Raw genomic sequence first — 56,960 nt, 5'->3', positions numbered from 1 at the left:
AGTCGATTCTCGAACTCGAACGTTGCGGATTGGTTGAAGGTGGGATTGTCGATCAGAAGGGTCCGGTCGAAGTCCTTGTCCACGTTTGCAGCGTGTTGTTTCATACGGCGCTGGTAGTTGGTTGTTTGGCCGATGTATGCCGTCTTGTTTCTGCTGTTGGTGAGAATGTAAAGGACGGGCCAACTCTCGTCATGATGGGCTCCAGGCTTTGGCGTGCCAAAGTCCTGAAGAGATTCGCTTGTCTCAAAGGGCTGGGGCAGGGGAAGCGTGTATTGCCGAAGGGCGAACTCATTACTCATGATGGTCCGCCTTTCTGTATTCATTAGATGATGCGTCGACGGTGTAGCGCTCACCATTGCGCTTGAGCTTGGACGAAAGCGCCGCTGGCAGGTCGATTTCATTTAAATCTGCGAAACGCAGAAGGAAAAGGAGCGTGTCGGCGACTTCGTCTTCGATGGCTTGGCGTTGCTCGGTGTCTTCGAACATTTCTGCAATGCGCTCGTCGCTCATAAAACGAAAGAGCTGAAGGAGCTCGGAGGACTCAGTTGCCATGCCGATGGCGAGCTCTTTTGGCGTGTGATACTTGCGCCAGTCGCGTGCATCACAAAAGTCCCTGACTTGTTCCGTCATGGCATCGAGCCTATCCATCGTCCGCAACCTCCCTGATGTTCATTGTTTTATTATGGCGGTATCTGGGATTTATTGCACCTCATTTGGGGCATGCGGTTTGTTCGGTCGCGATTGCCGGTAGGAGGTTTCACCATGAAAATCGAAGTTGATGTAGACCAACTGCGCGAGAGTCTGCTCGACCGCGCGGGGAGTGCGGCGGGCGTGGGTTTTCCGGCCGCCATGCTCGACGTGATGGATATCGAGGACGAGTCGCCCCAAGAGCTCCTAGCCCGAGCCGAACGCGAAGGCCTCGACCTCTGCGACTTTGCCGTCGATGGTGACGCGGACGATGACTACGGCGCAGACGAGGAATGGTAGCCGCGATTGAACTTCAACCCCATCCCTTCAATAAGATGCGGTGAAATGGGGACTGTTTGGGCTGCTAGAAGGCCTATTCAGTCCCTATTTCACCGCAACTTATGGGTGGGGATGGCTACGACGCCAGCGTGGCGATGACGGCTTCGTCGCCGGCGTATATGAGGGTGTTGCCGTCGGGGATGATGGTTTGGCCGTCGCGCTTGAGCATCACGACGATAAAGGGGTGCTTGCCTTGTGGCACATCGCGCAGGCGCAGTCCTGCCAGGCGACCGTGGGGTGTCACGGTGACCTCGCGCAGCGTAACCTCGGCACGCTCTTCAAACGTCGGCGCGGCCATAACCAGAAGGTCGCCTTCTTCGATCACGGTATCGCCGTTGGGCAGCACCGGGTGCGCGCCGTCGCGCAGCACCAGGACTACGAGCATGTCCGTCGCACTGCCAATGTCCGCGAGCGAGCGCCCCGCAAACGGATGCCCTACACCCACCTTGAGCTTAACGAAAGACATGCCGTCCTCGTCGCGGTAGTCGTTAAACGTGCGGCGCACGTCGCCTTCCGCGTCGATCATATCGAGTTTCTTCGCCACCGCCGGCAGCAGCGAGCCCTGCACCACAATGCTCGACACGGCGATCACAAATACCAGGTCAAACAGGTCGTGACCACCGGGAACACCGAACACCACGGCAAAGAGGCTAAACACGACCGAAGCGGCACCGCGCAGACCCGCCCAGCTTACGAGCGCAACCTGGCGAGAGTTAGTCTTAAAGGGCGCCAACAGCAGGCCCACGGCGATGGGGCGGCTCACAAAGAGCATAAACGCCATGAGTGCCAGGCCCGGTAGCAGCATTTGCGGCAGGCGTGCGGGCGTCACGAGCAGACCGAGCAAGAAGAAGATAGTCATCTCGGCCATCTCGGTGAGGGTATCGAAGAAGTGTGCCATTTCGACCTTGCCGGTGATGTCGCTCGCGCCCAGAACGATACCTGCCAGGTATACGGCCAAAAAGCCGTTGCCGCCCAGGTAGCTCGGCAGCGCGTAGGCCACGATCGCCACGGCGAACAAGAAGATGGTCTGCGCGCCCTCGGCCGTTGCATGTGCGCGTTCAATCAGGCGGCTGGATGTCCAGCCGATGGCAAGGCCCAGCCCCACGCCCAGGATGATCTGCTTGGCCAGCAACACGGGAATGTCGATGTTGCCGCCCGCCGCGAGGGTCGCGAGCACCGCGGTGAGCATGTAGGCGACGGGGTCGTTGGAGCCTGATTCGACCTCGAGCAGCGAGTCGGTGCCGCCCTTTAGTGACAGGCTGTGCTCGCGCAGCACGCTAAAGACGCTCGCCGCATCGGTCGACGCCACGACCGAGCCTAGCAGCAGGCCGCCTATCCAGTCGAAGCCCAGCGCGAAGTGCGCAAAGGCGCCCGTGATGCCGGCGGTGATGACGACGCCGAGCGTGCTCAGCAGTACCGCGGGCGCGGCGACGGGCTTGGCACGGTCGATGTTGGTGTTAAAGCCGCCGTAGAACATGATGAACAGCAGCGCCGTGCTGCAGACGGTTTCGGTAAGCGCGTAGTCGCTAAAGTCGATGTGCGCGGGGCCGTTGACGCCCAGCAGCATGCCCAGCGCGATAAAGATGAGCAGGGTGGGGAAGGGGAGCTTTTTGCCGACGGGTTTGATGGTCAGGCACAAAATGATGACGAGGCCGATAAAGAGAAGTATCTGGTTCATGGATAGTGTCCGCTTCTGGGTGGTTTGCGTGGCACGGTCAATTATCTGTGGTTATTTGTACCCAAAGGTGGTGGGTTTATGGGGCCGAGCCGCGGGCGTTCGCATTATCGACACGAGGCCGGGGCGGGGGGTGTTCCTATAGTTTTGTCAACTGGGCAATGCTGTTTTCGAGATTGAATCGCGACATGCTAACGCCAGGCCTTTCGGCCGATGGGCTCCAATCTGTTCGGAGCGCTTCGACTAGGCGGCGTAGGGCACCCTGTCCCGCATGATCGCGTAGATGACCTTCAGCCTCTTTCGTGCCAGCGCCTTGAGCGCCTTGCCGTGCGGCATGCCCCGCTCTCGGCACCTAGCGTAGTAATCGCCCCATCTTCCCTCTGTCCGGGTAAGGCAGTTGCACGAGAATATGAGCAGGTTCTTCAGCCTCTTGTTGCCTTGGCGCGATGCCGTCACCGAGGAGATCGAGGTCCCCGACTGGCGGTTGCGCGGCGCCAGGCCGCAGTACGACGCGAGCCTGTCGTGGCTTGGGAAGTCTTCGATATCTATGGAGATCGCGAGCTCGGAAGCGGTTTTGGGGCCGATCCCCGGCACCGTCAGGAGGCATCGGTAGGTATCGTCGCCCTCGAGGAGGGCGGATATCTCCGCCGTGATCACATCGATCTCCGCCGAGTTCTCGGAGATCCTGCGCGCGAGCAGCCTCACCGCCCGGTCCTCGGCGGCGATGGCCGCCGCGTCCGGCCTTGTCGAGGAGGCCGTCGAGCGGACGAGGGCCTCGATCTTGCCGCGCGCCGCCCCGCGCGTGAGCGCCGCCGCCCTGCGGGGCCCGGCGTCGGCCACCGACCAGGCCCCGCCGAGGGATGCCATGAGCCTCAGCTGGGGACCGTCGGACAGGTCGACCAACGCCTCGAAGGCGGGGCACGATTCCAGCAGGATGCTGCGCAGCCGGTTCTTGCTCCTGGTGTTTTCGCAGGTCAGGAAGTTTCTCTGGGCGGCCAGCGCCCTCGCCGCCGCGACCGTCGGGCCCGGATCCCCGACCGGCAGGAGTGCGTCGGGGATGCCCAGCGCCGTCTTCGCGATGACCATTGCGTCCCGCTCGTCGGTCTTGGCGTCGCCGGCGAAGAGCCTGGCGGCCCCGTGTGCCGCGAGTCCCGGTAGGTACGCCGCCGACATCCCGGCCGCCTTGGCGCGGGCGAGCGCGAGGGCGCCTATGTTGCGCGACTGGTCGACGACCACGAGCGCGTCGGGGAAGCGGCCGAACAGCGAGTCCAGATCGCCCTCCCTGTTCGCGACGGGGGCGCTCAGCAGTATCTCGCCGTCCCGGGTCGCGACGCATGCCCAATGGGACAATTTCCCGACATCGAGCCCGATGACGGCTTCCGGCATTCTAGGTGGTGCCACGGTGTTATCCTCCAATCGGTAGGCCGATCGGAACCCCTCCCTGCGACACCCACATTACCTGGCCGTGGCGCTTGCGCCCGGCAGTTTCCTATCAGTCGTCCGGAGCGGCGAGCGCCCCCGGTGGCAACACCCCCCGGGCCCTCTACGGGGCAGGGGCAGACGGCCATCCGGAGGCGCCCGATCGGCGGCCCCTCGGGGCTTGCCCGTATCGTAGGCAATGCGCCGAATGCTCGCCATCGAAATTTATCGGTGGCCCACTTCAGACTGTAATGGGTGGTGCTGGGTGGAGCGTTGATGATGGTGGCGCGGTATTTCCGGAGCGTGCGGGCGGCCGCTTGTGGCCGTTGGCTGTGGTGGCACTTTCCACCGTTATTGCAACGGAGTACAATGGGTAACGTTTAAGTTCAACTTGAAGTTTTAGTCGTGGCATCGGGCTTCGGCCGTAATGCAGGGAAAGGCGTTCCATGGCGATCTATGTGACATCTGATGCTCACGGGCACGTGCACGCACTGGACGAGGCCCTTTCCAAGATCTCGCTGACGTCCGACGACACGCTATATGTGCTGGGCGACATGATCGACCGCGGTCCCGATCCGGTCGGTGTCATCAACTTGGTGCGGTCGCTGCCCAACGCTCGCGTGCTTAAGGGCAACCACGAGCAGATTATGCTCGACGCGATCATTGGCCAGGACCCGCTCGATGCCGAGACCTGGGATATCAACGGCGGTTGGACCACGCGCCAGCAGCTCAACGAAATGGAGTTTGAGGCATACGAGGAGCTAGTGCGTTGGGCTGCTGCCCTGCCGCTCTATGCGGTGACAGAGACTGTCGAGCGGCCGTACCTGCTGGTGCACGCCGGTATTCAGACCGAGGCGGCGCGCGCGTTTTTGCTTGAGCATGGCGTCGATTGCGGCGACGGCAGGGGAGCGGTCGATGCCGATTGCGAGCTGCTGCAGCAAATGCTCGCCGTGCAGTCGTCCGATGACTTGCTCTGGATTCGCCATGGCTATTGGGATGCCCCGACGGGGCTGCTTTCTGCCGAGGGCAAGGGTCCGGTCGTGGTGAGCGGCCACACGCCCACGGTGTCGCTGGGGCGCTATTGCGAGGTTGGCGGCCTGGCAGGGCTCGATGAGGAGTCGGGCCGCGGGCAAATGGTGCGCTTGGGTGGCGAGGATACCGCCGGTGTGCCCGATCGCATCGATATCGACTGCGCGGCGGCCACCGGTTCCGAGTTCGGCCGCGTCGGGATCCTGCGTCTGGACGACGGGGCGGAGTTTTATGCGAACATCAACCCGGGCGAATAATCGCTACAAAGGGTAGCTAATTTGGGACGGGGCCTTTTTGACTACTTTTGCCCTTCTGCCCGCTAATTGATTTTTCTGGGACGGGGATTAAATAATCATTTGGCCGCCCGCTGGCTAAGTGAGTAGACTTTTTTGGAAATGCCGAGCACTCAACATATTTGCCTCAATAAAACCGCAGGTCACAGACTTGTGCTTTGTCGGTGTGATCGGGGATTCGGTAAAAGTCTACTCACTTAGTTTTGCGTGATGCATATTGTCCGCAACGAGACCCCGGCCGGGGTGATTCCATCGCAAATTCCGGTGACCGGGGCAGCTAATTAGGCGCCGTATGGGTTGCGGGCTCGTTCTATGCGCTGGCGGATGTGGGCGTATTCGACAATCAACAGCACCAGCAGTAGGGCCATGATAGCCAGGTAGCTTACGACGGCACCCATCAGGCCAAGCAGGTTGATCAGGATCACCGGGAGCACTACGCTCACGGCAAAGCAGATGAGGTAAATCTTGGTGACGTCGCCGGCGTGGCGCACCACCGTGATAATGGCGTAGATAAAATCGATGGCCGCGGTTACGCCGCCGGCGACGACCATCAGCAGCGCCAATGTGCGGTAGCGCTCAAAGCTGAGGCCGTACATAAAGCTCATGAGGGGAATGCCGGGACCGGCCATAAATGCGGCGCACACGCCGGTGATGGCCACGATTAGTGCCATAACGGCAATAATAATCAAGTCAAAACGGCGGCGTTTGCGCGGGTTCGCCCAAATACTCGACAGACGCAGGAGCTGCGGTTTATAGACAAATCCGATGCTCAGCAAAATAGCCTGCGCTGGAAAGAACAGGGCATTAAAGTACAGCTGGTATTTGTAGGCCAGCGTGCCTTCCATCACAAACTTGGGCATGCTCTCGATAAGGTTGAATAAAAAGAGCGCGCCAAAGAGCGGGGCGCACTGGACAAACAGGTGGCCGACCTCGCGCAGACTCACGTGGCGCGATTTTTCGGTCTCGAGCAGAGCGAGCGGCGCGGTGACCAGCATGAGCGAGGCGATGGCGGTGACACCCATGGCCATCGCCGCGATGGGCATGCTGCGCGTAAGGAACAGCGCCACGCTAAAGACCGCGATGACGCCGACGGAGCGTAGCGTTTGGCTCATGCCGGCCAGGTAGAGTTTATCGGCCTGCTGCAGGCGGCCCTCGTATACGTCGGCGACGCCGTCGATCACCTTATACAGGTAGACGCCCAGGCCGATCGTCGCCATGTGCGCGTCGTAGCCGCGGGCGCTGCTGTATGCAAGGCCGCAGGCCAGCGCGATCGCTCCGCAAAGCCAGCGATTGAGCTGGTAGGAGGCAAAGGACGTCTTCTCGTCGATATCCGAGACCTGGAAATTGCGCACGCCGTAGTTGCACGCGATCATGATGAGCGTGCCGGTGACAAAGGCGATGGAGAACTTGCCGGCCTCCTCGGCGCCCACAAGCTGCGTGGACACGATGGTGAGCAGCGGAAACGCCATGCCCCATACGGCGGTGCCGAGGGTGTTCCAAAGATAGTCGCGACTGGTGGCGTGCTCTTCGTATTCGGCTTCCTGCGTGGAGAAACCGCCGCCGTAGACGGCTCCGAGCAGGCGGTTCCACCAGGCATTGACCATGCGGTGGATGGGGCCGGGCTGGCGATCGCGCTCGCGGCGACGGCGTGTGGCCTGGTTGCTGTCGGGACCGCCGGCGTTACGCTGGCTTAGCTCTTGGATTCGTGCGAGCTCCTCGGCGGTGTGCGATGCGGGGAACAGGCCGTTCTCGATGCGTCCGCCCTGCCCGTGCGCCCCGCCCGATACGGTGGGGTCGGTGACGCCGTTGCGGCGGGCGATGGCGCGGCGGATGCTATCGAGGGGCGTGATGCTCAAGGCGGAGTCCTTTCTATTGCTGCGCTCTAGTATAGACGCGGCGGTGTTTGCTCGTGTTTTTGAACGGATTGTTCAATATTTCGGCAGACGGCAGAAAATTGTCGGTAAGCGTGCGTTATCCTGTTCAAGTTTTATGACACCCCCGATGCCGCCCTCGCGGTACCAAGGAGCTTTTACCCATGGACGTCGCCGCATTTTTGCTGGCTCTTGTGCCTATCATCTGGCTTGTCGTGATGCTGCTGTGCTTTAAATGGCCGGCCTGGAAAGCCGCGATTGGTTCGTTTGTTCTTTCGTGCGTGCTCGCCTTTGCGTGGTGGCATTTGCCGGTGGCGCAGATAGCCACGGCCTCGCTCGAGGGCTTTTTGATGGCGCTGTGGCCCATCGTGTTGGTGATTATCGCCGCCGTCTTTACGTATAACCTCTGCGTTCGCACGGGCGCCATGGACGTGATCGGCAGCATGATCACCTCCATCAGCAGCGATCGCCGTCTGCTGGCGCTGCTCGTGGCGTGGTGCTTCGGCGGCTTTATGGAGGGCATGGCTGGCTTTGGTACCGCTGTCGCCATTCCCGCCGGCATGCTCGCGGGCCTTGGTTTTGAGGCCGTGCCTGCCGTGCTGATCTGCCTGCTGGCCAACGGCGTGCCCACGCCCTACGGCTCCATCGGCATCCCCACGGTGTCCGTTGCCGACCTGGTGGGTCTGGATTCCCTGCACCTGGCGACCGTTCAGCTGGTGCAGCTCGCACCGTTCTTTGTGGTGATGCCGCTGCTCATCGTGTTGGTTGCGGGCCGCGTGACCGACGATCAAGGCGATGTTGCGAGCGTAGGCGAGCGCCTGCACGGCGTGGCCGGTATCGCGCTGCTCTCTGGCGCGTCCTTTGTCGGCGCTGCCCTGGTCGTCGCTATGTTTGTGGGCCCCGAGCTTGCCGTGGTCGTGGGCTCCATCGTGTCGCTCGCGCTGACCGCCGCGCTTGCCATGCGCGCCGAGAAGTCCGGTCACCTGGACGCGCGCTTTCACATGAATATCGAGGCCGGTGAGCAGCTCACCGCTAAGTCGGCGCTTTCTGCCTGGTCGTGTTTCATCCTGATTTTTGTACTGCTGTTGGGTACGTCCAACCTGGTGCCCGCCGTGCATGCCGCGCTTGCGCCCTTTGCGAGCCACGTGCAGGTGTATTGCGGTGAGAATCCCGGTACGCTTACGTTTTCGTGGATCAACACGCCGGGCGTCTGGATTTTCCTGGCGGCGTTTGCCGGCGGTGCCATTCAGGGTGCTTCGCCACGCATGATGGGCGAGGTGCTGGCCGCGACTGTGAAGCAGATGATGCCGACGGTGATCACGATGCTTTCGGTGCTGGGCTGTGCCAAGGTGATGGGCTATGCGGGCATGATCTCTTCGATCAGCGCGTTCTGCATCGCCGTCGCCGGTGGGCTGTACCCGATTCTGGCTCCGTGGATCGGCGCAGTCGGTGCGTTTGTGACCGGCTCGGGCACGTCCTCGGGCATGCTGTTTGGCCCCATTCAGAGCCAGGCTGCCACTGCGCTGGGTGTGAGCGACTACTGGATGGTCGCGTTGAACGCCCTGGGCGTCGCCGCCGGTAAGATGATCTCGCCGCAGACCCTCGCCATTGGTCTTGCCGCCGTGCTCGTGCGCGGTAAGGATGCCGAACTCCTGGGCGCCGTCCTGCCCTACGCCGCCGGCATGCTGGTCCTGATGAGCGCCATAGCCATGCTCGGCCAAGGCCTGCCGCTGTAGTCGGCACTTAGGGACGTTCCTTATGTGCCGGCACTTTGGGAACGTCCCTAAGTGCCGGCATCCGGGGACACTCCTTGAATGTTGTCTGTTCAAGAGTGTCCCCAATGACTAGTCGTTTAAAAGCGTCCCTAACGACTAGGCCGCTTGCCTGCGATTTTTGACCGTTGGGCGGGCGCTTCGCCGTTGCCGCAAAAACGTTTTTGCATATCGGGTACAACGGGCTTTACGTGAGTAAAGTGCGCGCCGCGTCCACGTGTCGCGCTTTTAAAGGAGGCCCCATGCCTGGTGTTACCCCTGCAGAAGTTCTGTCCAACTTTGGTATTGCGCTGGTCGAAGATCCCGCCGAGAATCAGCCCCGTCTGCTGGTCGATCTATCCGCCGCGGAGCTCGTCGAGCACGCCATCCGCCGCGAAGAAGGCCGCATGGCATCCAACGGCGCGCTGGTGATCGAGACGGGGGAGCGCACTGGTCGTTCCCCCAATGACCGCTTTATCGTTGACACCCCCGATGTTCACGACAAGATTGCCTGGGGTGCCGTCAACCGCCCGCTTTCTGCCGAGAGCTACGAGGCCATCAAGGCCGGTATCGTCAACTACCTCAACGAGCGCGATGTGTTCGTCACTCGCGGTATGGCCGGTGCCGATCGCAACCATACGCGTCGCCTGCTTGTCGCCTGCGAGCGTGCCAGCCAAGCGCTCTTTATTAAGCAGATGCTCGCCCGCCCGCTTGCCCGTGAAATCGCACGCACCGGCGAGCCGGACTTCTGCGTGCTCGCCGCTCCCGGCTACCAGTGCGATCCCGCCATTAAGGGCCTCAACTCCAGCGCCGCCGTGGTCATCAACTTCCAGGAGCGCGTGATTTTGGTTGCCGGCACCGGTTACTCCGGCGAAATCAAAAAGTCCATCTTCAGCGTCATGAATTACCTGCTGCCCGTCGAGGACGACGTGCTACCCATGCACTGCTCGGCCAGCATGGATCCCGTCACGCACGAGACCGCCGTGTTCTTTGGCCTTTCGGGCACGGGCAAGACCACGCTTTCGGCCAACCCCACGCGGCTGCTGATCGGCGACGACGAGCACGGTTGGTCCGACATGGGCATCTTCAACATCGAAGGTGGCTGCTACGCCAAATGCGAGGGCCTGGACGCCTTTCACGAGCCCGAGATCTTCAGCGCCGTCCGTTTTGGCGCCATTTGCGAAAACGTGGTGCTCGACGAGAACCGCAAGCCCAGCTACGACGACATCTCGATCACGCACAACACGCGCGTGGCCTATCCCGTGGAGCACATTCCTAACGCGTGGACTAAGGGCATGGGCACCACTCCGAGTGTCGTGCTGTTCCTGACTTGCGACGCTTTTGGCGTGCTGCCGCCCATCTCGCGCCTGACGGCCGACGCCGCCATGTACCACTTTGTGACGGGCTTTACGGCTAAGATTCCCGGCACCGAGGTCGGCGTCACCGAGCCCACGCCCACGTTCTCTTCGCTGTTCGGCGAGCCGTTTATGCCGCTCGACCCCATGGTTTACGCCAGGATGCTTGGCGAGCGCATTGCCGACGGCCGCACGCGCGTGTACCTGGTCAACACCGGCTGGATCGGCGGCGGCTACGGCGTGGGCCATCGCATCGAGCTTGCCTACACGCGCTCGCTGGTCGCGCGCGCCCTCGACGGCACCATCGAGGACAGCGAGTTCGTGCACGACGACATCTTTAACGTCGACATTCCCACGACGTGCCACGGCGTGCCCGATGGCATCCTGGTGCCGCGCCAATACTGGCAGAGCACCGCGCGCTATGACGAGGCCGCGCACAACCTGGCGGTGATGTTCGAGGAGAACTTCGAGAAGAAGTACTCGCACCTGCCCGAGTCCGTCAAAGCCGCCGGCCCGCACGTTCAAGTACACGCCGACGCCCGTCATCGCGGCCGCGGGCTGCTGGGACTTCGCCACTAGCTTCGCCGTGAGTCCATATCCACCACAAAGGGGACAGGCACCTTTGTGGTGGTTTTGCTCGCGTGGATGACTCGGGTTACAATACGCCTGACATATCGCCCCCTTCTCCGGATGGGGACAGCGCAAGCGTTCTTGTGACGGCACCGTAGGACTTTGAAGGTGGCCGTTGTAAGGGCGCTTTTTGTTTAGGCGCCCTCACTCGGGCGCGCACAATGAAGGGAGAGCGTATGAAGAGCTTTATTGCCGAGGATTCATTCTGGGAGCTGTTTCCGCAGGCAGCGGTCGGTGTTGTGGTCGTGGAGGGCATGAAGCCCACGGCTCAGATTCCTCAAGAGGACGTGGATGCGATTGCGGCGTTGCTCGACCGCGCCAATATCGATGCGGAGCGTCATCTGACCAGTGACACTATCAGCGAGAACGCACCGGTCAAGGCATGGCGCGAGGCCTATCGTCTGTTCAAGACCAAGAAAGGCGCGCGCTGCTCGATCGAGAACTTGCTCAAACGCGTGCTCAAAGGCAAGCCGGTGGGCCACATTACGCCCGCGGTGGATATTTACAACACGGTGTCGCTGACCTACGCGCTGCCCGTGGGAGGCGAGGATCTGCATGCGATCGAGGGAGACCTTCGCTTGAAGGTGACCGACGGTGGCGATGCGTTCTTGCCGCTTGGCGAGGAGGCGGACGATCCGACGCTGCCCGGCGAGCTCGCCTATATCGACGATGCGGGCGCTGTGTGCCGCTGCTGGAACTGGCGCGACGGCGTTCGCACGGCGCTGTCCGATAATTCGGCCGATGCGTTCCTGGCGATTGAGTGCGTGGAGTCCGAGCGGATGGGGGATTGCCAGGCTGCGATCGATCGCTTAGCCGAGCTGCTTGAGCGCTATCTGGGAGCGACGGTTGTCATTAAGACGCTTGTGACCTGCGACAATCCTTGCGTGGAGCTGTAGCGGCGCCTAGAACCTATTGATGCCCCAAACCACCACAAAGGTGCCTGTCCCCTTTGTGGTGGTTTTTATGTTGATGGGTTAACAATTGAGATATTTGGGTATGGGGGTTCGCGCATGCGGTTAAGATGTTTACCCGTAAGCATTATGCAAGCGAAAGGCGGTCGTCTCCCATGCAGCAGAACGACGAGACACGTTTCGAGGACTTTGTCGGACTGATCAGTGGGCTCTACAAGGAGATCCAGCGCATTAAGACATCCGAGGGCGCAAGGCTGGGCCTCAAGGGCTCCGACGTGATGTGCCTGTACTATCTTGAGCGCAGCAAGGACGGCCTGACTGGCGCTGACCTGGCTCGCATGGCAGGCGTGACCCGCGCCGCCGTCTCGCGTACGCTCGCGCATCTGGAGGAGGGCGGCTACGTCGAGGTCGATGATTCGGGCGATGCCGCCGTTAAGTATCGTGCTCCGGTGCGCCTGACCGCTCTGGGCGGCGAGAGCATGAGCGAGGCGGACCGCATCATTCGCGAGGTGCTCGATACCACCGGTAAGGCTATGGGTGTGGAGCAGCGCGAGCAGATGTATGCGTCGCTGCGTACGATTCTCAACACCCTGCGCGAGATCTAAGGCCGCCCAGGCATTTGCTTTCCATTAACAACTGCATAGTCCCGTTTGAGCGCGTATACCGTGCCGGGGCATTGCTGTCAAAATTCCCCGCGCGTGACCTGCGCAAGAAAGGATTCGCTATGTCCATTCGTATTATTACCGATTCCGCAAGCGATATGTCGCCGGCTGAGCACCCCGCTTTGCGTGTTCTGCCGCTGTCCGTTACCTTTGGTACCGATGTGTACATGGATGGCGTCGACATCGATCACCAGCGCTTTTACGAGATGCTCGTGGAGCGCGATGAGCTGCCCAAGACCGGTCAGGTCAACCCGTACGCGTTTTCACAGGCGATTGCCGAGACGCGTGAGGCCGGCGACGAGGCAGTGATTATTACCGTGGGCGCCAAGCTTTCGGGCACCAATCAGAGTGCCCGTACCGCACTTGCCGAGACGCCGGGCGGCGACGTGTTCGTGGTAGACAGCAATAACGTCACCCTGGGCGAACGTGTCCTGGTCGAGTATGCGCTGCGCTTGGTGGACGAGGGCCGTAGTGCGGCCCAAATCGCGGCGGCCGTAGAGGCCGTCCGTGACCGCGTGGTCGTCATCGGCCTGCTCGAGACGCTGGAGTACTTGGTGCGCGGCGGTCGCCTGTCTGCCGCTGCGGGCGCTGTGGGCACGCTGCTCAACGTGAAGCCCGTAGTGGCCGCCGAGGACGGCCTGATTGTGCAGCTGGGCAAGGCTCGTGGCTCCAAGAACGGCCGTAACCTGCTCAACCAGAAGGTCGAAAAGGCGGGCGGCGTCGACTTTTCCATGCCGCTGGCACTGGGCTATACGGGCCTTTCGGACGCTGTGCTCAAGAAGTACATCGAGGACAGCGCCGCGCTGTGGGCTGGACACACCGAGAACGAGCTGCCCATCCACACCATTGGCGCCACCATCGGCACCCACGTGGGCCCCGGCGCCGTAGCCGTAGCCTTCTTCCGCCCCGCCAACTAGCTTTCCGGTCAAAACCACCACAAAGGGGACAGGTACCTTTGTGGTGGTTTATGCTTTTCAGGGTGGAAGGGAGCGATCGATGGCGTCTGAGGGCTTTTTTGAGCGGGTGTACGAGGTGGTCGAGCAGATTCCCGAGGGGATGGTCGCTACGTACGGTCAGGTGGCGCTGCTCGCCGGTCGTCCGCGGAGCGCGCGCTATGTGGGCTATGCGCTGCACAGCAACCCGCGCCCTGGCCAAATTCCCTGTCATCGCGTGGTGTTTGCCGACGGCCGTATCTGTGAGGGCTTTGCCTTTGGCGGCCCCGATGCTCAGCGTGAGCTCTTGATGGGGGAGGGTGTGACGTTTACCGATCCCGTGCACGTCGACTTGGCCGCCTGTCGCTGGCTTGCCGGGCTCTAGCGGTTCTTCCGTGGCGAAAACCACCACAAAGGCGCCTGTCCCCTTTGTGGTGGTTTTACACTGTAGGTTTACCAGAGCTAACTTATGGAGAAGGTGTGGCGGCGTACTTTGCCGTCAGAAAGTAAACCACGGTGAACTATATTGGTTTCAGCAAGGGAGCAGGCAATAGGCGATGAAAAAGCCTGCCCTGTTGAGTTTGATTCGCATCCCTCCCCTCTGTGCGATTCAACGGTGTACTTCGGGAACAGGCCCGCTGGCAGCTAACTGCCGGCGGGCCTGTTCCTGTTTGTCGAGGGGGTGCGATGGACGGAGCCGAAGCGGTCCGGCTCCAAAAAAGGCGGACGCCGCAGCGCCCGCCCTAAAGCAATCGAAAGCTCAAGCCAGTAGATCGGTCTAGTACACCATGCCCATGGCGTCCTGAACCTCTGCCAGGGTCTGATCGGCGATCTCGTTGGCGCGACGGTTGCCCTCGTGCAGGACGTCCTTCACATAGTCCAGATCGTTCTCGTAGCGCTGGCGACGCTCGCGGATCGGTGCGAAGTACTCGTTGACGGCCTCGGTCACGTACTTCTTGAGCTGGCCGGAGCCGCCCATGCCGATCTCCTCGGCAATTTCGACCTCGGAGCGACCGGTGCAGATGGCGGCTGTCGAAAGCAGGCCAGACACGCCGGGGCGGTTCTCGGGATCGAACGTGATCATGCGCTCGGAGTCGGTCTGGCTCTTCTTGATGCGTTTGGCCGTTTCCTCGGCGGTCATCGAGATGTTGATGGCGTTGCCGTAGCTCTTGCTCATCTTGCGACCGTCCAGGCCCGGCAGCAGCGGGGTCTCGGACAGCAGCGCGTCGACCTCGGGGAACACCTTGCCGTAGCGGTTGTTAAAGCGGCGAGCGATGGTGCGGGTAAGCTCGATGTGCGGTAGCTGGTCGCGACCGACGGGCACCACGTTGCCCTTGCAGAACAGGATGTCGCAGGCCTGGTGCACCGGGTAGGTGAGCAGAAGGCCGGTGAGCTCGTGGCCCGAGGCCTCCATCTCGGCCTTTACCGTGGGGTTGCGCGCCAGCTCGGCCTCGGACACCAGCGACAGGAACGGCAGCATGAGCTGGTTGGCTGCGGGCACGGCGGAGTGCGCGTAGATCATGGTCTTGTCGGGGTCGATGCCGCAGGCAAGGTAGTCCATGACCATGTTGTACACGTTGTCCTGGATGTGCTCGGTCGTGTCGCGGTCGGTGATGACCTGGTAGTCGGCGATGAGCACGTTGGTCTTGGCGCCCATGTTCTGCAGCTCAACGCGGCCCTTGAGGGTGCCAAAGTAGTGGCCCAGGTGCAGGCGGCCGGTGGGGCGGTCGCCGGTGAGCATGGTGAACTTCTCGGGCGTCTTGGCCAGGCCCTCGCGAATGGCGTTGCTCTTTTGCAGCGCGACTTCGTAGCTGTTCTCGTTTGGCATGATTGCTCCTAACGTATGCGTATTGGTCAAGATGATAACGCGTTTATTGAAAGGGGTAGGGCGTAAGTAGGCGAGGGGCGGGAGAGGGGCGGCTTGTGCGATGGGTGCGGCGAGGCTGCGCTTGGCCAGCGTTGCCTGGGCGCATCCTCGGCAGCTTATCCTAGAGCTTGTGGTGGCGCTCTTCTTTACGTTCTTCGGCTGCCTGCTCCTCCTGTTTAAAGGCGGGGTCGTCGGGGGTTACCAGCTCGTCCTCGTGTGTGCGCTTGTTGTAATGGTGGCGCAGGACGGGCTCAAACAGGTGCAGGTGCTTGGCGAAGGCCGCCGAGCCAATAGCGAGCACGACAAAGATGAGTACGCGCGTGGGCACCTCGACCTGATTGATCGCGGCGGCGCCGGCCGAAAGCATGATGCACCAGGCGTAGATGAGCAGCACGGCCTGCTTTTGGTTGTAGCCCTCTTGGATCAGGCGGTGGTGGATGTGGCCCTTGTCGGCCTGTCCGATGCTAATGTGGGCGCGCTTGCGACGCACGATGGCGCTGAACGTGTCGATGATGGGCACGCCGGCAACGATGAGCGGAATGATAAGCGAGGTGAGTGCGGCGGTGCGGCTCACGTTGAGCAGCGAGATGGAGCCCAGCGCAAAGCCCAGAAGCAGCGACCCCGAGTCGCCCAAGAAGATGCTTGCGGGGTTGAAGTTGTAGCGCAAAAAGGCCAGACAGGCGCCAAAGAGCGCAATGGAGAGCGCGGCGGCGTCGATGCGGCCCGAGAGAACGGCCATCGAAAACATGGTGAACGATGCGATGCCGCAAATGCCCGTGGCCAGGCCGTCGAGGCCGTCGATGAGGTTGATGATGTTGGTGAACGCCACTAGGTAGATCACGGTGATGGGGTAGGCGAGCCAGCCAAGCATGATCTCGCCGGGGGCAAACGGGTTGATGATGACGCCGATTTTTAAGCCGCCGATGCAGGCGATGAGCGCGGCGAGCACCTGGCCGGCCAGCTTTTGCTTGGGCTTGAGCTGGAAGACATCATCGATCGCGCCGGTCGCAAAGATCACGGTAAAGGAGAGTGCCAGCACGGGGTAGCTGATGTGAAGGCGCGGGTGCGGTACCAAAACGGGCGGCCAGCCCAGGTACCAGGTGCCCAGGATCTGCACGATGCAGGCAACGACGAGGCCCAAAAAGACTGCCGTGCCGCCCATGCGCGGGATGGGTTTGGTGTTAATGCGGCGCTTTGAGGGATAGTCGACGGCATCGAGCTTAATCGCCAGACGCTTGACCAGGGGTACCGTGAGAAAGGTCGTGATAAAGGCAGCGGCCGCCACGCATAAGTACGGTATGAAGCTCGTGGAGGAAACCATGAATCAAAAAACCGCCAAGCGTCGAAGGAAAAGGTCAAAGGGCGCTACGCGCAAAAGGGCATAGCTGACCCATGATACTCGACCGAGGGGGTGCGGGGGTTTGTGCCGTGCGATTATCACGCGCTTACCAGATATTAGGATGTTGGCGGGGGTTCTGCCGAGTGCTGTTGGGTGTCATACGGGATCTGTGATGGCAATTTTTGGCAAAATCGGCAAAAGAAAACCACCCCCCACGTTACGAAAATGAACCCACCTAAAACAGGTGGGTGCCCTCATCGACTGTTCCAGCGTCCTTAACAACGAAGGATACCTGTACTAAGTACGACTGTGTGGGCTCCCTAAATAAACGCGACGGTTCACCCAGTTGCTCCGCGGGGGGCGGAATACCTACATCATAAAGCGGCACTTTGTTGATTCCAGTCTTGACATTACAAAAAACGTGTCGGACGATTACGGCGCCTTGGGCTTGGAGCCGTCTGCGCGGTCCGGGCCTTTACGTTTGAGCTGCTGAATCGTTGTTTTGGAGCATGTTTTTATGCCGACGTCGTTGACCGAACTTTTTTCGCCCGCCTGCCATTTGTGTCCACGCCGTTGCGGCGCGGCACGCGACGAGGGCGCGCATGGCGTGTGCGGTGCCGACGACACGCTTAAAGTCGCCCGCGCGGCGCTCCATATGTGGGAGGAGCCGCCCATTTCGGGTGAGGCCGGCTCGGGCACGATTTTCTTTAGCGGCTGTTCGCTCAAATGCGTCTACTGCCAAAACCACGAGATCTCGACGGGCAATTTCGGTCTTGAGATTTCGCCCGAGCGCTTGGTCGAGATTATGCTGGAGCTGCAGGACCAGGGCGCCAACAACATTAACCTGGTGACTGCGACGCATTATGCTCACCTGCTGCCGGCCGCGATTGCCGAAGCGCGGGAGCGCGGGCTGGACATCCCGATCGTCTACAACACGAGCGGCTATGAGCGGGCGAGTGCCGTTGCTGCCCTGGGTGACCTGGTTGATGTGTGGCTCACCGACTTTAAATATGCTGATGCCGAGCTTGCTCAGTCACTTTCTCATATTAAGGATTACCCGCGCGTGGCCGTGTCGGGCCTGGCACAGATGGCGCGCGAGGTCGAGCGCCGCGGGGGAGAGCTGGTGGACGACGAGGGGCTCATGAAGCGCGGCATCATCGTGCGTCACCTAGTGCTGCCGGGACATGCGGACGATTCGTGCCGCGTGCTGGACCTGGTGTGGCAGACGGTGGGCGACGTGCCGATTTCGGTCATGAACCAGTACACCCCCAATGCGCTCATGCGCGAGCAAGGCGGCGAGTTGGCACGCGCCGTGACGCGCGAGGAGTACGAGCAGGTGCTCGATCATGCCGACGGCCTGGGCTTTACGACGATGTTCTGGCAAGAAGGTGGAGCGGTAGACGAGAGCTTTACCCCGGCGTTCGACACCACCGGCGTCCTCACCAGCGCAAAGTAGTGCGTTTACCGATGATTTTTCTGGGACGGGGATTAAAAAATCATCGGGTGGCTCGGACGTTCGAAAAGTAGCCAAAACAGCCCCGTCCCAAAAAGACTGGGTATTGGGCGTTGACAGTTGGCGAGCCGTAGGTAAAATATCAACTTGTCCTGGGGACGTAGCTCAGTTGGGAGAGCGCTGCCGTCGCATGGCAGAGGCCGAGGGTTCGACTCCCTTCGTCTCCACCCTTGGATTTGATAAGCCGCTGACATTGTGTCGGCGGCTTTTTTCAAAAAGAAAGGGGCTATACCATGGCCGAGCTTGAGTCCCAACCACTGTCTGCCGAGGAGCGCGCCGAGTTGGAAGAGCTCCGCGCCGAGAAAGCTCGTCGCGAGGCCCAGGAAGAGGCACGTCGCGAGCGTGAGGAGCTGGCCGCCCTGCGCGCCGAGCGCGAGAAGGCCGACGAGGCCGCTGCGAAGGCTGCATCCGAGCCCGCGCCCGCGCCCAAGCCTTCCACCGCGAAGCCCGCGCCCACTGCACCCAAACCTCAGCCTAAAAAGGCCGCTCGTCCCAAGCCCGTCGAGCCCAAACCGAGCCGTGACGAGATGACCTTTGCCCAGCGCATGGTCACCTCCAAGGAGCCTACGGGCGAGAACGAGATCCCCGGCATGGCTCCGGCTCAAAAAATCATCATCGTGCTCGCCCTCATCGCGTTTATCGTCTTTATGGTTTACACGATCACGGGCAGCATGGGTCTGCACTAACCTGTTCGCGCCGGGCTCCGTGCCCGTACGCTCGCCTCGTCCAACCATCAACCTCTGCACAACACATCCGAAAGGTCGCCCCATGGCTTTGACCGACATCTCGCATCCTACCGACATCGCAATGCTCACCGATCTGTACGAGCTCACTATGGCCCAGGGCCTGTGGGAGAGCGGCAAGGCCAACGAGCAGGGTTGTTTTACGGCGTTTTACCGCGACCATCCCTTTGGCAGCGCGTATGCCGTCATGTGCGGCACCGCCGAGCTGCCCGAGCTTGTCGAGAACCTGTGCTTTACGCCCGAGGACATCGACTATCTAGCTTCGCTCCAGGCTCCTGCCGGCGGCGCGATGTTTAAGCCTGCATTCCTCGACTACCTGCGCAACTTCCGTGCGCACGTGAATATCGACGCCGTGCCCGAGGGCGAGCTCGTATTTCCGCGCGAGCCTATGGTGCGCGTCACCGGCCCGGCGCTGGAGTGCCAGCTGCTCGAGACCGCGCTGCTCAACATCGTCGGCTTCCAGACGCTTGTTGCCACCAAGACGGCACGCGTGGTGTTGGCGGCGGACGGCCGTCCCGTGGCCGAGTTCGGCCTGCGTCGTGCCCAGGGTCCCGATGGTGGCTTGGCTGTTGCGCGCGCAAGCTATGTGGCCGGCTGCTCGTCCACGTCTAACGTGCTTGCAGGGCGCCGTTACGGCATCCCCGTCTTTGGCACACACGCGCACAGCTGGGTGATGAGCTTTGACTCCGAGCTCGAGGCCTTCCGCGCCTTTGCCAAGTCGAGCCCCAAGAATTGCACGCTGCTCATTGACACCTACGACGTGCGCGAGGGCTGCGAGCATGCCATTACGGTTGCCAAGGAGATGGAGGCGGCGGGCGAGCGCCTGTCGGCCATTCGCATCGACTCGGGCGACCTGGCTAAGTTGTCCAAGTATGTCCGCGGACGTTTTGACGCCGAGGGCCTGCCTTATGTGGGGATTTCGGTTTCCAACGACCTGGACGAGTACACGATTCAGTCGCTGCTCGACCAGGGCGCGCCCATCGATAGCTTTGGCGTGGGTACCAAGCTTGCGACCTGCTACGATCAGCCGGCGCTGGGCGGCGTGTACAAGCTTTCCGCCCGCCGTGCGAGCGATGCGGACCCGTGGACGCCGGTGGTGAAGCTCTCCGAGCAGCCCTACAAGCGCACGATTCCGGGCGTGCAGCGTGTGCGCCGCTATTACGACGGCTTTGGCGGCCCGGTCTGCGACATGATCTATGACGAGGATCATCTGGCGGGGGAGGGCGCCGCGCGCGGCAATACCCTCGTGGCCGTGAACGATGCCGCCCTGGTGACCGATGTGTCCGAGCTTGAGTATCGCGAGCTGCTGGTGCCGATTGTGCGCGATGGCAGTGCGGTAGCCCCGCGCGAGAGTATCGAGGACGCACGCGAGCGCTGTGCTTGGGCACTCGATCATCTGGATGCGGCTTTCAAGCGCTTCCTGTATCCGCAGACCTACGTGGTGGGTATGGAACAGGGTCTGGCCCAGGTGCGCGACGAGCTCGTGCGCAAGAACATGGCCGCGGCTTCGGCCTTCCCCTGGGCAAAATGATCTGAAGGGGACGGAGGAAAACGGATCATTTTCGTCCGTCCTGCACCGGGTGCCCCGGCTGCTCCAGCTCGCCCTCCTGCTCAACACTCGATTGGTTTGACGTATGACGACTTCTTATAAAACGATGGTGGTAAAGATCGGCTCGTCCACGGTGGTGGGTGCCGACGGTAAGGTCAACCGCGCGTTTATCGGTGGCCTGGCCGATCAGGCCGCGGCCCTGCGCAAGCTCGGCTGGCGCTTGGTCGTGGTGAGCTCCGGAGCCATTGCCTGTGGCTATCCCGTGCTGGGCTTCGACCGCAAGCCGGTCGGTGACCTGCCGAGTCTGCAGGCCTGCGCCTCGGCCGGTCAGTGCATCATCTCGTCGGCCTACGACGAGGAGTTCCATGCGCGTGACCTACTCACCTCGCTCGTGCTGCTCACGCGCCACGACACGGCGCGCCGTACGTCCTACCTGCACGCGCGCGACGCCCTGCTGCGCCTGGTGGAGCTGGGCGTGGTGCCGGTCGTCAACGAGAACGACACCGTCACCGTCGACGAGATCAAGTTCGGCGACAACGACACGCTGGCGGCGCTCGTGAGCTGCCTGGTTTCTGCCGACCTGTGCGTGACGCTTTCGGACATTGACGGCCTCTACACCGCCAATCCGCATGAGGATCCGACGGCCGAGTTTATCCCGGTCGTGCGCAAAATCGATGCCAAGATCATTGCCTCGGCGGGCGATTCTTCGACGTCGGTGGGCACCGGCGGCATGATCACCAAGATCCGCGCGAGCCGCATTTTGATGACGGCCGGCATTCAGAGCGTGATTTGCTCGGGCGAGGAGCCCGATGCGCTCGTGCGCTTGGCCCGTGGCGAGAGCGTGGGAACCCTGTTCGATCCGCCGGCGGAGCGCCTGGACATTGCGCCCCGCAAGCTGTGGATCGCGCTAGGCGACAAGGCGCATGGTTCGGTGACGGTCGATGACGGCGCTGCGAAGGCGCTGGTTAGCCGTGGATCTTCCCTGCTTGCGGTGGGTATTCGCGAGGTCGATGGCGAGTTTGCCGAGGGCGATGTGCTCGATGTGTGCGACCCGAGCGGTATGGTTGTCGCCCGCGGTATCGCCGAGGCCGATTCGGACGTGCTGGAGCTTGCGGCGGGCCGCCGCCAGGACCAGATCGCCAGCAACCGCCTGCTGGCCGACCTGGCCGAGAAGCCCGCGATCCACAGGGACAACTTGATTGTATTTGCTTAACCAATTGACGCTGCAAACGCCCCTAAGCGGCAATCTGACGTTCAATCGTCGGGCATGACCAAAAGGTCAATGCCCTCCTCTTTCACGTCACCTTGCTCGCTTAGGGGCGTTTTCGCTTTCCGTCCTCTGCCTGCGACATTGTCTTTGCCGGCACTTGGGAACCTGGCACTTGGGGACGTTCCTTTTGTGCCGGCAGGTGGGGACACTCCTTTGCTAGAAGATCTGGCGCAGGTCTCCGCGGTTGAGGGCTTCGTCGAAGAGGTGCTTGAATACCACGCTACCGTGCAGGCCGTCGTGCTCGAACTCGTTGGTCACCCAGGCATGCGAGTTGCCCACGCGGCTGAGCGTATCAAGCTGCAGGCCCGAATCCACGTACATGTCGTCGAAATACACCGCGGCCTGCAGGGGCACCTCGTTGCACGCCAGTCGCTGCGGGTCGTAGATCTTGTCCCAGCTGGTGTCTTCCATCAGCAGGTCCATGGCGGGCTTGAAGGGCTTGAGCTCGGGCATCTGCTCGAACATCCACGGGAACATGGCCTCGCCGGTAAACATGAGCGGGCGCGCGAGTGTGTCGAACTCGGCACGATGGGCCTTCTCCTCTGCTGCGGCCCAGCGAATGGGCATGGTGTCGCCGTCGGCGTAGATAAACTCCTGCAGTGTCCAGTACAGCGGGTTCGTGCGTGTGTTGGTGCGCTCGAAGGCGCGCATCAAAAAGCTGTCGGATACCGAGGAGCCGCAGCTCAGCGTACCGTCGCCAGTAACAAAAGCGTGATCGATAGTCCAATGCATGCGCTCAAAGCTCGGCTTCATGCCAAAGTCGCTGCCCATGAGCTGTAGGCGCTCGACCGTCATCGGCGAGCCGTCGGGCAGCACGGGCTTCTGAGCCTCGAGCGCATCGGCCAGGGCTGCCACGCGCTCGACGTCAGCGGGATAGCGGTCATAATACTGCTGCGTCTTGGCGGCCATGCGCGGGAAGGTGTGCGCGTAGACCTCGCTTGCGCTCGCCGGTACGTGGGGGATGCCGCCGCAGGTAAAGCTCGCCGCCACGCCCTCGGGGAAGAGCGACAGGTAGCTCAGCGTCAAAAAACCGCCGTAGCTTTGGCCGAGCGTGACCCACGGCTTGCCGCCAAAGCCCACTAGGCGCAGGTACTCAAAATCGCGCACGATGGAGCTGGCGAGGTGGCGCTTGAGGAAGTCCGCCTGCGAGCGTGCTGTATCGGCGCCGGCGGCCGTTGCGCGATCACCCAGTGCCTTGATCGTGCGTCCGTCCACGCAGCTACTGCGTCCGGTGCCGCGCTGGTCGGGAAGGACCACGCGGAAGTGCTTGACGGCCTCCTCGATCCAGCCGTCGCTTGTGGGCGACAGCGGACGTGGGCTCTCGCCGCCGGGGCCGCCCTGCAAAAACAGGAGCAGCGGCAGATCGTCGTTGATGCGGTCGGGCGCGCTAACCACGCGGTAGAAGAGCTTGATGCTCTCGGGCGCGCCGGCGATGGGTGCCGGCATGGCGCCGCGGCGCATGGTACTGCCGACGGCCAGGAGCATCGGCTCCAGGCCGCGCCAGTCAAGGGGGACGTCGATGCTGTGGTCCTCGACGTAAAGGCCGGGGACGTGGTACGAAGTGATGAGGGCCATGTGAGTCTTCCGTTCGTTGCGGTGTTTCGGGTTGACCAATTCTACCGCCGCGGGCGAGGCCATGCGCAAATCGGCTACCATGGTTGCAAACTTCTAGGAGAAAGGGCCGCCCATGTCGGTCGATATAGCCACGTATGTCCACGATCTTGCCGTTGCCGCCAAGGCAGCGTCGGCCTCGCTTGCCACGGCGAGCGATGAGCAGCGTCAGGAGGCCGTGCGCGCCATGGCCGCAGCACTGCGCAACGGTGTCGACTCCATCGTTGCCGCTAACGAGCTCGATATGTCCGCCGCGCGCGATGCGGGCATCTCGGCGGGGCTCCTCGATCGCCTGCTGCTGACGCCCGAGCGCGTCGAGGGCATGGCCGCCGGTTTGGAGAAGCTCGCCGAGCTGCCCGATCCCGTCGGCCGCGTGCTCGACCACCGCGTGCTTGCGAGCGGTGTGGACCTGACCCGCGTGAGAGTGCCGTTGGGCCTGGTCGCCATGGTCTACGAGGCGCGCCCCAACGTGACGGCCGACGCCGCAGGCATCTGCATCCGTACCGGCAACGCCTGCATTCTACGCGGCGGCTCGCTGGCCTATCACTCGTGTGCCATGATCGCCGAGCTGCTGGCCGATGCGCTCGAGGCCAAGGGCTTCCCGCGCGAGGCCGTGTCGATGATCGAGTCCACCGACCGCGAGGCCACCGGCGAGCTCATGAAGCTCCGCGGTATTGTCGACGTACTCATTCCGCGCGGAGGTGCAGGCCTGATCCAGCGCTGCGTGCGCGAGTCGCTTGTGCCGGTGATCGAGACGGGCACGGGCAACTGCCACATCTACGTGCATGAATCCGCCGACTTTGATAAGGCGCTCAACATTATCGTTAATGCCAAGACCCAGCGCGTAGGCGTGTGCAATGCCGCCGAGTCGCTGCTGGTCGACCGTGCTGTGGCCGATGCGTTTTTGCCTGCGGTCGTTGCCGCGCTACACGACCACGGCGTGCTCATTCACGGCGACGAGGCCACGTGCGCCGCGTGCGCCGACGCCGGCTTTGTAGAGGGCGATGACTACGTCGCCGCGACTGAGGAGGACTGGGGTCGCGAGTACCTGGCGCTCGAGATGAGTGTGAAGGTCGTGGCTAGCGAGGACGAGGCCATCGCGCACATCAACCGCTACGGCACCATGCACTCCGAGGCCGTCGTTGCCGAGGACACGGATGCTTGCGAGCGCTTCCTTGATGCGGTCGATGCCTCGGCCGTGTACTCCAACGCCAGCACGCGCTTCACTGACGGCGGCGAGTTTGGCCTGGGCGCCGAGATCGGCATCTCGACCCAAAAACTCCACGCCCGTGGCCCCTTTGCCGCCGAGGCCCTCACCACCTACAAATACAAGCTCCGCGGCACCGGCCAGGTCCGCCCCTAGCGCCCGCGCAAGAAAAACCACCACAAAGGTGCCTTTCCCCTTTGTGGTGGTTTTAGGTGGCGTGGGCGGTTAGGCCTGGAAGGTATCGCGGTCGGGGGCGAAGGACTGCATGGCCGCGATGGTGCGGTCAAAGAGCTCGGGGAGCTCCCAGCCCAACATCTCGGCGCCCTGCGTAATCACGTCGCGCGAACAGCCAGCGGCAAAGCGCTTGTCCTTGAACTTCTTCTTGAGCGACTTGGTCGTAAAGTCCATGACGCTCTTGCTCGGACGCATGATGACTGCAGCGCCGATCAGGCCGGTGAGCTCATCGCAGGCAAACAGGATCTTTTCCATCTGCAGCTCGGGTTTGGGCAGCGAGGTGTTGAAGTCGGACGTGTGCGTCTGGATGGCGCGAATGAGCTCGGGAGACGCACCTTCGTCCTCAAGAATCTCGGCAGCATAGATGGTGTGGTTCATGGGGTCGTCCTCATGCTCCTCCCAATCCAGGTCGTGCAGCAGACCGACGATGCCCCAAAACTCCTCGTTCTCGGGGTCGAACTCGCGCGCAAAGTAGCGCATAGTGCCCTCGACCGTCTCGCCATGGGTGATGTGGAACGGGTCCTTGTTGTGCTCGTTGAGCAGTTCGAACGCGCGGTCGCGGGTGATTCCGGCGGTAAGCGGCTCTGCCATAAGAGACTCCTTGTGCTCGTGGGTATCGATAAGAATGAATACTACTAGAACAAGAAAACCACCACAAAGGTGCCTGTCCCCTTTGTGGTGGTTTTTGGCGCGGATGGGTTAGTTGAGGGCGGCTTGGGCTAGGCGGGCTTCGGCGTCCTCCTCGGTGACGCCCAGGGCCACGGCGAACTCCTCGATGGAGCGGCGCTTGGCTTCCTTGAGTACGCGCATGTAGTAAGAGCTTGGCTTTTTATCTGCTTCCTCGGCCTGGCGAATACGGTGCATCATGGTTTTTGCCACGCGGACCGTCTCGGGCGCACCCAGCTTGAGCTGCTGCTTAAAGTGCGTCTCCTCCAGCGAGCTGTTGCGCTCGGTAAAGGTGTCGCACTCCAACTCGTCGTAGTGGCTCAGCAGGTGTTCGGCATCTTGCTGGGAGATGGCGGCATGCAAACGGTCGGCCTGCGCCACGGGGTACATGAGAATCGTCTGCGCATGTCCCTGCTTGGTCTCGAGCAACAGCATGGGCTGCGGCGTGTCGTCCCTAAAACCGACGACGGTGCAGACTCCCTGACCCGGATGAATGACGTGTTGACCGATTGAGAACATGCTACCTCCAACTTATACGAATTCACATATGTTTAGAATACCACGCTGACGTGCGTAAACCCTTACTTTATGCAGGAAAAGCACACAACTCCGATAGGTAAGAGTATTCGATAAAATGCACTGCCCATTCATATGTTTATGCAGTTCCAACGCGTGCATAATCTGCAGGCAAACCGCTAACTTTGTACTGCCGCGCAGGAGCGGTAGTCATTTTTGTGCATATGCAATATCTATTAGCTTTACCCTGCGACAGTGTGCGTCGCTTGTGATAGAGTGCTACAAACTCTGGCTTTTGCCCTACGAGTGACCAAGAGCTCGGGGGCTTTAACACAAGGAGGACCTATGCCCGAGAAGATTGAAGAGCTGGTACGCGCTGCGCTTGCTGCGGCCCAGGAGGCCGGCGACCTTTCCGCATTTGAACTTGACGATTGCGCCATCGAGCGACCGGCTGAGACTTCTCATGGCGAGTGGACCTCCACCATGGCCCTGAAGTCCGCCAAGCTGGCCCACTGCGCCCCGCGCAAGATCGCCGAGGCCGTCGTTGCCCATATGCCCGAGGACCCCGCGATTGAGAAGGTCGAGATCGCCGGTCCTGGCTTCATCAACTTCTACCTCTCCGTCGCCGTCAAGAACGCCATCTTTGGCGAGGCCCGCGAGAAGGGCATGGACTTCGCTAAGTCCAACGTTGGCGGCGGCCTGAAGACCCAGGTCGAGTTCGTTTCCGCCAACCCCGTCGGCCCCATGCACATCGGCCACGGCCGCTGGGCCGCGCTGGGCGACTCCCTCTGCCGCGTTATGGACCACGCCGGTTACGACATCCAGCGTGAGTTCTACATCAACGACCACGGCTCTCAGATGAACACCTTCGGCAACTCCATCAGCACGCGCTATATGCAGCTTGCCGACATCATCGCCAAGCAGGGCGTGGACATCGATGAGGCTCACAAGATTTTGATCGCCGACCGCGATGCCTTTGTCGCCGACGAGAACGACGAGCACCCCGAGACCCATCCGTATCAGGACAACTTTGCCGAGACTCTGGGCAAGGACTCCTACGGCGGCGACTACATCATCGACGAGGCTGCCGAGTTCTGGCGCACCGACGGCGACAAGTGGGTCGAGGCCGATCCGCAGGAGCGCATGGAGAGCTTCCGCGAGCGCGGCTACGTAAAGATGGTCGACAACATGCGTGACCTTTGCCACGCCGTCAACTGCGACTTCGATCGTTGGTTCTCCGAGCGCTCCCTGTACGTGAAGGACACCGAGGGCGAGACCGCCGGCACCTCTGCCGTCGACCGCGCTTTTGAGAAGCTCGACAAGATGGGCTACCTCTACACCAAGGACGGCGCCCTGTGGTTCCGCTCCACCGATCTGGGCGACGACAAGGACCGCGTCCTGATCAAGTCCGACGGTGAGTACACCTACTTCGCCTCCGACGTTGCCTATCACTGGGATAAGTTCCAGCGCGTCGACCACGTCATCGACATCTGGGGCGCCGACCACCACGGCTACATCGAGCGCGTCCGCTGCGTTTGCGACGCTCTCGGTTACCCCGGCAAGTTCGAGGTTCTGCTGGGCCAGCTCGTCAACCTTCTGCGCAACGGCAAGCCCGTCCGTATGTCCAAGCGCAAGGGCACCATGGTGACCCTGCAGGAGCTCGTCGACGAGGTCGGCTCCGATGCCGCTCGCTACACGCTCATCTCCAAGAGCTCCAACCAGATGGTCGACTTCGATATTGAGGCCGTTAAGAAGCGCGACAACTCCAACCCGGTGTACTACGTGCAGTACGCTCACGCCCGCGTGTGCTCCATTCTGCGCCGTGCCGCCGACGTTACGCCCGAGCAGGCTGACGAGATGGGCATGAAGGCTGTCGCCGCCAAGGCCATCGGTGAGAACGTCGATTACTCGCTGCTGACCGACCCGACCGAGCTCGCCCTTTCGCGTAAGCTCAACGAGCTCACCGACCTCATCGCCAGCTGCGCTCGCGACCGCGCCCCGTTCCGTCTGACGCACTTTGCTGAGGAACTCGCCGGCGACTTCCACAGCTTCTACGCTGCCTGCCAGGTTCTGCCGAGCGAGGGCCGTCCCGTCGACCCCGAGCTTTCGCGTGCCCGTCTGGCCGCTTGCGACGCCGTCCGCGTGACGCTCGCCCTGGTGCTCACCCTTGTTGGCGTTTCCGCGCCCGAGCAGATGTAAGCTACGGGTCATTTGACCGCGCAAGTTTGGTTTAACTAAGCCTTGAAAGCCCGATCTCCCATATTGAACTGCCTCCCATTTCTTGGACATGAGAAATGGGAGGCTTTCTTTATGCGCGTTGATTTGAGAGTGAAGCATGATATCGAGGCCAGGAAGGCGGCCATAGGGCTCTTCGAGCTCGGGCACGGGTATAAATCTGCCGCGATTGCCCTTTCGCTTCCCGTGGAAGCCGTGAGAAGATGGCAGGAGATATACCGCGCATTCGGGAGCGAGGTGCTGCTGCGCATGGACGGAAAGCAGGGCAGGTACACATACGAGCAGAAGGTCGCCGCCGCCTCCGCCGTCGTCGACGGCGGCATGACGAAGACCGAGGCGATGGCGGCGTTCGGCATAATGTCGATGTCGCCGCTCAAGAAGTGGTGCGCGCTATACCGCCGGGGCGGCGCGGAGGCCCTGCGCCCGAGGCCCAAGGGCCGGCCGAAGGGTTCCAAGGCGAGGCCGCGGACCCGCGAGGAGGAGCTCGAGGAGCGGTGCCGTAGGCTCGAGGCCGAGGTGGCCTACCTAAAAAAATTACGCGCCCTGGTCGAGAGGGACGGGCTCTGACCAGGGCGAAGGCCGAAGCGGTCGCGGCCCTGCGCGCCGAGGGGCACGCGCTCGGGCACTTGCTCGCATGCGCCGAGCTCAAGCGGTCGACCTACTACTACGCCCTCGCGCACCCGCCGAGGCCCACGCGCCCCGAGCTCTGGGAGGCGGCCGCCGAGATCTTCTCGCGCACCGCCAACGGCTGCGGGCACCGGCAGATAGCGATGTGCCTCAGGGCGGAAGAGGGGACCGTGATAGCCGACAAGACCGTGCTCAAGATGATGCGCGAGATGGGGATTCGCTGCGGTATCAGACGCGAGACGGCCTACCACAGGTACAACTCGTACAGGGGCGTCGTCGGCAGGACGTTCGAGAACGTGATCGCGAGGGATTTCGACGCCGGGGCCCCGTGGCGGAAGCTGGGAACGGACGTCACCGAGTTCAAGGTGGCGGGCGGCAAGGCCTACTGGGCCCCGACGCTGGACTTCTGCACCAAGGAGATCGTGGCGAGCGACATATCGACCACGCCCGACATGGCCCAGCAGGTCAGGATGCTCGACGAGCTGCTGTCCAAGATCCCCGAGGGCGCCGCCCCGACCATGCACTCGGACCGGGGCTGGCAGTACCAGCACGCCTCGTACACATCCAGGCTCGAGGCCGCCGGCATCGTCCAGAGCATGTCCAGGAAGGCGAACTGCATCGACAACGCCGCCACCGAGCAGCTCTTCGGCCACGTCAAGGACGAGTTCTACCGGGGCCGCGAGTGGGAGACGTTCGAGGATTTCAAACGCGACCTGGAGGAATACATAGTCCACTGGAACACGAGCCGGAGGCAGGTAAGATTGAAGGGCCTGACCCCGGAGGAGTTCCGGAATCAGGCCCTCGCGGCCTAGTCGCTATTTAGGGCGTCCAAGATTTGGGACGCAGTTCATATGGAGGTCGGGCTTTTTTGCAAACGCCGACGTATTGACGAATTTGGAACTGCTGGAAATACGAAACTATGCCGGTTTACTACGATGAATTGAGATATTCCAACCACGCCGGCTTTTAGCTAAAAAGTGCAAGGCATCTACCTGCGGTTTTAGTTCAACAAGTTTCGGAGTGGTCGCGGTTGAGCGATTCATCGTAGTAAACCGCCATAGTTTTGGCGGAGGCAGTCAGATTTGTGGGTGTTAAACCAAAGAGTGTCCCTTTTGAATAGTCGTTTAAGAACGTCCTCAATGACTAAGTTGCAGGTGGTGGCGGTTGTGTTACACTAACGCTGCGTAATTGACGCAATCATCTCGATACAGATCAATGATGTCCGTCGTTTTGAACGGAACTAGACTGTTTAGCCGCCCTGAAGGTTTATGCAGGGAGCATGTGATCACAGGGCTTGAAAAGAAAGTTGAGCAAACACTGTGTCTGATCAACAGCAAGAAAACGAAATAACGACGACGCAAGCCGCTCCCGCTGCACCGGTTGCGTCGGACCAGGTCGCGGCGCCCGCGCAAGCCTCGGCTCCTGAGACGCCTAAGGCTGCTTCGACGCCTACGCCTGCAGCGGCTGAGAAGGCCGTGCCTGCAACTGGTGAGGAGGCTGCTCCGGCAAAGCCCAAGCGTACGCGCCGCACGACCAAGCCTGCTGCTGACGGCGAGGAAGTCACCAAGCCCAAGCGCCGTACTACGCGCACGACGCGCGCCAAGCGCACCGTTGCAGCTGACTCCTCGGCGCCGATTTCCGATGAGGTCGCGCAGGCACGTGCGTTGGCGCAGATTAGCGAGGCTCAGGTGGTGCGCGCCCGCCGTCGTGCTGCCGAGCGTGAGGCCGCGGCTCTGACCGAGCTTGCAGCCCCGTCTGTGCCCGAGACCCCTGCCGCCGACCAGCCGACCGAGAAGTCGGTACCGCGCACACGCCGTCGCACGGCTGCTAAGGCCGAGCGGGTTGCCGATCAGGTAACCCCCGAGCTCACCGAGGCTTCGGTCCGTTCCGCGGCAGGGGAGGGCACATCGCCTGCTGAGCCCGCTGCGCCTGTCGAGGCCAGCGAAGTTCCCGTTGTCGATCCGGCTTTGCGCCCGCACCGTCGCGGTCGCAAGCCCAAGGCCTTCGTCGAGGCCGAGAAGGCCGCAGCCGCAGCCGCCGCCGCTCGGGATGCTGCGGCGACCGCCGAGTCTGCAACCGCTGCCGATGCACCCGTCCAGGATGCCACGACTTCCGAGGCCGTTTCTGCCGATGTCGAGCCCGCCGACGTCCGTCCAGGTCGCAGCCGTCGCACTGCTGTTAAACGCACGTCCAAGGCTAAGGCCGCCAAGAAGGGTACGTCCGAGGATTCCGACGAGACGACCGCCGATGCATCGACTGATGCCGCCGAGCCCCAGGACGTCGAACAGCCTGCGTCCGAGAAGCCCAAGCGCGGTCGTAAGAAGTCCGCTAAGGCCAAGGCGTCCGAGCATCAGGCTGATGTCGAAGCGCAGGTCGATTCTGGCGCCGAGGCCAATGAAGCCGCTGCGGTCAATGCCGACGCCGCCACAACCGATGGTGCCGCGCCCGCCGAGGCCGAAGACGGCACTCGTTCCAACCGTCGCCAGCACAAGCGCAACGAGGAGCGCAACGATCGCAAGGACGAACGCAACAACGACCGTCGCAACCGTCAGCGCGATCGCAAACAGCGCAACAAGGAGCGCAACGCCGCCCCCACCGAGCCCACGCTTTCGCGTGAGGAGCTCGCTGCCATGAAGGTCGCCGAACTGCGCGAGAAGGCCAAGGAGTTCGAGATCGAGACGACCGGCAAGAAGAAAGCCGAGCTCGTCGAGGAGATCTACGTCACCGCCGCGAAGGCCGAGGGCTTCCGCGACATCAAGGGCATTCTGCAGATTCGCCCGGACAGCTCCGGCATCATCCACGCCCATGGCTATATGAAGTCCAACGACGACGCCTTCGTGCCCGCCTACCTCATCCGCTCCGCGCGCCTGCGCACGGGCGACGTTATCGAGGGCTCGCTGCGTCCTTCGCGCGGCGGCGACAAGCGCGCCGGCCTCGCCAAAATCACGACCGTCAACGGTCTGGACCCCGAGCAGATTCGCAACCGTCCCAAGTTCGGCGACCTCACCCCTGTCTATCCCAACGAGCCGCTGCGCATGGAGCACGGCAAGGACTCCATTACCGGTCGCGCCATCGACATCGTGTCGCCGATCGGCAAGGGTCAGCGTGGCCTGATCGTGTCCCCGCCCAAGGCCGGCAAGACCACGATCCTCAAGAAGATCTGCCAGTCTATCTCGATTAACAACCCCGAGGTGCACCTCATCTGCCTGCTCGTCGACGAGCGCCCCGAAGAGGTCACCGATATGCAGCGTTCCATCAAGGGCGAGGTTGTGGCGTCGACCTTCGATATGCCCGCCGATAACCACACTCGCGTGGCAGAGCTTGTCATCGAGCGCGCCAAGCGCATCGTGGAGCTGGGCGGCGATGTTGTGGTGGTGCTCGACTCCATCACGCGTCTTGCCCGCGCCTACAACTTGGCGGCGCCCGCCTCAGGCCGCATCCTTTCGGGCGGCGTCGATTCGGCGGCACTGTATCCTCCCAAGCGCTTCCTGGGTGCAGCCCGTAATATCGAGAACGGTGGCTCGCTCACCATCCTGGCCTCTGCCCTCATCGACACCGGTTCCAAGATGGACGAGGTCATCTTTGAGGAGTTCAAGGGCACCGGCAACATGGAGCTTAAGCTCGATCGCGAACTGGCCGACCGCCGCATCTTCCCGGCTATCGACCCCGTTGCCTCCGGTACGCGTAACGAGGACCTGTTGGTCGACGAGCAGATGCGTCCGTTTGTCTTTGGTCTGCGTCGCATTCTTGCCGGCATGAACAACACCGAGCGCGCAGCCGCGTCGTTCATTAAGGGTCTTAAAGGCACCAACACCAACCAGGAGTTCCTGGTGCGTTCGGCCAAAAAGCACAGCGACTACGAGCAGACGTTCTAGGCTGTCATCCACGCGCAGCGATAGCCATCAATGCGATAAAGGGTCGGGGCTTGCGCCTCGGCCCTTTTCCATATCGCGTATCCGCGCTTATTTTTGACCATAAGACTGGCAAGCAGCAGGTTTCCCGTTTCAATCCGACATCGTCGCTTGCAATCGACGGGGCGGTTTCGCATAATAGCTTTTAAGCTTCGCGACGGATAACGCAGATGAAACGAACCATATACCGTTGCTTTGGGGCATAGCCCCGCTTCATCTTCTCTCGCGCAGCCAACTGAATGATGCGATTTGGGTGCTGGAAGATGGGGAGAGCTCATGGCTTCTTCTGATGCAACACAACGAGCAGTCCTTGCCGGACTTTCGTGCGGGATCGGCCTTGCCGCTCCCGTGGTTATGTATGCCGCGACGCTACCGTTTTCGTCGGTGAACGAGACGGTCGTGGCGGGTGCGGTTCCCTTCGCCGTGGGCGCGGTGGCGGGCGTGGGTATCTATGCCGCCTCGCTGGGTATCTCCGAGTACCATGCGCAGCGTGAAGAGCGTCTGTTCCAGCCCGATGCCATGGGCGGTGCCGCCAATCTCAATCAGCATCAAAGCGAGTTCAAGACCGCCTCGATTCCAGCTCAGCAGCAGGATGCGACTCCTTATGCTACCGCTTCTGCTTCTCAGGCTCAGTCGGAGCAGTCTACCTCGGCATTCCTTTCCGGCCTGACTGGTGCGTTCCAGCGCCGTCATACCGATGATGGTGTCCCTACCATCGCTCGAGCCGCAGATGCTATGGACGAGGACGAGGCTTGGTCCATGATCGACAGTATGCTCGACGACGATTCGCCGGTGAGCTGCGACCCTGCACACTCGCGCGACGTCTATCAAGTCGCCATCGACGAGCTCACCAACGGCGGGCAGACCGGCTCCTTCAATCGCGACGACATCGCCGCCGCGGCACGCGCCGTATCTGGCTCCCAGGCCGCCCCTGCGGGCAGCACGGCGGCTTTCGTGGCACTCGTCGCCAACGCGGCAGCCAATAACGCCTACAGTGCTACCTCGGCGGACGCGAACGCTTCTGCCGACAATTCGTACGTTGATGAAGCCATGGCCGCGGACGAGGAGGCCGTTGCCGCCCGCCGTGCCGCCGAAAGCTCACTGTGGGGCGCTCCTGCCCAGCAGCAGGCGGCCGAGGCTGCGCCGTACAATGCAAACCTCGCCAGCATGCCTATCATCTCCGGTGCCGCGGACATCGATCTCGATGACCTCGATGAGCCTGCAGCCATCACCGCATCGATTGATGCCCAAGATCGCATCGACACCGGCGACCTTCCGGACGCCTCGCTCGAGGTCGATGTCCCCATGGCCGATTATTCGGGCCACGAGGACATGTGGGCCGCCGCCACCGCGATTCTGGATGCGATTGACGAGCCCGCTCCTGTTGTAGCGCCCGCTCCCGTCGCTGCCCCTCAGTCTGCTGCCCCCGCCTATGTCGGCCGTCACAGCGCTGTGCTCCCCGAGGATACCGCCCGTATCTCGCGCGAGAGCATCGAGCGGGCCGAGGCTATTGCCGCCGGCATTATGGAAAATCGTCGTCACGAGCGCGTCAATCAGATCCTCGAGGAAGAGATCGAGCGCCTGCAGTCCTCTACCGCCAAGCGTACGGGCCGTGCCTATCTGAGCGTTATCGAGGGCGGTACCGCCAGCTTTGCGCCGCTCCGCGCGGAGGCATAACTTCTGCATGGTTAAGATCAATCGAAAATGGGCGGTCGTGACCTGCCTGATGGCGCTCTTGATCTGGGGCAATTCGCTGGTTCCCGGCTCGGGGTCGGGCTCGCTGAGTCTAACGGTCATGGAAACTATCCGCGGTTTCCTGCACGGCGTGGGACTTCCATATGAATGGGTGACCAACTTCGTTGTTCGCAAGTGCGCGCATTTTACCGAGTATATGGTGCTCGGCATCCTGGCAACGCACGCCTTTGATTTTGAGGGCCGGCGCACCTTTGACGTGCTGCTGCCCACGGCGGCGTTCCTGCTGCTGATTCCCTCGATCGACGAGACGATTCAGCTCTTTGTGCCGGGACGCGCCGGCATGATCACCGATGTGATGATCGACTACTGTGGAGCGGCAACGGGCGTTGTGCTCAGATATCTACTACGATCGCTCATATGTGCCAAAAAGGCCGCCTAGGACGTATGTTTGGTCCTAGGCGGCCTTTTTTATTTGAGGACTTATATGAGGCGTGGTGGCGTCGTTCCGTAGGTCGGATTTGCCGGGCGCGCCACGCCCTGTGGGTGCGTCTGCTACTGAAGCGCCTGGGCGCCCAGGGCCAGGCAGCCCATGATGCCCTGCTTGCCCTCGAGGCTGTTGTTGACAATGTAGGTATCGATGTCGTTGACCTCGGGCGTGACGATATAGCCGTTGAGCATCTCGGCGCACTTTTTGCGGGCGAGCGGCACGATGGGGGTGTGGTCGGCCACGCCGCCGCCGATGATAATCTTTTGCGGTGCGTAGCACAGCGTGTAGGTCATGAGCGCCTGTGCCAGATAGCCTGCGAGCAGGTCCATGGCCTCCGGGTCATCGGCCATGTCTCCGGCGCTCTTGCCATCCCAACGCTTTTTAACGCCGGGACCGGCGATGAGGCCCTCGAGGCAGTTGTCGTGGAAGGGGCAGGCGCTGTGCTCGCCAATGGTGTCGCGCGGGTCGCGCGTGACCAGGATGTGGCCTGCCTCGGGATGCATCATGCCGTGCACGAGCTGGCCGCCCGAGAGCACGCCGGCGCCCACACCGGTGCCGATGGTCAGGTAGACCACGTCTGTGAGGCCCTGGGCGCAACCAAAGGTGACCTCGCCCAGGCAGGCAACGTTGACGTCGGTGTCGTAGCCGCAGGGAATATTGAGCTCGTTTTGGATGGTGCCCAGCAGGTCGAAGTAGCGCCATGCCGTTTTGGGCGTCTCCAGGATCTTGCCGTATTGGGGCGAGGCGGGGTTGACCGCGGTGGGGCCAAAGGCGCCGATGCCCAGCGCGGCGATGCCCTTGTCGGCAAACCATGCATTGACGGCCTCAACGGTCTCCTGCGGGGTCGTGGTCGCGATCTGCTCGCGCTCCAGGACCGTACCGTCTGCATAGCCCGTGGCGCAGACCATCTTGGTGCCGCCGGCCTCGAGCGCTCCGATAAGCTGCTGTTCTGCCATAGTATTCCTCTCACTGGGACGAGTTGCTCCGTGACTAAAGTATAGGGCTCTAAACCATTTAAGAAAGCGCTATAAAAAGAAGCCTCGCAACGCGGCGGGCGGTGCGAGGCTTCTTTGGTTGCTTTAGTTGCTGGGCCGTCCTTACCCGCGCGGCTTGATTTTATCACGTAACGACTTGAGGTTCTCCAGCGCTGCGTTGAGCGTCTCGTCTCGCTTGGCAAAGTGGAAACGAATCAGATGGTTGACGGGCTCGCGGAAGAAGCTCGAGCCGGGCACGGCGCCCACGCCCACCTTAGACGCGAGATCCTCGCAGAATTCGAGGTCGCTGTCATAGCCAAACTCAGAGATGTCCATCATGACGTAGTAGGCGCCCTGCGGCACGTTATGCACAAGACCGATGCTATCGAGCCCCTGGCAGAACAGGTCGCGCTTGGCGGCGTAGAGGTCGAGGACCTCCTGGTAATAGCTGTCGTCGAAGTTGAGGGCGGTGACAACGGCTTCCTGCAGGGGAGCGGCGGCACCCACGGTGAGAAAGTCGTGGACCTTCTTGATACGCTCGGTAATCTCGGCCGGGGCAATGGTGTAGCCCAGGCGCCAACCGGTGATGGAGTACGTCTTAGACAGCGAGCTGCAGCTGATGGTTCGCTCGAACATGCCGGGTAGCGTGGCCATATAGACGTGCTCGTGGGGCGCGTAGACGATGTGCTCGTATACCTCGTCGGTAATGCAGTAGGCGTCGTACTTTTTGCACAGGTCGGCGATGAAGGTGAGCTCCTCGCGCGTAAAGACCTTGCCGCAGGGGTTGGACGGGTTGCACAGGACGATGGCCTTGGGGTCGTTGTCGCGGAAGGCAGCCTCGAGCGCCTCGCGGTCAAAGTCGAATGTGGGCGGGTTGAGCGGCACATAGATGGGCTCGGCACCCGAGAGAATGGTGTCAGCGCCGTAGTTCTCGTAGAACGGCGAGAAGATGACGACCTTGTCTCCGGGGTTCGTAACCGTCATCATGGCGGCCATCATGGCCTCGGTGGAGCCGCAGGTGACCACGATATTCTGGTTGGGGTCGATCGGCATGCCCATAAAGTGCTCCTGCTTGGCGGCGAGCGCCTCGCGCATGGCCTGGGAGCCCCAGGTAATGGAGTACTGGTGGTAGAGCGGCTTGGGGTCGGCGGCGATGGTGCTCAGGCTGTTGAGCAGCTGCGCCGGAGGATCGAAGTCGGGGAAGCCCTGCGAGAGATTGACGGCATCGTACTTATTGGAGATGCGTGTCATGCGGCGGATGACCGAATCGGTAAATGTTGCCGTGCGGTTGGAGAGTTCTTTCATGCCGGTCCTTTCGAGGATTTGCAGTGGGGCAAGTTTACTCCTATGAAACCGGTGGGATTTGCTCGAAATGGTCTCGAAAAACTCTTTTCAAAATTCTTGAAAATTGGGGCTTGCATCGCGTGGCGTTCCTTGCAATAATAGTCGAGCGCGAAGCGCACAGGACACGGTGGGTGTAGCTCAGTTGGCTAGAGCGACGGGTTGTGGTCCCGTAGGTCGAGGGTTCGAGTCCCTTTACCCACCCCAGTTTTTGCTTCGTGTTGATATCGGGTCGTTAGCTCAGTTGGTAGAGCAGGGGACTCTTAATCCCAAGGTCCAGGGTTCGAACCCCTGACGGCCCACCACACGATATCTCCTCTAAAGTCCGCCACAACGGACTTTAGCTTTGGGTCGTTAGCTCAGTTGGTAGAGCAGGGGACTCTTAATCCCAAGGTCCAGGGTTCGACCCCCTGACGGCCCACCCAAAGCAAGTTAAGGCGGTCAACGAAAGTTGGCCGTCTTTTTTTGACCTCGCATGGGGTCGAACCCGTCGGGGCGCGAAGTTGGGGAAACTGCACCGTGATTCCCTTAGGGAAACACGGCTAAAGCCCCATAAACGTGCTCTCCTTATGAGAATTATGCTCACGGGGCTCGATGCATGTTGAGAAGTTGTGATCAAGCTTAAAGTGAGAATCGATTTAGTCCGCTCGAAAGTGCGAACCCAGGCTTTCAGTTCGCTTGCGCATGGCTTTGACCATTTCCTGTGCTAGTTGAATCTGCGATTGCAGGCGGGCGAGGGCAGCGATTTCGCTGTCGTTGGCATGTGGCTTATTTAGAGCCGTGGCTTCGTCTTGCAGGCTTTCAAGCTGTTGCAGGGCCTCGGATAGGCCTGTTTCGGCCCTGTTGATCATGCAATAGGTGCTCATCGTGTGCCTAAGGCTGTGTGTCAGGCGTTCGGCATCTGTTGCGGCAATGCCGTAGTGGGGGAGGGCGATATCCGCCTTCAGCGCTGCCTCAGGCTCTTTCTGTGCTGCAAGGGCTGCCGATGCGCCTGCGATGCGTCCGAATACGATGCCGTTGGCGCTTGACAAGCCACCAATGCGGTCGGCGCCGTGCATGCCGCCTGTCGCCTCGCCGCAAGCGTAGAGGCCCTCAACGCCCGTGTGCGCGGTCTTATCGATCTTGATGCCGCCGTTAGCGGCGTGGGCATACATCGCAACGCGCATCTCGTCGGTCGGCGCGATGCCGTGCTCGTCTTGCAGCCAGGTGGCAAAGGTCTGCACAAACTCTGGGACATCCTCGCGGGGGAAGTCGTAGCGGAGCGCCAGGCCTTCGGCGCCTGCCTGATCGATGGCAAGATCGATAGCGCGGGAGGCCAAGCGTGACGTGAAGGGACCATATCCAGAGCGCTGCTCGAGCAGGTCGTCCAGCTTGTTGTCGGCAATATCTACCGGCTGGTCTACGTGCACGTAGCGCCAGGTTTTCTCATTGAAGACCAAGTTACGCCTGGGCTCGATGAAGCCGGGCATCATCTGCATGAACTCTATATTAGTAAGTGTTGCGCCGTGCGCCAGCGCGATGGCCTGCGAGGAACTGAGCACATCAGCCGACGTAAGGCTGCGCTCGAACAGGCCGCCTGTGCCACCGGCTGCGATGACCGTGGCCTTGGCAGCAAAGGGCACGATTCGATTTTCGGTAAGGTCGTAGAGTACGGTTCCGGTTATTCTGCCGTTCGTGTCCTCAACAAGGTCGATAAGCTCATGGCGGGGGAGCAGGCGAATGCCGAGCGACTCGATCCAGGTCGTCAGAGCGTCCTCAAGGGGCTTGCGGGTGAGGCCGCGCCACATGCGCGTCTTGTGGTCAAAGCAGGGGATAAATTGCTTTTGCTGGGCGCTCTCGGCACTTTGCGGACGTTGGAGTTCAACACCCAGCTCCCGTTCGAGCCATGTAATTGCCCGGGGAATGCCGTGGACGAACGTCTGGACGAGTTCGGGGTCGGCAACGCCGCCGCCGACGGCCAGGATGGTGTCGATGAGGTCCTGCTCGTCGTCTTCGTCGACGGGACCGATGAGGCCGAGGCCCCAGGTACCCGGGAAGAAGCTCGATCCACTCATGGTCTTGCCGGCGCTTGCCACAGTGACGGTTGCACCCGTGCGTGCCGCTTCGATGGCGGCACAAAGGCCCGCAATGCCAGATCCAATTACCAGTACATCAGTCGATTCCATCGGATTCCTTTCTCGTCCGGCGCATTGTCGCACGGGTGATCGGCAATGGGGCCGCAAAGACCCGGCAAATCGGTAAAGGGCAAATATGGCAGGTGGGCGTCATGGACGCTCTGAAGCTCCATCTCATCACATCTTGTATTTCGCCCCAACTGATATATCGGCATTAGCTACCCTGCGACAGCGCAAACAAAAAGAGCCGCTACCCGGGTGGGTAGCGGCTCCAAAGCTCAACTATATGAGCATCGCGCGGGCGCGATTAGGCCTTGAGGGCCTCCTCGACGGCGACAGCGCAGGCGACGGTGGCACCGACCATGGGGTTGTTGCCCATGCCGATGAGACCCATCATGTCGACGTGCGCAGGCACGGAGGAAGAACCGGCGAACTGGGCGTCGGAGTGCATGCGGCCCATGGTGTCGGTCATGCCGTAAGAGGCAGGGCCGGCGCCCATGTTGTCCGGGTGCAGGGTACGGCCAGTGCCGCCACCAGAAGCGACGGAGAAGTACTTCTTGCCAGCCTCGAGGCGCTCCTTCTTGTAGGTGCCAGCGACGGGGTGCTGGAAGCGCGTGGGGTTGGTGGAGTTACCGGTGATCGAGATGTCGACGTTCTCGTGCCACATGATGGCAACGCCCTCGCGGACGTCGTCGGCGCCGTAGCAGTTGACGGCGGCGCGGGGACCATCGGAGTAGGGGATGGTCTCGACGACCTTGAGCTCGCCCGTGAAGTAGTCGAACTGGGTCTTCACGTAGGTGAAGCCGTTGATGCGGGCGATGATCTGAGCAGCGTCCTTGCCCAGACCGTTGAGGATGACGCGCAGCGGCTTCTTGCGAGCCTTGTTGGCGTTCAGAGCCAGGCCGATAGCACCCTCAGCGGCAGCGAAGGACTCGTGACCGGCCAGGAAGGCGAAGCACTCGGTGTCGTCGGAGAGCAGCATAGCGCCCAGGTTGCCGTGGCCCAGACCGACCTTGCGGTCCTCGGCGACGGAGCCGGGAACGGTGAAGGCCTGGATGCCCTCGCCGATGATGGCGGCAGCCTCAGAAGCGGACTTGGCGCCACGCTTGACAGCGAGAGCGCAACCGAGGGTGTAGGCCCACTCGGCGTTCTGGAAGGCGATGGACTGGGTGTTGTTGACGATCTCACGCGGGTTGAAGCCCTTGTCGGTGCAGATCTGCAGAGCTTCCTCGAGGGAGGCGATGCCGTTGTCGGCGAGGCACTTGTTGATCTTGTCAGCGCGGCGCTCGTAACCTTCGAACGTAACAGTCATAGTTATTTCCCTCCCTTTCTACTCGTGAACCGGGAACACGCTGGCGACGGAGTGAGTCTCCTCGTCGGTGCGCGGGTCGATGTACTTGGCAGCGTTCTCCCACTGACCATAGTGGCCCATAGCGCCAGCGATGGCCTCCTCGGGGGTCTTGCCGGCCTTGACGGCGTCGGTGAACTTGCCGAGGTTCAGGAACTCGAATGCGATGATCTCGTTCTTGTCGTTGAGAGCCATGCGGGTGACGTAGCCCTGAGCGAGCTCGAGGTAACGAGCGCCCTTGGCCTTGGTGCCGAACATGGTGCCGACCTGAGAGCGAAGGCCCTTGCCGAGGTCGTCGAGGGAGGCGCCCACGGGCAGGCCGCCCTCGGAGAACGCGGTCTGGCTGCGGCCGTAAACGATCTGCAGGAAGATCTCGCGCATAGCAACGTTGATGGCGTCGCAGACGAGGTCGGTGTTGAGGGCCTCGAGGATGGTCTTACCGGGAAGGATCTCGGAAGCCATGGCGGCAGAGTGGGTCATACCCGAGCAGCCGATGGTCTCAACGAGGGCCTCCTCGATGATGCCGTCCTTGACGTTCAGCGTGAGCTTGCAGGCGCCCTGCTGAGGTGCGCACCAACCCACACCGTGCGTAAGACCGGAGATGTCGGAAATCTCCTTAGCCTGGACCCACTTGCCCTCCTCGGGGATGGGTGCGGGGCCGTGGTATGCACCCTTGGCAACGGGGCACATGTTCTCCACTTCCTGTGAGTACTGCATGCCTCTCCTCTCTATCGTGTTGGCGTCCCGTCTGGGGGCCGTGGCTGGCGATTGCCGGGCGACCCTTCGAAAGGGACATGACATGCAGCCCCTATAATACCGCGAAATGCACGGAATATTCGGCGAACGGCTCAGTTTTCGTAGCGAGATGCGCGGAACTTTCAATTGAAACGGTTTAACTCTATATTCTGTGGTCGTGCACTTCCGTAGAGGGGGTCCGTCTTGGGCAAGCTTTTGGTCAGCTTTTGTAAGCGTTGCAGGGGTTGACCTGTTGCAACGGTGCCGTTCGCCGCCTGTTTACTGCCTTTGGCCGCGCGAGCGAATTGTTTTGCGTGAATGTTTTGATGGCACGCTTCAATCGTGCTGTATTGGATGGCAAGCAGATCCCGGCGAAGGGAGCGCCATGCAGCGCGTTTGGAGAACGGTTACCGGCTTTTACCATGTCTGTGCCCGCGGTACGGGCAAGCAGCTCATCTTTGAGGGCGATGAAGACCGGTGGGAGTTCTTGGAGCTGATGCGTGAGTGCTGCCGCAAGGCGGGCGTGACGGTTATCGCCTGGTGCCTTATGGGCAATCACGTGCGTCTGGTGCTTGCAGATTACGAGGACGCGATGAGCGCGGCGATGCACCGGCTGCTTTTGACGTACGCGCGGCGGTTCAATAAACGCACGGGGCGCACAGGGCATCTGTTCCAGAACCGTTTTGACCGGCGCTCGCTCGATACCGACTGGCAGGTGATGGAGGCTATTCGCTCCGTTCACGCCGATCCGCAGGAGGCGGGCATCAGTCTCATTGAGCGTTATCCCTGGAGCAGCTTTCCGGAGCATTTGTGCGCTTACGACGGTGACGCGGCCGATGTCGCGAGGGGATTTTCTGATCCTTCTTGCGTGCTTGAGCTTTTTGGTTCTGCCGAGGGCTTTATTGCCTATTCGCTTTCGACGCCCGACGGCGGCGAACCGGCGCTGCGCGATATGAAAGAGACAGAGTGGGAACGCCACGCCTTTGCCGACAAGATGGCGAAGAGCCTCGGGGTTCCGCTCAATGTGGTTAAAACTGCACCGCCGGCGCAGCGCGATACCGTTATTGTTGGATTGAGCAATGCCGGCCTTACGGTGCGCCAGATTGAGCGGTATACCGGGATTGGCAAAAGTACCGTCTCTCGTATCGTGCGCGCTTATGTGCGGGTGAAGGCACGGGCTGAGCTTTCGGAATAGAAAATGGCCGAACCACTCTTGTCAAGCGATTCGGCCAACAAAAATCTTAAGATTTGGGACAAGTACTACTGATTATTTTGTCCCGTGAGCATGCCGTCGAGGGTGCGCCAGGCGAGCTCGGCGCATTTGACGCGGGCGGGCATGTGCGAGATGTCCTGGAGCTGGGCGGCTTCGTCCAGGTCTTCCAGGTCCTCCTCGGAGAGCTTCTCGCCGCGGATCATGGCGAGGAAGAGCTCTGCCAGGCGGCGAGCTTCCTCGACGGTCTCGCCGGTGATGAGATCGGCCATGATGTCGGCACTGGCCTGGCTGATGGCGCAGCCGTGGCCGGTAAAGGAGGCCTCCTCGATCACGTTGTTCTCGACACGCAGCTGCAGAGTGAGCTCGTCTCCGCAGCTGGGGTTGATGCCGTCGTGCTCGTGCGTGGGAGCATCCATCTCGTACTTGTAGTCGGGGTGCGAGTTGTGCTCCATAAATGTGGTGGAGGTGTACAGATTACCCATTGAACGTGCTCCAAACGTGATGCAGGCCGGCGATGAACTTGTCAATGTCGGCCTTGTCGTTGTAGAAGGCCACGCTGGCGCGGCAGCAGGCAAGGTTCTCGACGCCCAGCCAGGTGAGCAGCGGCTGTGCACAGTGGTGACCGGCGCGGATGCAGACGCCGTCCATGTCCATGATGCTCGCGACGTCGTGCGGGTGGATGCCGCGGACGTTAAAGCTCACAACGCCGTGGTGGTTGTCCCAATAGATGGAGCCGATGATCTGGACAAAGTCGAGCTGCATGAGCTCGCCCATCAGGTAGTGGACGAGTGCCTGCTCGCGTGCCTGGACGTTCTCGTAACCCACCGTGTTGACCAGGTAGTCGAGTGCCGCACCCGTGGCGAAGATGCCGGCGGCGTCCTGTGTGCCGGCCTCGAATTTCTCGGGAACGGGCGCCCAGACGGCGTCCTGCTCGGTAACAGAGTCGATCATCTCGCCGCCGGTGAGCATGGGCGGCATGGCGTTGAGCAGGTCCATCTTGCCCCACAGCACGCCGATGCCCATGGGGCCCATAGCCTTGTGTGCGCTAAAGGCAAAGAAGTCGGCGCCCAGGTCGGCCACATCGACCGGCATGTGCGGCAGCGACTGCGCACCGTCGACGACCAGGTAGCCGCCATACTTGTGCACGAGCTTGCCGAGGTTCTTGACTGGGTTCTCGACTCCCAACACGTTGGAGACCTGACCCACGGCCAGAATCTTGGTCTTGGGACCAACCTTGGCAAGAACCTCCTCGGTGGTGAGCTGACCGGTCTTGGTGGGGTAGAGGTAGACGAGCTTGGCGCCGGTCTCGCGGCAGACCTGCTGCCACGGAATCAGGTTGGAGTGGTGCTCCATGATGGTGATGACGACCTCGTCGCCCGGCTCGAGGACTGTGGGTGCAAAGCTCTTGGCGACCAGGTTGAGCGACTCGCTCGTGTTGCGGGTGAAGACGACCTCGTTGGCCTGTGAGGCGCCGATGAGGTCGGCGATCTGCTGGCGGACCTTCGCGATGGCGTCGGTGGCCTCGACGGACAGTGAGTACAGGCCGCGCAGGGGGTTGGCGTTCATGCGCTGATAGAAGTCACGCTCGGCGTCGAGCACGCAGGCGGGGCGCTGCGCGGTGGCGGCACTATCGAGGAAGGCGATCTCGGGGTGCTGCTGGAAAAGCGGGAACTGTGCCTTGTAGGGATTGGTCTCGATGTCGACGGTAGGCCAGCCGCGCGAGGCCTCGTCACTGGCGTCGAACTCCATAGGCTCCGGTGCGGTACAGGTATCGCATTTAACGTGCTCGGTGTCGATCATGCGAGCTCCTCTTCAAAGTTGTTGATCAGGTTGTTGCCCAAGCGGACGACGGCTGCGCGGGTGCGCTCGTCGGTGGCGGAAAGCGCGGCGTCCTCCAGCTTGGCGCGAATGAACAGATCCTCGGCGGCGTTTTGGTCAAGGCCACGGCAGGCGAGGTAGAACAGCTGCTCGTCGCGGACGTGACCGATGGTGGCGCCGTGGTTGCCGGCGACGTCGTCCTCGTCACAGAGAATGACGGGAACGGTCTTGTTGTCGACGCCCTTGTTGGCCAAAAGCACCGTCTCGCGTTCGGTGCCGGTTGCACCCTTGCAGCCGTGCACGAGGTCGATGGTGCCACGGTAGACCTTCTTGGACGTGCCGGTCAGCACGCCGTTGGCGTCGATCTCGCACTCGGTCTTGCGACCGCGGTGGCGCAGCTCGTAGTTAAAGTCGCGCACCTGCTCGCGGGCGCCCAGGTAATCGGTATCGATGGTCACCTTGGCGGTGTCGCCCAGCAGGTCGCCGGCAAGGCCGGTGGCGCTGGCGCCGGCACCCAGGACGGTGTGCTGCACGTTGACGCGCGCGCCCTCGTCCAGGAACAGGCCGGTGTCGTCGAGTGCGATCCAGCTGTCGTCGAGTGTCTGCGTGCAGGTCACGTTGACGGTGGCGTACTCGTGGGCGCACACGCGTAGCACGGAGCCCACGACACCCTCGCCGGTAACAGGAGAGTCTAGGGCAATATGCAGGTCGAGCGTTGCCTGCGGGCGAGCGACGACGTCGATGGCGGCGATGGCCGCGGCGGCATCGACACCGCTCACACGCACGGTAACCGTGGCGTGCTGGTATGCGGGCACATCGATGACGATGCGCTTGGTAGCGTGCTCGGCCAAGTAGGCGTAGGCAGCCTCGCCCATGCCGGTTTCGAAGGCTTCAGCAGGGGAGAGCTCCTCCTCGAGCTTGATGGCGCCGGCCTGGTAGACGGAGGTGGCGGGCACGTCGAGCTCGGTCTCGGGCGTGATGCGGGCGCGGTCGGCGGCATCACCGGGGGCGGAGGAGCGGCGCTCGGGGAAGCGCTCGGCCATGGCGTCCATGGCGGCGTCGAACGCGTCTGTCACGCCAATAAACTGCTCGCCCAAGCCTTCGACCTCAACGGCCTCCGCGGGAGCGGCGGCAAGCTCGTCAGAGAGCTCGAGCTTGGTCTGATTCATCTTCAGCCAGCCCCAAGTGGCAGCCGGCATCGCGTTGACCTGCTCAAGGGTGGTAGCAGCGGTGTTGGTTTCCTGTTTCATTATCCGATCGCTCCTTCCATCTCGAGCTTGATCAGGTTGTTCATCTCGACGGCGTACTCCAGCGGCAGCTCCTTGGAGACCGGGTTGGCAAAGCCGTTGACGATCATGGTGCGGGCCTCTTCCTCCGAGATGCCGCGGCTCATCAGGTAGAACACCTTGTCGTCGCCGATGCGGCCGATGGTGGCCTCGTGGCCGATGTCGACGTTCTTGGCGCGGATGTCCATGGCGGGGATGGTGTCGGAGCGGCTCTGGTCGTCGAGCATGAGCGACTGGCAGCTCACGGTTGCCTTGGAACCCTCGGCCTTGGGCGTGGCCACGATGGAGCTGCGGAAGGTCTGAATGCCGCCGCTCTTGGAGATGCCCTTGGTCTCGACGGTTGCCGAGGTCTCGGGGGCGTTGAGCACGACCTTACAGCCGGTATCGAGGTTCTGCCCGGCGCCGGCAAAGGTGATGCCGGTAAAGCTCGACCGGGCGCGGCGGCCGTTGAGCACACTCATGGGGTAGAGGTAGCCCACGTGGCTGCCGAAGGAGCCACTGATCCACTCTATGTCGCCATCCTCGTCCACGCGCGCACGCTTGGTGTTGAGGTTGTACATGTTTTTGGACCAGTTCTCGATGGTCGAGTAGCGCAGGTGCGCACGCTTGCCCACAAAGAGCTCGACGGCGCCGGCGTGGAGGTTGGCAACGTTGTACTTGGGCGCGGAGCAACCCTCGATGAAGTGCAGGTCGGCGTCGTCCTCGACGATGATGAGCGTGTGCTCAAACTGGCCGGCGCCCTTGGCGTTAAGGCGGAAGTAGCTCTGCAGCGGGAAGTCCAACTTGGTGCCCTTGGGCACGTAGACAAACGAGCCGCCCGACCATACGGCGCCGTGCAGGGCCGCAAACTTGTGGTCGGTGGGCGGGATGAGCGTCATAAACTTCTCGTGGATGAGCGGCTCCCACTGCGGGTCGTGCAGGGCCTCCTCGATGCCGGAATAGACGATACCCATCTTGGACGCGGTGTCCTGCATGTTGTGGTAGACCAGCTCGGAGTCGTACTGCGCGCCGACGCCCGCCAGGTAGCTGCGCTCGGCCTCGGGGATGCCCAGGCGCTCAAAGGTGTTCTTGATGTCGTCGGGCACCGACTCCCAGTCGTGCTTTTGGTCGGTGTTGGGCTTGACGTAGGTGACGATGTTGTCCATGTCCAGGCCCTCGATGGAGGGGCCCCACGTCGGGTCGGGAAAACGATTGAAGATCTCGAGGGACTTTAAGCGCAGATCGAGCATCCACTGTGGCTCGTCCTTCTTGGCGCTGATCTCGCGCACGATGTCGGGCGTGATGCCGGCGTCGACGCGCTCGAATCCCTCCTCGCCGTAGGTGAAGTCGTAGAGGCTGCGGTCGATGTCCGCGACCTCGGTGCGGTTCTTGGTCATTGCGTCGCCCCTTTACGCCTGCTGCTCGGCAGCGGCGGCCTCGGCCTGGGCGCGCTGCTCGGCGGCCTCACGCTCGAAGGTCTCAAAGCCGTTCTTGTCGATCCAGGGAATCAGCGAGGCGTCGTCCTCGCGCACAATATGGCCCTTGACCATAACGTGGACGCGGTCGACATCCAGGTGCTCCAGGATGCGCGTGTTGTGCGTGATGATGAGCATGGAGCCGTCGCAGCTCTTACGGTAGGCGTCCATGCCGTGGCTGACGGTGGACAGGGCGTCAACGTCCAGACCGGAGTCGGTTTCGTCCAGGATGGCGAGCTTGGGCTGCAGCAGCAGAAGCTGGAGCATCTCGACCTTCTTTTTTTCGCCGCCCGAGAAGCCCACGCCCAGCTCACGATTGAGGTAGGCGGTGTCCATGTTGAGCTCGGCCGCGAGCTCCTTGACGCGACGGCGGAACTCCTTGCCCTTCATCTTCAGGCCGGGGCGGCCGGCGATGCTGGCACGCAAAAAGCTTGACAGCGGCACGCCCGGGATCTCGACCGGGGCCTGGAAGCTCAGGAACAGGCCGGCGCGCGAACGCTTGTCGGTGGTGAGCTCGGTGATGTCCTGGCCGTCAAAGACGATGCGGCCGTTGTTGACGGTGTAGACGGGGTCGCCCATGACCAGGTGGCCGAGGGTGGACTTGCCGGCGCCATTGGGTCCCATCAGCACATGGGTCTCGCCGGCGGCGACGTTGAGGTTGACGTTGTGGAGGATGGTCTTCTCGTCCACGGAGGCGGTCAGACCTTCGATGGAAAGCAGCGGATTTGCGCTCATGCTGTCCCTCTCTGTATATGGTGTACTCATAGGTGTACTAAACCCTAGGAATCTTCTCGGAATAAAGTTACTATGGGTTCGGCGTTAGTCAAGGGAAAACCCGACTAATCCACTCGACTTTTTAGATGCGGGACATAATAATCAGGTTTGTTTGCCCCGCGTGCATAAGATTTGGGACAAACAAACCTGGTATTTTGTCCCGGTAACGATGAGAGGGTAGGTATGCTCATTTCTTCTAAGGGCCGCTATGCCCTCCGGCTGATGATCTATATCGCAGCGCTTGGTGACGTCGAGGGCAAAATCGCCCTGCGCGAGGTCGCCGACCGCGAGCATATCTCGCAAAAGTATTTGGAGCAGCTGGTCCGTCCGCTCATGAAGGCGGGCCTGCTTAAGAGCGTGCGCGGCAAGGGCGGCGGCTACATGATGGCCAAGGACCCCGTCGAGGTGCGTGCTGGCGACATCCTGCGTGCCGTTGAGGGCAGCACGGCTCCGGTGGCGTGCGATGGCATCGACAACAGCTGTACCCGCAGTGATCTTTGCTCGACCGTCAAGTTCTGGCGCGGTCTGGACGACGTGATCGAAAAGTACGTCGACGGCGTGACGCTGGCCGACCTGGCCGCCGTCCCCGAGATCAACTTTGACATTAAGCTGTAGGGCTGCAAATGGCATCTCTCGACAAGGTGTATAAGCAAATTGAAGTTTTTGCTCGGGAATGTGACGCCGATAAGGTTGTGCTGTTTGGTTCCCGTGCTCGAGGCGACAACTTGCCTAAGAGCGATATTGATATTGCTGTAGCAGGTTGCCGGGATTTCGGCCGTTTCTCATATTTGATTGAGGAGCGTCTTGATACTCTTTTAGATGTAGACGTCGTCAATCTCGATGAGCCCGCATCGCAGTCGTTGCTCGATGAAATAGCTAGGGATGGTGTGGTCCTGTATGAAAAAATATGAGAACTTTGCCAGCGCTTTGGCGAATCTTGAGGATGCGCCCAATCAGGATCTCAATAATGATTTTGTTCAGAGTGGATTGATTAATAAGTTCAATCTTCAATTTGAACTGAGCTGGAAGCTCCTTAAGCGTCTGCTCGAGTATGAGGGTGCCACGCTTGCCGCGTCGGGGTCTCCTCGTGCCATCTTGAAGGAGTCCTACCGATTCTATGACTTTATTGATGAGGCAGCCTGGCTAGATATGCTCAGAGACCGCAATACGAACGTTCATATCTATGACAACAAGCTCGCTCAAGATTTGATTCGGCGCATCTTGAACGCCTATATTCCCGCTTTCTGTCAGTTGAGGGACGGACTGATGGAGCGTTACGGCGAGCTTCTGATGGCGCCCGACGACCAGTTTGTTTAATTCCTTAAGATTTCGCGGAGGGTCGTTGCCGTTTACCGAGGGGCTGTTGTGCAACGGCGGGCGAGCTGCAATACTTAGATTTATCTTTGCAAACTGCACTTTAACTACACCAATGCAGGGAGGATCTTATGCAGCCCAAGCATTCCGCGATTGTGGCGGGCCTGACGCTGGCGCTTTCGTTTGGCGCCGTTGCCGCGCCTGTGACTGCTGTTGCCGAGGAGCCCACGCCGGGTGTTGCCTCGGATGCCACCGATATCGACAAAGGCCTTTACACCCAGCAGTCTTTTTCGGGCGTGCTGAGGTCGGTTCAGGGGGTCTCGTTTGTCAACGTGACTGCCGAGATGAAGTACTTCACCAAATATGAGAGCCACGGCAACTATAACCAGGGCTTTTCGTATGGCGACGGCTATAACGCGCTGGGTTATTACCAGTTCGACCGTCGTTGGTCGCTCATTCCGTTTATGAAGCAGGTCTATAACTACGATTCTGCCAAGTACGGCATGCTTAAGGCTGCGATCGATCGCGGCAGCGAGATTTCCAACGCGAAAAACCCCATGTATGCGAACGGCCAGCTCACCGAGCTGGGCCGCATCGCGCAGGATGCCTTCCTGGGTGCTTACAACACCGATCCGACTGAGTTCTCGGCGCTGCAGGATGCCTATGCGTACAACTCCTACTATGCGGTGACCGAGGCGTGGTTCAAGAGCGCTCTTGGCATTGACATCTCCGGCCGCGCCGACTGCGTCAAGGGCATGGTGTGGAGTATCACCAACATGTGCGGCACCGGTGGCTGCAGAGACTTCTTCCGCTGGGCAAACCTTTCCAACAGCATGACGGACCGCGAGTTTGTGACGGCGCTTTCCAACAGCGTGGTCAATAACGTGGCGACCAAGTATGCAAGCCAGCCCCAGTATCACGAGGGCTGGAAGAACCGCTACCGCAATGAGCTCAAGGATTGTCTGGTCTATATTGCCGAGGACGAGGCTGCCGCGGCAACGCCTGTGGAGCCCGTGCAGCCCGAGCCCACGCCGGCACCTTCGCCGACGCCTGATTCGAATGACGACTCGAGCGACGATGCCAACGATGACAAGATGGATACGCCCTCGACCGATGCTGGAGGCGATGGCTCTGCTGGTGACGTTGCCAACGACGGCTCTACCTCGAGCGGCTCCGATTCCAACGGCTCTGCTGCGGGCGATTCGTCTTCAAGCTCTGCCGGCAATACGGACAGTGCCGCCTCTGGTTCGACTGACGCTGGTTCCTCCGACTCCTCCACTGGCTCGAGCGATTCTTCCGCCGATACTGGTTCTAGCAATGACTCTAACTCTGGCGCCGCTTCTGATTCTGGTGCTTCCAAGGGCGACTCGAATAAGGCGCCGGACGCGCCCGTTACTTCGACGGGCAAGAAGCCCTCTTTCGTTGTGCAGCTTGGCTACACGTTTGGTTCCTCGCTGATGGCTGGCGCAAGCAGCTTGTCTCCTGACAAGAACAATTCTGACCAGGTTTCCACGGAAAAGACCGAGGTCGCAAAGGGCGACTCCAAGGGCGATGATTCCGAGAAGACCGAGTCCGATAAGGGTATTAGCTCTGAGGAAAAGGGCGAGAAGTCCGCTCAGAAGAAGGACGAGGAAAAGAGCAAAACCGACGACGGAAAGCCGCAGGGCGAGGACGGCGGTAAGGGCAACACCGACAACCAGAACCAGGAGCAAAATGACTCCAATACGGTGCCCACGACGACTACCACCACTAAGACCTCGGGCGGCATCATGCCCAAGACGGGCGACCTCATCGTGATGGCGAGCCTTGCCAGTGCAAGCTTGGCCACGCTGGGTGCCACGTCTATTGTGAGTGGCAAGCATAAGCTCGATCAGCAAAAGAAGGCTGCTGGGCAGAACGACTCCGAGGAGTAGTCCCTTTCGGTTGCCCGACAACTAAAGATTCGCAATGGGGGCCGGTGCAGTTGCATCGGGCCCCATTTTGTTGCACAACGATTTGTTATGCCCCCTCAAGGCCTTTGTTCCTACCGTTGCCCGATGCCTTTGCACGGATCCAGCGTTGCACTTGAACTGCTCGCTACAATGGGCTTCGTGCTGCGTTTTAGGGAGAAGTTACGGTGTCTGAACAGGAGTATTGCAACAGTGACGATACTTTTGGCGTACGGCTTGTCAACCATGTCGATGATGCGGTTTTGCCGGTCGGTGTGCATGATTTTGCCGATGCCATTGGTCGTTGCATGCTGGTTGACAAGACCATGTTTATTGCCGATGTGTTGGACTGCGACGCGTCCGTTGTGGTGTGCTGTCGACCCGAGGGTTTTGGCAAGAGCATGAACTTGTCGATGCTCAGGGCTTTTCTGGAGCGTCCAGCGGTCGGTCGCTCTGGTCAGCGTTTGTTTGCCGATGCTCAGATTTGGGATGCGAACGGCGGGCGCTATCGGGATGAGTATGCTTGCTATCCGGTGATATCGCTGGACTTTTCTGGCGCTGGGAGGCGTGGCCCCGCTGTTGCCGGCGTCGTGCGCGATGCCCTTTCGGGCGAGTGCGCTCGCTTGTTGGCGCTCTTGGAGGCTCCGGATTTAGCTCGAGATAAGGTGCGTCACATCGAACGTGTCGCGCGTGGCGTGGCGAGCGCGGACGAGGTTGACTCGGTGCTCGGTGTGCTCATAGAGCTGCTGGAGATTGCCTGCGATGAGCAGGTTGTATTGCTCGTTGATGGGTACGATGCGGCGTGGTCTCGCCGTGCGAGCGCGAGGGACGCTTCCGACGCCGATCCGGCAGAACTACTTGACCGTGCGCTGTTTGACGCCATTGCCACTGCGCGCGATTCGTTGCGGCTGACGTGTCTGATGGGGGAGTGTCCCGGTCCTGCCGAAGCGGCGCTTTCTTCGCGCGGCTGCTCGTATTGTCTGACGACGCCGCTGTCGGCGTGGTGTGACCGTTGGTTCGGTTTTTCGGATGCCGAGGTCGAGGCTCTTTTGAATCATGCTGGGCGCGAGGAATACCTGAATGATGCGCGTGAATGGCTCGAGGGGTATCGGTTTGGCAGGGCCTATTGCTCGAGTCCAGAGCGTGTGATCGGTTTTCTGGACCGAGGCTGCGCGGCGCCTGTGCGTGCCGATCTGTATGGATATGCCGATTGCCTGAGTAGGGTAGTTGCCGGGTGGAATCTCGACCGCCTTTCGGTCTTGTTTGATTTGCTCGAGGCCCATGGGTGCGCTGAGGTCCCGCTTTGTTTGGGCACTGCAGAGCCAGATGTCTCGCCTGACGATGGCATGTGGACAGCGCTGTATCTGTCCGGTTTCCTGACGACAGATATGACTGAGGAGCCAGAGCATGGCGATCGCCTCCGTGTTTTGCGATTGCCCAATAAAGAGCTTCGCCAGGTCTTGCGTCTAGTAATTGTTGAGTGGTTTGAGTGCGCTGCCGAAGACATTCGAGACGTCGATGCGTTTCGCGACGGGCTGTGCCGTGGGAACGAGGATACCGTGAGGCGGGCGCTAAGCCGCATCCTGGGGGATGCGGGAATCGGTGAGACCGACCCAGATAAGCCGCCGCCATATCATCTGCTCTTGCAGGGGCTCTGCTTTGGCTTGCCGGGCTATGCCAATCCTGCCTCGAGGCGAAAGTGTGGCGCGGGTCGCTGGGACATCCAGGTTTTCCCTACGGGTGCTGTGTTCGACGTAGCAGACACGATTGGCATGCTGGACGAGCGACCGCTGATAACGATTAACTTGATGTATGACCCCGATGTGGATGCGCTGGGCCTGGAATTGCTGGCCGTGCAGTCGCTACTCGACATAGAGCGCGACGGCATCGACGAAATCCGTGTGCCGCGACCCGGCGTTGGCCGCATGCGCTGGGGGTTTGGGTTTGATGGACAGCATGTGGCTACGGTGCACCAGCGGCTTTAAGCGCTGAGGTGTTTCCGGCTTCTGTTACTCCGTGTCCTTCATGGGCGGCATGGGCTTCCAGTTGGGATCCTTAACGATCTTGCGGGCGTCCTTCATGCCGCGTCGCAGCGCCGGAATACCGGTCTTAAAGCACTTGTCAACGGCGGCCAGGCGAATGAATTCCTTGCAGAAGGTCGCGGCATTGCCCAGGCGGAACAACATGGGGTGGTAGTCACCGTAGATCTGCATATAGCGAGCGAGGAAGCCTCGGTTGCGCATGATGTAGTAGCGGTTGGTGTCGCTCGTAGAGTTGAGCTGGCGTTTGCCGGCGATATCCCAGTTAGAGACGGCACGGGCGCGCTTGAGCACCACGTCGGCGACCACGGCGGCGGGGAAGTGCTGGCTGGCTACGTAGCCGTAGCAGGCATCGTCGCCGTAGATAAAGAAGCGCGCGTCGGGCAGGCCAATCTTGTCGACCACGCGGCGCGAGAACATGCCGCCCTCAAAGCACAGCTGGTTCATGGCGCGGTAGCCCTCGGGACCCAGATCCCACTTGGCGATGGGGTTAGGGATGCCGAGCGAAAGGATGAGCTGGTACTGCCAAAAGAAAGCGCCGCCGTCAAAGTCCAGGCGCGAACCCTGGATGACATCGTAGCGGTCGGTCCACTTGGCAAGACGCTCGATGCCTTCGGGGATGACGAGCACGTCGTCGTCCATCACCCAGAACCACTGGGCGCCCAGGTCGTAGGCGCATTTGGTGCCGGCGGAGAAGCCGCCCGCACCGCCGCCGTTTTCGAGCTGCGGGGCGTAGATGACACGGTCGGTGCCGCCCTGCGCGTCGGGCTGCTCGGTGTCGATGCCCCACAGGTTGGCCAGGCGCTCGTTGAATGCGGAGCACATGGCCTCGGTCTCGCGCGAATTTTCGTTATCGACAATCACGATGCGCCAGGGCGCTGCCGTGAGCTCGGTCATGGAGTCGAACAAGTTGGCCAGGAGTTCCTGGCGCTTGTACGTTACGACGACGATGGCGAGCTTGTCGATGGGAGCGGGAAGGGTTGAAGGCATGGGGCAATATATCCTTTCACGCGCGGCGGGCGAGCGCTGCGCGGAAGCTATCGAATACGTCCTTGGGACTGTCCTATTGTAAAGGCTCGGCGCACCTTGACGGCAAGCTTTGAATAAAACGCAGGAACCTGCCATGGGCCCGCCGCATGACGTGGGGCTGCTTTGCCCGCAAGAGGCTCCATAGATTATATAAACGCCCGCTGGCGCGCTGACCCTTTGATACCATGAAACGACAGGTATTTCCTAAGGAGCACATTTGTCTACTAACGCCTCTGGCAGCCCTGTTCTGTCGCTGCTTATTCCCATTTACAATGTTCAGCGCTACCTGCGCGAGTGCCTCGATTCCGCCCTGGCGCAGACGCTCAAGGATATTGAGATCATCTGCATTAACGACGGGTCGACCGACAACTCGCCGGCGATTATCCGCGAGTATATGGAGCGCGATAGGCGCGTCAAGATGATCGACAAGGCCAACAGCGGCTACGGCGACTCGATGAACCACGGTCTGGAGATGGCGCGTGGCAAGTACGTTGGCATCTTGGAGTCCGATGACTTTATGGCGCCCGACGCACTCGAAAAGCTTGTCTCGGCCGCCGATAGCAATAATGCCGACTTTGCGAAGGCGAACTTTGATTTCTACTGGTCTAAGCCCGAGGAGCGCCGTTCACTGCACGAGATGTTTAAGGCCAAGGACTGCGGTAAGCCGGTGCACCCGAGCGACACGACGCAGTTCTTTAAGCAAAAGCCGTCGATTTGGTCGGCAGTGTACCGTCGCGATTTTCTTGAGCGCAACGGCATTAAGTTCCTGCCGACTCCGGGGGCATCCTTTCAGGACACGTCATTCGCCTTTAAGGTGATCGCGTGCGCCGATAAGGCTGTTTACCTGCATGATGCTGTTTTGTCGTATCGACAGGACAACGAGAATTCCTCGGTCAATTCTTCGGCTAAGGTCTTTTGCGTCAATACCGAGTATGCCGAGATTGAGCGTTGGATTCGAGAGGATTATGCCCGCGACCACGCAAGCGTCGATGTCGCGCGCATGCTCAAGTTCAATCAGCTCATTAAGTACGATTCGTACATGTGGAACTACGTGCGCCTGGCGCCTAAGTTCTATAAGGAGTTCCTGGTGCAGATGGCCAAGGAATTTCAGGCGGCCTTGGACGCCGGGGACTTTTCGCTTGACGACCTCAAGCCGTGGAAGCGCGCAAATCTCGCTGCCATCCTCAAAGATCCTGAGGGCTGGGTTGACGAGCACCCGAGTTTTGCGACGGATGGTGCCTTGGGGCGTGCTAAGTATTACGCCTCGGTTGGAGGCCCAGGCGTGGTTGCTGCCTTCCTCATCGAATCGCTGAGGGGGTAGGTCGGCATGGGAGAGGCCTCGTGTCCTAAAGCTACCATTGTCGTCCCCGTTTACAACTCTGCGCGCTCCATTCAGCGATGTCTCGATTCGCTGTTGGCCCAGTCCGAGCGCTCGATTCAGGTTGTCTGCGTCAACGACGGTTCGACTGATGATTCGTTGAACGTGTTGCGCCAGATCGCGCAGGCCGACGATCACGTACTGGTGATTGACCAGGAAAACGCGGGCGTCTCGTGTGCTCGAAATGCTGGTATCGATGCCGCCGAGGGCGAGACCGTCTTTTTTGTGGACGCCGACGATTACATCGATGCCCAGACGGTCGAGCGCGTGCTGCATGCCATGGAGTCTGCAGATGCCGAGGCTGCCGTTTTTGGCGGTGTCTGTGAACCCGCCGATGCTGCCCCCAAACGCGTCCAGCAACTCATGAGTCCCAAGGCGGGCATTTTTGGCGCACGAGATCCCCAGTTACTGTTCCACGCAAACGCACAGCCCTATGCATGCCGCGCGGCTTTTTCACGCGAGCTGCTCAATCGCGAAGGCATTCGCTTCGCCCCCGGTTTGGCTTTGGGCGAGGACGTCGTCTTCCAATTTGCGGCTTATGCGCTTGCCCGCAAGACCGTCGTCATGCCGGACAAGTTCTACCACTACGTGATGGAGAGTGAATCGGCGACGCACGAGTTCAACAGTGCCGATGCTCGCGCCAAAAAGCTTGACGCCCACATGAGGATGCTCGAGGAGGTCTTGGAGGACTGGGCGGCCTACGGTCTTTTGGACCTGTGCCCCGGCGAGCTGATAACTTGGTTTTTAGACCTAATTGTGTTCGACCTGGCGCGCTTGGATGCCGATGGTTTCTATCGCGTGGCGGCTCGCGTCAACATGGATCTCACGACGTTTTTGGGAACGGCGTGGGCGGATATGCCTGCTAAGGGCGCCGTTCGGCGTGTTGCCCACAAGCTCGTTGCGGCGACCTCGGGCGTTTCGATGGCAGACGCCACGCTGTTCTATCTTTCGACTCGCGGTCTCAAAGCCTGTCTGGAGCGCTTTATCTAATTCCAAGCGCTGCCGCCCGCCGCAACCCGGCTGCTAAAATAACCCTGTTACACGCTATTCAACAGGAGGTTCTCTTGCAGAACTCTGATACCCCTAAAGTTTCGCTGCTTGTCCCCATTTGCAATGTCGAGCGCTATCTGCGCGAGTGCCTCGATTCCGCCGTGGCGCAGACGCTCAAGGACATCGAGATCATCTGTATCA

49 protein-coding genes and 4 tRNA genes (2 of these 53 only partly in view) are annotated in these 56,960 nt (G+C 61.1%); 32 read left to right on the top strand and 21 right to left on the bottom strand.

Annotated elements, in window-relative coordinates; genetic code table 11:
- Positions 1 to 299 carry the start of a DUF2075 domain-containing protein gene (locus LCQ44_RS09550; protein WP_225093716.1) on the bottom strand. Its footprint begins 1,444 nt before the window's first position, so only the first 299 of its 1,743 coding nucleotides appear in the window; it begins with the start codon at positions 297 to 299; its stop codon lies beyond the left edge, outside the window.
- Positions 292 to 648, bottom strand: a complete 357-nt coding sequence (locus tag LCQ44_RS09545; RefSeq protein WP_225093715.1) for a nucleotide pyrophosphohydrolase — start codon at positions 646 to 648, stop codon at positions 292 to 294. Before LCQ44_RS09545 ends, LCQ44_RS09550 begins: the two co-directional genes overlap by 8 nt.
- Positions 649 to 762: 114 nt before the next feature.
- Here LCQ44_RS09545 and LCQ44_RS09540 point away from each other — a divergent pair, with 114 nt between their 5' ends.
- The gene (locus LCQ44_RS09540) at positions 763 to 987 is read left to right on the top strand and encodes a hypothetical protein (protein ID WP_225093714.1); all 225 of its coding nucleotides are present in this window, start codon (positions 763 to 765) and stop codon (positions 985 to 987) included.
- Positions 988 to 1,102: 115 nt separating this feature from the next.
- On the opposite strand, the gene LCQ44_RS09535 is transcribed toward LCQ44_RS09540, so the two are convergent.
- Both LCQ44_RS09535 and LCQ44_RS09530 read right to left on the bottom strand, forming a co-directional pair.
- On the bottom strand, positions 1,103 to 2,704 hold the full coding sequence (locus LCQ44_RS09535) for a potassium/proton antiporter (RefSeq protein ID WP_225093713.1): 1,602 nt from the start codon (positions 2,702 to 2,704) through the stop codon (positions 1,103 to 1,105).
- Positions 2,705 to 2,944: 240 nt separating this feature from the next.
- Positions 2,945 to 4,102, bottom strand: coding sequence for an IS110 family RNA-guided transposase (locus LCQ44_RS09530; protein ID WP_225093533.1), 1,158 nt, complete (start codon positions 4,100 to 4,102; stop codon positions 2,945 to 2,947).
- A 464-nt stretch (positions 4,103 to 4,566) separates the two neighbouring features.
- Between LCQ44_RS09530 and LCQ44_RS09525 the strand changes: the two genes are divergently transcribed.
- A complete protein-coding gene (locus LCQ44_RS09525) occupies positions 4,567 to 5,406 on the top strand; it encodes a metallophosphoesterase (RefSeq protein ID WP_225093712.1) in 840 nt (279 codons plus the stop codon).
- A gap of 317 nt (positions 5,407 to 5,723) precedes the next feature.
- Here LCQ44_RS09525 and LCQ44_RS09520 read toward each other — a convergent pair whose 3' ends face one another.
- On the bottom strand, positions 5,724 to 7,298 hold the full coding sequence (locus LCQ44_RS09520; protein WP_225093711.1) for a lipopolysaccharide biosynthesis protein: 1,575 nt from the start codon (positions 7,296 to 7,298) through the stop codon (positions 5,724 to 5,726).
- Between the two features lie 179 nt (positions 7,299 to 7,477).
- Between LCQ44_RS09520 and LCQ44_RS09515 the strand changes: the two genes are divergently transcribed.
- The 6 genes from LCQ44_RS09515 to LCQ44_RS09490 all read left to right on the top strand — a co-directional run bounded on the left by LCQ44_RS09515 (position 7,478) and on the right by LCQ44_RS09490 (position 13,939).
- Positions 7,478 to 9,049 (top strand): L-lactate permease, encoded by a 1,572-nt coding sequence (locus tag LCQ44_RS09515; protein WP_225093710.1) that lies wholly within the window; start codon positions 7,478 to 7,480, stop codon positions 9,047 to 9,049.
- Positions 9,050 to 9,327: 278 nt separating this feature from the next.
- On the top strand, positions 9,328 to 10,998 hold the full coding sequence (pckA, locus tag LCQ44_RS09510) for a phosphoenolpyruvate carboxykinase (ATP) (protein ID WP_225093709.1): 1,671 nt from the start codon (positions 9,328 to 9,330) through the stop codon (positions 10,996 to 10,998).
- 227 nt (positions 10,999 to 11,225) lie between these two features.
- Positions 11,226 to 11,945 (top strand): B3/B4 domain-containing protein, encoded by a 720-nt coding sequence (locus LCQ44_RS09505; RefSeq protein ID WP_225093708.1) that lies wholly within the window; start codon positions 11,226 to 11,228, stop codon positions 11,943 to 11,945.
- Between the two features lie 170 nt (positions 11,946 to 12,115).
- Positions 12,116 to 12,565 (top strand): MarR family winged helix-turn-helix transcriptional regulator, encoded by a 450-nt coding sequence (locus tag LCQ44_RS09500; protein WP_022093866.1) that lies wholly within the window; start codon positions 12,116 to 12,118, stop codon positions 12,563 to 12,565.
- 119 nt (positions 12,566 to 12,684) lie between these two features.
- Positions 12,685 to 13,539, top strand: coding sequence for a DegV family protein (locus LCQ44_RS09495; protein ID WP_225093707.1), 855 nt, complete (start codon positions 12,685 to 12,687; stop codon positions 13,537 to 13,539).
- Positions 13,540 to 13,618: 79 nt separating this feature from the next.
- Positions 13,619 to 13,939, top strand: a complete 321-nt coding sequence (locus tag LCQ44_RS09490) for an MGMT family protein (RefSeq protein ID WP_225093706.1) — start codon at positions 13,619 to 13,621, stop codon at positions 13,937 to 13,939.
- A gap of 393 nt (positions 13,940 to 14,332) precedes the next feature.
- Here LCQ44_RS09490 and trpS read toward each other — a convergent pair whose 3' ends face one another.
- Together trpS and LCQ44_RS09480 are read right to left on the bottom strand one after the other, a co-directional pair.
- Positions 14,333 to 15,382 carry a tryptophan--tRNA ligase gene (gene trpS, locus LCQ44_RS09485; protein WP_195568757.1) on the bottom strand — a complete coding sequence of 350 codons (1,050 nt, stop codon included), beginning with the start codon at positions 15,380 to 15,382 and terminating at the stop codon, positions 14,333 to 14,335.
- 160 nt (positions 15,383 to 15,542) lie between these two features.
- Positions 15,543 to 16,742 (bottom strand): MraY family glycosyltransferase, encoded by a 1,200-nt coding sequence (locus tag LCQ44_RS09480; RefSeq protein WP_225093705.1) that lies wholly within the window; start codon positions 16,740 to 16,742, stop codon positions 15,543 to 15,545.
- 535 nt (positions 16,743 to 17,277) lie between these two features.
- Between LCQ44_RS09480 and LCQ44_RS09475 the strand changes: the two genes are divergently transcribed.
- From LCQ44_RS09475 to proB, 5 genes are all read left to right on the top strand, one after another.
- On the top strand, positions 17,278 to 18,216 hold the full coding sequence (locus tag LCQ44_RS09475; protein ID WP_225093704.1) for a radical SAM protein: 939 nt from the start codon (positions 17,278 to 17,280) through the stop codon (positions 18,214 to 18,216).
- Between the two features lie 151 nt (positions 18,217 to 18,367).
- Positions 18,368 to 18,440: transfer RNA gene (locus LCQ44_RS09470), tRNA-Ala, on the top strand.
- A 66-nt stretch (positions 18,441 to 18,506) separates the two neighbouring features.
- The gene (locus LCQ44_RS09465; protein ID WP_225093703.1) at positions 18,507 to 18,959 is read left to right on the top strand and encodes a hypothetical protein; all 453 of its coding nucleotides are present in this window, start codon (positions 18,507 to 18,509) and stop codon (positions 18,957 to 18,959) included.
- Between the two features lie 82 nt (positions 18,960 to 19,041).
- Complete coding sequence (locus LCQ44_RS09460; RefSeq protein ID WP_225093702.1) at positions 19,042 to 20,547, top strand: nicotinate phosphoribosyltransferase; 1,506 nt, start codon at positions 19,042 to 19,044, stop codon at positions 20,545 to 20,547.
- A gap of 103 nt (positions 20,548 to 20,650) precedes the next feature.
- A complete protein-coding gene (gene proB, locus LCQ44_RS09455) occupies positions 20,651 to 21,778 on the top strand; it encodes a glutamate 5-kinase (protein ID WP_225093701.1) in 1,128 nt (375 codons plus the stop codon).
- Positions 21,779 to 21,991: 213 nt separating this feature from the next.
- Here the strand turns inward: proB and LCQ44_RS09450 are convergent, their stop codons facing one another.
- Entirely contained in the window at positions 21,992 to 23,410 is a 1,419-nt protein-coding gene (locus LCQ44_RS09450; protein WP_225093700.1) for an alpha/beta fold hydrolase, read from the bottom strand.
- Positions 23,411 to 23,522: 112 nt separating this feature from the next.
- Here LCQ44_RS09450 and LCQ44_RS09445 point away from each other — a divergent pair, with 112 nt between their 5' ends.
- A complete protein-coding gene (locus LCQ44_RS09445; protein WP_225093699.1) occupies positions 23,523 to 24,809 on the top strand; it encodes a glutamate-5-semialdehyde dehydrogenase in 1,287 nt (428 codons plus the stop codon).
- 69 nt (positions 24,810 to 24,878) lie between these two features.
- On the opposite strand, the gene LCQ44_RS09440 is transcribed toward LCQ44_RS09445, so the two are convergent.
- Together LCQ44_RS09440 and LCQ44_RS09435 are read right to left on the bottom strand one after the other, a co-directional pair.
- Positions 24,879 to 25,478: an HD domain-containing protein gene (locus LCQ44_RS09440; protein WP_225093698.1), complete on the bottom strand. Its 600-nt coding sequence runs from the start codon at positions 25,476 to 25,478 to the stop codon at positions 24,879 to 24,881.
- Positions 25,479 to 25,586: 108 nt separating this feature from the next.
- Complete coding sequence (locus tag LCQ44_RS09435) at positions 25,587 to 26,072, bottom strand: CarD family transcriptional regulator (protein ID WP_022094807.1); 486 nt, start codon at positions 26,070 to 26,072, stop codon at positions 25,587 to 25,589.
- A gap of 342 nt (positions 26,073 to 26,414) precedes the next feature.
- On the opposite strand from LCQ44_RS09435, the gene argS reads away from it, so the two are divergent.
- From argS to LCQ44_RS09405, 6 genes are all read left to right on the top strand, one after another.
- The gene (argS, locus tag LCQ44_RS09430) at positions 26,415 to 28,268 is read left to right on the top strand and encodes an arginine--tRNA ligase (RefSeq protein ID WP_225093697.1); all 1,854 of its coding nucleotides are present in this window, start codon (positions 26,415 to 26,417) and stop codon (positions 28,266 to 28,268) included.
- Between the two features lie 111 nt (positions 28,269 to 28,379).
- The gene (locus tag LCQ44_RS09425; protein ID WP_117736974.1) at positions 28,380 to 28,871 is read left to right on the top strand and encodes a helix-turn-helix domain-containing protein; all 492 of its coding nucleotides are present in this window, start codon (positions 28,380 to 28,382) and stop codon (positions 28,869 to 28,871) included.
- Positions 28,838 to 29,743 (top strand): IS3 family transposase, encoded by a 906-nt coding sequence (locus LCQ44_RS09420; RefSeq protein ID WP_225094231.1) that lies wholly within the window; start codon positions 28,838 to 28,840, stop codon positions 29,741 to 29,743. Before LCQ44_RS09425 ends, LCQ44_RS09420 begins: the two co-directional genes overlap by 34 nt.
- A gap of 507 nt (positions 29,744 to 30,250) precedes the next feature.
- Entirely contained in the window at positions 30,251 to 32,806 is a 2,556-nt protein-coding gene (gene rho / locus LCQ44_RS09415) for a transcription termination factor Rho (protein WP_225093696.1), read from the top strand.
- 312 nt (positions 32,807 to 33,118) lie between these two features.
- Positions 33,119 to 34,519, top strand: a complete 1,401-nt coding sequence (locus tag LCQ44_RS09410) for a hypothetical protein (RefSeq protein WP_225093695.1) — start codon at positions 33,119 to 33,121, stop codon at positions 34,517 to 34,519.
- Positions 34,520 to 34,526: 7 nt separating this feature from the next.
- Positions 34,527 to 34,976 carry a VanZ family protein gene (locus LCQ44_RS09405; RefSeq protein ID WP_225093694.1) on the top strand — a complete coding sequence of 150 codons (450 nt, stop codon included), beginning with the start codon at positions 34,527 to 34,529 and terminating at the stop codon, positions 34,974 to 34,976.
- A 113-nt stretch (positions 34,977 to 35,089) separates the two neighbouring features.
- Here LCQ44_RS09405 and LCQ44_RS09400 read toward each other — a convergent pair whose 3' ends face one another.
- Both LCQ44_RS09400 and LCQ44_RS09395 read right to left on the bottom strand, forming a co-directional pair.
- Positions 35,090 to 35,980, bottom strand: coding sequence for an ROK family protein (locus LCQ44_RS09400; RefSeq protein WP_118079685.1), 891 nt, complete (start codon positions 35,978 to 35,980; stop codon positions 35,090 to 35,092).
- 141 nt (positions 35,981 to 36,121) lie between these two features.
- Positions 36,122 to 37,303: a pyridoxal phosphate-dependent aminotransferase gene (locus LCQ44_RS09395; protein WP_225093693.1), complete on the bottom strand. Its 1,182-nt coding sequence runs from the start codon at positions 37,301 to 37,303 to the stop codon at positions 36,122 to 36,124.
- Positions 37,304 to 37,469: 166 nt separating this feature from the next.
- Here LCQ44_RS09395 and LCQ44_RS09390 point away from each other — a divergent pair.
- From LCQ44_RS09390 to LCQ44_RS09380, 3 genes are all read left to right on the top strand, one after another.
- Positions 37,470 to 37,546, top strand: a tRNA-His gene (locus LCQ44_RS09390).
- Positions 37,547 to 37,568: 22 nt separating this feature from the next.
- Positions 37,569 to 37,644: transfer RNA gene (locus tag LCQ44_RS09385), tRNA-Lys, on the top strand.
- Between the two features lie 43 nt (positions 37,645 to 37,687).
- A tRNA-Lys gene (locus LCQ44_RS09380) sits at positions 37,688 to 37,760 on the top strand.
- A 217-nt stretch (positions 37,761 to 37,977) separates the two neighbouring features.
- On the opposite strand, the gene LCQ44_RS09375 is transcribed toward LCQ44_RS09380, so the two are convergent.
- The 3 genes from LCQ44_RS09375 to LCQ44_RS09365 form a co-directional block, all read right to left on the bottom strand.
- Positions 37,978 to 39,504 carry an FAD-dependent oxidoreductase gene (locus LCQ44_RS09375; RefSeq protein ID WP_225093692.1) on the bottom strand — a complete coding sequence of 509 codons (1,527 nt, stop codon included), beginning with the start codon at positions 39,502 to 39,504 and terminating at the stop codon, positions 37,978 to 37,980.
- A 256-nt stretch (positions 39,505 to 39,760) separates the two neighbouring features.
- Positions 39,761 to 40,765: a GGGtGRT protein gene (locus tag LCQ44_RS09370; protein WP_006235553.1), complete on the bottom strand. Its 1,005-nt coding sequence runs from the start codon at positions 40,763 to 40,765 to the stop codon at positions 39,761 to 39,763.
- 18 nt (positions 40,766 to 40,783) lie between these two features.
- Positions 40,784 to 41,518, bottom strand: coding sequence for an iron-sulfur cluster assembly scaffold protein (locus tag LCQ44_RS09365; protein WP_006235554.1), 735 nt, complete (start codon positions 41,516 to 41,518; stop codon positions 40,784 to 40,786).
- Positions 41,519 to 41,921: 403 nt separating this feature from the next.
- Between LCQ44_RS09365 and LCQ44_RS09360 the strand changes: the two genes are divergently transcribed.
- Positions 41,922 to 42,731: a transposase gene (locus LCQ44_RS09360; RefSeq protein ID WP_225093691.1), complete on the top strand. Its 810-nt coding sequence runs from the start codon at positions 41,922 to 41,924 to the stop codon at positions 42,729 to 42,731.
- A 65-nt stretch (positions 42,732 to 42,796) separates the two neighbouring features.
- Here the strand turns inward: LCQ44_RS09360 and sufU are convergent, their stop codons facing one another.
- From sufU to sufC, 5 genes are read right to left on the bottom strand one after another with little or no spacing between them, the layout of a single operon-like run.
- Positions 42,797 to 43,231, bottom strand: a complete 435-nt coding sequence (gene sufU / locus LCQ44_RS09355) for a Fe-S cluster assembly sulfur transfer protein SufU (RefSeq protein WP_225093690.1) — start codon at positions 43,229 to 43,231, stop codon at positions 42,797 to 42,799.
- Positions 43,224 to 44,549: an aminotransferase class V-fold PLP-dependent enzyme gene (locus tag LCQ44_RS09350; protein ID WP_204986963.1), complete on the bottom strand. Its 1,326-nt coding sequence runs from the start codon at positions 44,547 to 44,549 to the stop codon at positions 43,224 to 43,226. Before LCQ44_RS09350 ends, sufU begins: the two co-directional genes overlap by 8 nt.
- Positions 44,546 to 45,817, bottom strand: a complete 1,272-nt coding sequence (locus tag LCQ44_RS09345; RefSeq protein ID WP_225093689.1) for a SufB/SufD family protein — start codon at positions 45,815 to 45,817, stop codon at positions 44,546 to 44,548. Before LCQ44_RS09345 ends, LCQ44_RS09350 begins: the two co-directional genes overlap by 4 nt.
- Positions 45,817 to 47,229, bottom strand: coding sequence for a Fe-S cluster assembly protein SufB (gene sufB, locus LCQ44_RS09340; protein ID WP_225093688.1), 1,413 nt, complete (start codon positions 47,227 to 47,229; stop codon positions 45,817 to 45,819). The genes LCQ44_RS09345 and sufB overlap by 1 nt, the downstream gene beginning before the upstream one ends.
- Before the next feature lie 12 nt (positions 47,230 to 47,241).
- Positions 47,242 to 48,042 carry a Fe-S cluster assembly ATPase SufC gene (gene sufC, locus LCQ44_RS09335; RefSeq protein WP_225093687.1) on the bottom strand — a complete coding sequence of 267 codons (801 nt, stop codon included), beginning with the start codon at positions 48,040 to 48,042 and terminating at the stop codon, positions 47,242 to 47,244.
- Positions 48,043 to 48,264: 222 nt separating this feature from the next.
- Between sufC and LCQ44_RS09330 the strand changes: the two genes are divergently transcribed.
- From LCQ44_RS09330 to LCQ44_RS09310, 5 genes are all read left to right on the top strand, one after another.
- The gene (locus LCQ44_RS09330) at positions 48,265 to 48,696 is read left to right on the top strand and encodes an RrF2 family transcriptional regulator (protein ID WP_225093686.1); all 432 of its coding nucleotides are present in this window, start codon (positions 48,265 to 48,267) and stop codon (positions 48,694 to 48,696) included.
- A gap of 8 nt (positions 48,697 to 48,704) precedes the next feature.
- Entirely contained in the window at positions 48,705 to 48,992 is a 288-nt protein-coding gene (locus LCQ44_RS09325; protein WP_225093685.1) for a nucleotidyltransferase family protein, read from the top strand.
- Positions 48,979 to 49,398, top strand: a complete 420-nt coding sequence (locus tag LCQ44_RS09320) for an HI0074 family nucleotidyltransferase substrate-binding subunit (RefSeq protein ID WP_225093684.1) — start codon at positions 48,979 to 48,981, stop codon at positions 49,396 to 49,398. Before LCQ44_RS09325 ends, LCQ44_RS09320 begins: the two co-directional genes overlap by 14 nt.
- 128 nt (positions 49,399 to 49,526) lie before the next feature.
- A complete protein-coding gene (locus LCQ44_RS09315) occupies positions 49,527 to 51,308 on the top strand; it encodes a VgrG-related protein (RefSeq protein ID WP_225093683.1) in 1,782 nt (593 codons plus the stop codon).
- Between the two features lie 203 nt (positions 51,309 to 51,511).
- Positions 51,512 to 53,308 carry an AAA family ATPase gene (locus LCQ44_RS09310; protein ID WP_225093682.1) on the top strand — a complete coding sequence of 599 codons (1,797 nt, stop codon included), beginning with the start codon at positions 51,512 to 51,514 and terminating at the stop codon, positions 53,306 to 53,308.
- A gap of 24 nt (positions 53,309 to 53,332) precedes the next feature.
- Here LCQ44_RS09310 and LCQ44_RS09305 read toward each other — a convergent pair whose 3' ends face one another.
- The gene (locus tag LCQ44_RS09305) at positions 53,333 to 54,352 is read right to left on the bottom strand and encodes a glycosyltransferase (protein WP_225093681.1); all 1,020 of its coding nucleotides are present in this window, start codon (positions 54,350 to 54,352) and stop codon (positions 53,333 to 53,335) included.
- Positions 54,353 to 54,608: 256 nt separating this feature from the next.
- On the opposite strand from LCQ44_RS09305, the gene LCQ44_RS09300 reads away from it, so the two are divergent.
- The 3 genes from LCQ44_RS09300 to LCQ44_RS09290 all read left to right on the top strand — a co-directional run.
- Positions 54,609 to 55,712 (top strand): glycosyltransferase family 2 protein, encoded by a 1,104-nt coding sequence (locus LCQ44_RS09300; protein ID WP_225093680.1) that lies wholly within the window; start codon positions 54,609 to 54,611, stop codon positions 55,710 to 55,712.
- Positions 55,713 to 55,718: 6 nt separating this feature from the next.
- Positions 55,719 to 56,759: a glycosyltransferase family 2 protein gene (locus LCQ44_RS09295; RefSeq protein ID WP_225093679.1), complete on the top strand. Its 1,041-nt coding sequence runs from the start codon at positions 55,719 to 55,721 to the stop codon at positions 56,757 to 56,759.
- 74 nt (positions 56,760 to 56,833) lie between these two features.
- Positions 56,834 to 56,960, top strand: partial view of a glycosyltransferase family 2 protein gene (locus LCQ44_RS09290; RefSeq protein WP_225093678.1) — the beginning only. The gene runs 992 nt beyond the window's last position; 127 of the gene's 1,119 nt are visible here — the first part of the coding sequence; its start codon is at positions 56,834 to 56,836; its stop codon lies off the right edge, out of view.

This window comes from Collinsella aerofaciens, assembly GCF_020181355.1.
Taxonomy (GTDB): domain Bacteria; phylum Actinomycetota; class Coriobacteriia; order Coriobacteriales; family Coriobacteriaceae; genus Collinsella.
The sequence above is the reverse complement of the archived record's forward strand: the minus strand, read 5'-3'. Positions and strand labels throughout refer to the sequence as shown.

Coding starts and splice junctions, on each gene's coding strand:
- LCQ44_RS09325 (WP_225093685.1), top strand. CDS start 48,705: ATGGCATCTCTCGACAAGGTGTATAAGCAAATTGAAGTTTTTGCTCGG.
- LCQ44_RS09465 (WP_225093703.1), top strand. CDS start 18,507: ATGGCCGAGCTTGAGTCCCAACCACTGTCTGCCGAGGAGCGCGCCGAG.
- proB (WP_225093701.1), top strand. CDS start 20,651: ATGACGACTTCTTATAAAACGATGGTGGTAAAGATCGGCTCGTCCACG.
- LCQ44_RS09525 (WP_225093712.1), top strand. CDS start 4,567: ATGGCGATCTATGTGACATCTGATGCTCACGGGCACGTGCACGCACTG.
- LCQ44_RS09475 (WP_225093704.1), top strand. CDS start 17,278: ATGCCGACGTCGTTGACCGAACTTTTTTCGCCCGCCTGCCATTTGTGT.
- LCQ44_RS09435 (WP_022094807.1), bottom strand. CDS start 26,072: ATGTTCTCAATCGGTCAACACGTCATTCATCCGGGTCAGGGAGTCTGC.
- LCQ44_RS09450 (WP_225093700.1), bottom strand. CDS start 23,410: ATGGCCCTCATCACTTCGTACCACGTCCCCGGCCTTTACGTCGAGGAC.
- LCQ44_RS09425 (WP_117736974.1), top strand. CDS start 28,380: ATGCGCGTTGATTTGAGAGTGAAGCATGATATCGAGGCCAGGAAGGCG.
- LCQ44_RS09440 (WP_225093698.1), bottom strand. CDS start 25,478: ATGGCAGAGCCGCTTACCGCCGGAATCACCCGCGACCGCGCGTTCGAA.
- LCQ44_RS09410 (WP_225093695.1), top strand. CDS start 33,119: ATGGCTTCTTCTGATGCAACACAACGAGCAGTCCTTGCCGGACTTTCG.
- LCQ44_RS09295 (WP_225093679.1), top strand. CDS start 55,719: ATGGGAGAGGCCTCGTGTCCTAAAGCTACCATTGTCGTCCCCGTTTAC.
- LCQ44_RS09370 (WP_006235553.1), bottom strand. CDS start 40,765: ATGACTGTTACGTTCGAAGGTTACGAGCGCCGCGCTGACAAGATCAAC.
- LCQ44_RS09490 (WP_225093706.1), top strand. CDS start 13,619: ATGGCGTCTGAGGGCTTTTTTGAGCGGGTGTACGAGGTGGTCGAGCAG.
- LCQ44_RS09405 (WP_225093694.1), top strand. CDS start 34,527: ATGGTTAAGATCAATCGAAAATGGGCGGTCGTGACCTGCCTGATGGCG.
- LCQ44_RS09540 (WP_225093714.1), top strand. CDS start 763: ATGAAAATCGAAGTTGATGTAGACCAACTGCGCGAGAGTCTGCTCGAC.
- sufC (WP_225093687.1), bottom strand. CDS start 48,042: ATGAGCGCAAATCCGCTGCTTTCCATCGAAGGTCTGACCGCCTCCGTG.
- pckA (WP_225093709.1), top strand. CDS start 9,328: ATGCCTGGTGTTACCCCTGCAGAAGTTCTGTCCAACTTTGGTATTGCG.
- trpS (WP_195568757.1), bottom strand. CDS start 15,382: ATGCCAAACGAGAACAGCTACGAAGTCGCGCTGCAAAAGAGCAACGCC.
- LCQ44_RS09535 (WP_225093713.1), bottom strand. CDS start 2,704: ATGAACCAGATACTTCTCTTTATCGGCCTCGTCATCATTTTGTGCCTG.
- LCQ44_RS09480 (WP_225093705.1), bottom strand. CDS start 16,742: ATGGTTTCCTCCACGAGCTTCATACCGTACTTATGCGTGGCGGCCGCT.
- LCQ44_RS09330 (WP_225093686.1), top strand. CDS start 48,265: ATGCTCATTTCTTCTAAGGGCCGCTATGCCCTCCGGCTGATGATCTAT.
- LCQ44_RS09360 (WP_225093691.1), top strand. CDS start 41,922: ATGCAGCGCGTTTGGAGAACGGTTACCGGCTTTTACCATGTCTGTGCC.
- LCQ44_RS09320 (WP_225093684.1), top strand. CDS start 48,979: ATGAAAAAATATGAGAACTTTGCCAGCGCTTTGGCGAATCTTGAGGAT.
- LCQ44_RS09400 (WP_118079685.1), bottom strand. CDS start 35,980: ATGGCAGAACAGCAGCTTATCGGAGCGCTCGAGGCCGGCGGCACCAAG.
- LCQ44_RS09365 (WP_006235554.1), bottom strand. CDS start 41,518: ATGCAGTACTCACAGGAAGTGGAGAACATGTGCCCCGTTGCCAAGGGT.
- LCQ44_RS09515 (WP_225093710.1), top strand. CDS start 7,478: ATGGACGTCGCCGCATTTTTGCTGGCTCTTGTGCCTATCATCTGGCTT.
- LCQ44_RS09445 (WP_225093699.1), top strand. CDS start 23,523: ATGTCGGTCGATATAGCCACGTATGTCCACGATCTTGCCGTTGCCGCC.
- LCQ44_RS09315 (WP_225093683.1), top strand. CDS start 49,527: ATGCAGCCCAAGCATTCCGCGATTGTGGCGGGCCTGACGCTGGCGCTT.
- LCQ44_RS09305 (WP_225093681.1), bottom strand. CDS start 54,352: ATGCCTTCAACCCTTCCCGCTCCCATCGACAAGCTCGCCATCGTCGTC.
- sufB (WP_225093688.1), bottom strand. CDS start 47,229: ATGACCAAGAACCGCACCGAGGTCGCGGACATCGACCGCAGCCTCTAC.
- LCQ44_RS09345 (WP_225093689.1), bottom strand. CDS start 45,817: ATGAAACAGGAAACCAACACCGCTGCTACCACCCTTGAGCAGGTCAAC.
- LCQ44_RS09495 (WP_225093707.1), top strand. CDS start 12,685: ATGTCCATTCGTATTATTACCGATTCCGCAAGCGATATGTCGCCGGCT.
- argS (WP_225093697.1), top strand. CDS start 26,415: ATGCCCGAGAAGATTGAAGAGCTGGTACGCGCTGCGCTTGCTGCGGCC.
- LCQ44_RS09375 (WP_225093692.1), bottom strand. CDS start 39,504: ATGGAATCGACTGATGTACTGGTAATTGGATCTGGCATTGCGGGCCTT.
- sufU (WP_225093690.1), bottom strand. CDS start 43,231: ATGGGTAATCTGTACACCTCCACCACATTTATGGAGCACAACTCGCAC.
- LCQ44_RS09350 (WP_204986963.1), bottom strand. CDS start 44,549: ATGATCGACACCGAGCACGTTAAATGCGATACCTGTACCGCACCGGAG.
- LCQ44_RS09505 (WP_225093708.1), top strand. CDS start 11,226: ATGAAGAGCTTTATTGCCGAGGATTCATTCTGGGAGCTGTTTCCGCAG.
- LCQ44_RS09500 (WP_022093866.1), top strand. CDS start 12,116: ATGCAGCAGAACGACGAGACACGTTTCGAGGACTTTGTCGGACTGATC.
- LCQ44_RS09545 (WP_225093715.1), bottom strand. CDS start 648: ATGGATAGGCTCGATGCCATGACGGAACAAGTCAGGGACTTTTGTGAT.
- LCQ44_RS09460 (WP_225093702.1), top strand. CDS start 19,042: ATGGCTTTGACCGACATCTCGCATCCTACCGACATCGCAATGCTCACC.
- LCQ44_RS09395 (WP_225093693.1), bottom strand. CDS start 37,303: ATGAAAGAACTCTCCAACCGCACGGCAACATTTACCGATTCGGTCATC.